This is a genomic window from Yoonia maritima (assembly GCF_003003285.1).
Lineage (GTDB): Bacteria > Pseudomonadota > Alphaproteobacteria > Rhodobacterales > Rhodobacteraceae > Yoonia > Yoonia maritima.
Genome location: NZ_PVTP01000008.1, coordinates 57672 through 115342, shown reverse-complemented (window position 1 = coordinate 115342; position 57671 = coordinate 57672). Strand labels below are relative to the sequence as shown.

The window sequence follows — 57671 nt, the reverse complement described above, 5'->3', positions numbered from 1 at the left end:
AGAACGGGCGCTTGGCGTTGCTGACAGTATTTTACTACTTGTCGGAAGCTCTTATCGGCCGCGCAGTTGGAAAAATCCGTTCACCTATAACGAACGCCGTGACTTTATTGCGGCAGGCACCCGCGGGGTTACCAAACCCGTCGCCACCCTGCCTTTGGTTGATACTTTGTATAATGATCGGGCGTGGATCACGAATGTCCGCACTGCAGTCACAGCACACATGCGCCGCAAAGGGCTTGACCCTGCGACCACCAAAATCGTGCTGACTGGCTTTGAAAAAGATAAGTCATCGCAATATCTCAATTGGTTCCCGACTTGGGACATGCTGGACGCATCACCAAAGATGCATGACGGTGTGGTTTTGAATGCCACTGATCTGCGCGAGAATTTGTTTTTCGGCGAAGACGGTCAGTTTGGTCGCCTCAGCAATCGGTTCGGCGATCAACAGATTGCGCCGGTGGTTGCATGGATGAAAGACAACCCTGACGCCATGACAACCATTCGTGACGAAGGCGCCTTTGTCCGCGACTATAAAGAGCGCACGAAGGCCGCCGAACAGGTGTACGGGTATCCAATCCCTATCAATACCGCAGATGCCGTTGTTGTGCAGTCCGGCCATGTTTTGCTGATCGAACGCAGTATGCAACCGGGCAAGGGGCTTTGGGCGATACCAGGTGGGCACATTGACCCCGGAGAGACAGCGTTGGATGCCGCCATCCGAGAGCTTTACGAAGAAGCCGGTTTAGATATGCCAAAGGGTGCGATGCGTGGTCGATTGCGTGAAAGACGTGTCTTTGATCACCCTGAACGATCCGAAAAAGGCTGGGTTCGCACCGAAGCATTTGTGTTCGAACTGCAAGATCGTGCCAAACTTGAGAAGGTGAAATCAGACAGCGATGCGGCCTCGGCCAAATGGGTTCCGATCACTGAAATCACGCCGGATACGTTATTTGAAGACCACTTTGACATTATCCACGCGTTAGTGCCCGAGGTGCCATTTGCCTACTCGTCTATCTTGATGGCGCAAGGCTAATCATCCGAACTGCCAACAAAGAGTAAATCTTTGAACCCTATCGTTCTGCGGGAGGTCCGCAGAATGCCAATCGTCCAAATCCGAGGAGGAACAGGACAATGACCTACCAAAACTCCGGCGCTGCTGCGCTGTTTGCGAACCCTGTCGCGGCAGATAATCTGATCTACGATACTGACAGTTATAAGCTATCCCACTACAGCCAATACCCAGGAGGCACTGAGTATGTGTCATCTTACATCGAACCGCGCCGTGCGTGGGACCATATAGATGAGGTTGTGTTCTTTGGGCTGCAGATTGAGCTGGCTAAGTTAGCGGGAACTGTCGTAACCCAAGCTATGCTGGACGAAGCCGCGCCATTTTTAAAAGCGCATGGCTTTGATATCTTTGTCACAGGCTGGCAGTACATCATCGACACTTATGAAGGCCGCCTACCCTTACTGATAGAGGCATTGCCGGAGGGCACCGTTGCCCCTGTCGCGGTTCCACAAGTCAGGATCGAGAACACTGATCCAAAATGTTATTGGTTGGTATCTTACCTTGAAACCAGACTGCTACGGGCTGTTTGGTATGCCTCTACCGTATGTAGCCTGTCTTATGCCGTGGTGAAATCCATTCGTGAACGGTTGACAATCACTGATGGGGCCGATGACGGTGCGGAATTTAAGCTGCACGACTTTGGTGCCCGTGGTGCTGTCAGCTTTGATGCGGCCGCTGTCGGGGGTGCTGCGCACCTTGTGAATGCAATGGGGACAGACACCCTTGGCGCACTGGTTTATGCGCGCAATTACTATGACGCTGACATGGCTGGGTTTTCTATTCCTGCTACTGAACACTCTACCATGACTGCTGCGGGCGTCGACGGAGAGCTGGATCAAATGCGTCGGTTTTTGCAGATCAACCCAACTGGTCTGATCGCCTGTGTCAGTGACAGCTATGACCTGATGCGCGCCGTAAAAGACTATTGGGGCGGCGCATTACGGGATGATGTGTTGGCCCGCGATGGTGTGCTTGTTGTGCGTCCAGACAGCGGCGACCCGTTACAAATTGTACCGGATGTGATCGAGGCCTTGATGGCTAAGTTTGGGTACCGCACTACAGAGCAAGGCTATCGTTTGCTGAATGAAAAAGTGCGTGTCATCCAAGGTGACGGAGTCGACAAAGACTCTATCCTGCAGATCATGGATGTTATGATGCAGCGCGGCCTTGCCATCGGGAATATCGCGTTTGGCATGGGCGGCGGGTTGTTACAAAAACTGGACCGAGACAGCTTTGGCTATGCGATGAAGGCATCTGCGATCTATCGCGACGGCGCGTGGCACGAAGTATTCAAAGATCCAAAAACTGCGGGTGGCACTAAAACCTCTCGTAAGGGAAAGCAGGGTGCGATGCGAAGCGACAGCGGAAATTTTGTGGCGCGACCTGCCGCAAACATTCCCAAAGGCGCCGATGCATTAATCCCCGTGTTCCACAATGGTGAGATCGTGAATTTGCAACGGTTTAGCGATATTCGCGCCCGCGCTTGGCCAGCGGTCGTATAATCAATCGGGTCGGCCCTATATTGACCAAAGGGTCGGCCCACACAAATGAACCATCTACGCGCTGTGACGCGCTACGATTTCAAATCCGATGTCATTGACGGACGCGATGGGTTCTGCGCTATCAAATCGTGATAGCAAAGCCATCGCTGCCGACCGCCCTAACGTTGTACGGTCAACGCGCACAGTTGTAAGCGCCGGTTCGGTATGGGCCGCGAATTCTTGATCGCCAAAGCCCATAATTGCGATATCTGTTGGGACTTTTAGCCCTTGGGCCGATGCTTCGATCAGCATGCCATGCGCCAGAACATCAGAGCTGCAAAAGACAAATGTGCCTTTCTCCATGGATTGCGCCTGCAACGCACGTAAACCGTCACGGCCATTCGCCAACGAGGCGCGTTCGCAATGCACCGCGTTCTCAACGGCTGCGCCAGCGAGCTCGGCGAAGCGGCTTTCAAACGCAGCACGGCGGCGCAACGCGCGTTCATCACCAGCAGACAAGGTTGCGGCGCAAGTAAACCCATTTTCAAACGCGTATTCGGCGGCTTTTACTGCGGCACGATCGTGTGAAAACCCAACGCAAATATCAATCGGCGTTTCAGTTGTGTCCCATATTTCCACGACAGGAATATCAGACGCCAGTAGCATCTGCCGCGCCTTGGCCGTGTGGTGTATGCCGGTTAGCAGCACCGCATCAGGACGACGTGACAGATGGGTCAGGATCATCGCCTCTTCGTCCTTGGGGTCAAACCCGGTTTCGGATAGCAACACCTGATACCCGTGTTCGCGCATCACGGATGAAAACGACGCAACCGCCGCAGAATAAACGATGTTGGTAATCGACGGAACAAGCGCCGAAATCAGTTTGCTTTTCTTTGACGCAAGCGCCCCTGCAATCGCATTGGGCACAAACCCAGTTGCATCAATTGCATCGGTAATTTTCTTTAACGTCTTCGGGGATACTTTGTCAGGATCAGACAATGCCCGCGACACGGTCACTTGTGACACCCCCGCAAGCCTGCCGACGTCCTCCATCGTGACGCGGCGGGACGTTGTTTTGCGGTTTAGGTTGGGTGTATCCATCATGCAGCCCATTGTCGTTTAGGGATCAACGGGCTGCAAGTCCCAGTTATGCACGGGTTTTCGATTTTCTGCTGATCATCACCGATCCAGCGATTGACCCGATGATAAGCAACCACAAAACCACGGCGATCCAACTTTTGGTGACAAAGATCGTCAGATCACCAAAGGATTCGAGGCTTTTGACGAAATAGACTTCGGCAGATGGGCCAAGGATAAACCCGATAATAAATGGCGCGATCTCAAGCCGTAGTTTCGTGGCAACCCAACCGAAGATACCAAAAATCAGCAGCGTCCAGACATCAAACATGATGCCATAGTTGATCGTGTAGGCACCGATCACGCACATCATCAGGATAATCGGGAACAGTAGGTGCTTTGGAACGGTCACGATTTTTGCGAAATAGCGGATCGCGAAATACATCATGATAAACATCGCGATGTTGGCGATCAGCATGGCAATAATCATCGCGTTCCACGTTTCGGGGCTATTGCCGATGAAAAGCGGGCCAACCTGAATGCCTTGCAACGTGAATGCACCGATGAGCAGCGCGGTCGTGCTGTCTCCGGGAATGCCCAAAGACAACAAAGGCACCAACGCGCCACCCGTCAGGCCGTTGTTCCCGCTTTCCGAAGCGATAATGCCCGCAGGTTCCCCTTTGCCGAAATTTTCTGGGTTTTTGGAAAAGGTTTTTGCGTTCGTATAAGATAGGATCGACGCGGCTGACCCCCCGACCCCGGGCAAAATCCCAACAAACGTCCCGATAAGCGATGAACGCACAACGTTCGTCTTTTGACCACGAAACACAGAGAGCGAAAATTTATTCGCCTTGGTGACTTTTACGTCATTTGCCGAATGGCCTTTGGGAACGCCCAGTTCAGCTTGGTCAAGAATGGCGGCTAGCCCGAACAGACCAATAAGAACCGGTAGCAATGAAAACCCACCATCAAGCCAGTATTCTGTGCCCGGTGGGATCAAGCGGTATTTGCCATTGCCCCCGTCTGAAATGTCATAAGATCCGATCAACGCAATAAAGATACCTAAGAACCCCGAAAAGATCCCCATCAACATATCCGACGACAGTGCTGCCATCACCGTAAGAGCAAAGAAGATGATCAGGAACTTTTCAACATAGCTAAACTTGATTGCAAAATCGGCCAGTGCGGGTGCAAACAGATAAAGAACCAACAGCGATATCAACCCACCCGCAAGCGACGCGACAATGCCGATTTTCAGGGCGCGTTCGCCCTCGCCCCTTTGTGCCATGGGATGGCCGTCAAGTGTGGTAGTAATTGAACTGGGCGTTCCCGGAATGCCCAGCAAAATCGCGGGGACCAACCCGCCAGAAATGCCACCAACATAAAGCCCAAGCAGTAACGCGAGCCCATTTTCTAGACCCAGTGAATAGGTCAGCGGCAAACAGACCGCGACCGCCATAGTGGCTGTCATGCCTGGGATAGATCCGAAGATGATGCCAACCATCGTGCCACCAACGATAAGCGACAAAAACAAAGGTGAGATGAATTCAAACATGATAGGCCCGTTTCATGGCAGGGTCAGGAAGAACGGATAGGTGAACAGCCACCAGACGGACACAGGCCCGACGACAGATACGATTGACAGGCTAATCACCGATCGCATCGGGCGTTCATGCATGAACAGCAGACCGATGATTAACACAAACGGGATCGAGCAAATCAAAAACCCGCTACCCGTATTCGGCCAGATATTCCCAACAGGAACCATCAGCGAAAAATACAGCAGCGTTACGCCAAGCGCGCCTAGAAACCGCATCTTGTCCATATTCTGAAAAACACCTTTCCAATACGGCAGCGCGTTCAAAATACGTTTGTGGTCGCGGATGATGATGGCGATCAACAAGATTGCCAAAACCACAGCAATCAGCCGTGGAAACACCAGATGCGACTGCTCAAAGTCGATCGAAACTTTGGTCAGATCGTTCATTCACTTTCCCCAAAAATAGCAACAGATAGGGCTGACAACAGCCAGCCATATCCAGTTTTGCCTGATTAGTTGCCAGCGATTGCCGTAATCACATCGGCATAAGTATCGCGTTTGTCTGTCAGATGTGCGGTTGCTTCGGCAGACGGCAAGAAGTTCGGGATAAAGAACGATTCTTTCTGACGTTCCTGAATGTCACCCGCAGCATAGATTTCGGCCAGCGCGGTATCGATCTGATCGATGATCGCTGGGTCCATGTCTGGGTTGAACAAAAAGAAGAACTCTTTGTCGAAGGTGAAATCATTGGTCCCGTCCAGCGTGACAGATGTTTCTGGTGACGCATATGCCAGCATATCATCGCGGGTTGTGCCGCCCATACCTGCCTCTGGCGCTTGACCTAAGGTCGCGTCACGCGCGGTGATCCAAACAAAACGCATCGCTTTGTCGTCACCATCTTCAAGCTGTGTGAACTGTTCGTTGGCTTGGATTGACCCGTTGATCACGTCTGCCAGATCGTCCCACATTGCTTGGTTTTTGTCAGATTGCGAACCGGTGTTCACAGCAACGATGTTTTCTTCGGACCCAGGTGCACGTACGCGGGCCGCGTTTTTCATCGCTGAAAAACCAATCTCGGATACGCCGCCCGGCTGGATCGCAACACGTACGCGCTCGCCATTTTCAGCAGCGGTCAGGATGTCTTCCATCGATTGGTACGGGCTATCGGCTGGCACCAGATAGGCGTTGCCGGGGTTGATCGCGACGGTCGGGCCGACAACATAATTCGCAAACGGATCATCATAGCCTTGGCGACCATAAAGGTTACCTAAATAGGACTGATCATGGAAAATCATGATCGTGCTACCACGGCTATCGCGGTTCAGCGCCTTAAAGGCCTCGGTTGAGCCGACGGCATCGACTTTGATGTTGATGCCCAGATTTTCTGACAGTGCTTCGGCCACAATCGCAGAGTTCTGATAGGTATCACCACCCGTCGACGTCGATCCGATCACCATACGCACATTGCGCGGTAGACCATCAGCAGATGCAGCAAAAGGGGCCGATGCAAACGCAGCGGCAGATGCAGCAGCGATAAGGGTGCGGCGGTTAAAGTTCATTGTTTCCTCCCAGCGGCCTTGGGGCCGTTTTGTTTAATAGTGTCGGACATCTCCAGCTGTCCAGTGCGCATTATGAAAGCGCATACATATTTTCCAACACGAAGTTGATACCGCTGTCAACCCAATCAATTAAAAACCTAACTATTGCAATAAATGACGGAAATGTCGTTGACCTCTTAAAATGTTTGCGCATACATAAATGGAAAATGCCGAAAGGTGCGGAGGATCAATTGACCAAAACAAAAAGAATAACACCCGAACAGTTGCGCAGTGCGCGTTGGTTTGCGCCGGACGATCTGCGGTCCTTTGGCCACCGTTCACGGATGATGCAATTGGGCTATACCGATGTAGAATATCGCGACCGCCCAATTATTGGGGTTTTGAACACGTGGTCTGAACTGAATTCCTGTCATTCCCACTTTCCTGAACGCGTCAAAGACGTCAAACGCGGCGTTCTGCAGGCGGGCGGATTTCCGGTGGAACTCCCTTCCTTGTCGGTCGACGAATCCTTCACCAAGCCAACATCCATGCTTTACCGCAACATGCTCGCGATGGAGACCGAAGAGATGATCCGCTCACACCCGCTTGATGGTGTGGTGTTGATGGGAGGGTGCGATAAAACCACGCCCGGTCTAGTCATGGGTGCGATCACCGCTGGCGTGCCAATGATATTCCTGCCTGCCGGGCCTATGTTACGCGGGAACTTCGCTGGCAAGACGTTAGGGTCAGGCTCTGACGCTTGGAAATATTGGGATGAACGCCGCGCTGGTAACATCTCAGACTCTGAATGGTTGGGCGTCCAAGGCGGCATCGCGCGATCAGCGGGCACCTGTATGACCATGGGCACCGCATCCACCATGACCGCGATTACGGATGCAATGGGGTTAACCCTGCCGGGGGCGTCTTCGATCCCAGCAGCAGATAGCGGACACCAGCGCCTTGGGTCAGATTCGGGCCGCCGCATCGTTGATATGGTGTGGGAAGACCTAAAACCTTCAGACATCATCACAGATGCATCGGTGAAAAACGCGGCGATCGTTGCGATGGCGACCGGGTGCTCAACCAACGCAGTGGTGCACCTGATCGCAATGGCACGCCGCGCAGGCGTTGAACTGACACTGGATGATCTGGACGCATTGGGGCGCTCTACCCCGTTGATCGCCAACGTGCGCCCGTCAGGCAAAGACTACCTGATGGAGGATTTCTATTTCGCGGGCGGCCTACGCGCACTGATGAAACAGATTGAAGAACGTCTGGACACGACTTGCATCACAGTCACCGGCAAAACGCTGGCCGACGGATTAAAAGGCGCTGTTGTTTATAACGATGACGTTATTCGACCGCTTTCAAACCCGGTTTACCACGAAGGATCGCTTGCGCTGTTGCGCGGCAATCTGTGCCCAGATGGTGCGGTGATCAAACCAGCGGCCTGTGATCCAAAATACTATGAACACGAAGGCCCGGCGCTGGTGTTCGACAGCTATCCAGAAATGAAAGCCGCGATCGACGACGAAGACCTAGATGTCACGCCAGAAACCGTCTTGGTCTTGCGCAATGCAGGCCCGCAAGGTGGGCCGGGGATGCCTGAATGGGGCATGCTGCCGATCCCCAAGGCGCTGATCAAACAGGGTCACCGCGACATGCTGCGGATTTCAGATTCGCGGATGTCAGGGACGTCTTATGGGGCATGCGTTCTGCACGTCGCCCCAGAAAGCTTTGTTGGCGGGCCACTTGCGTTGCTTAAAACCGGTGACATCGTAAAGCTCGATATGCCAAATCGGCGTTTAGATATGCTTGTCTCTGACGAGGAAATCGAACGCCGCCGCGCGGCATGGAAACAGCCCCCAGCCCGGTTCCAACGCGGCTATGGTTATATGTTCTCTCGACACATTCAGCAGGCAGACAAAGGTTGTGACTTTGACTTTCTCGAACGTGATTTCGGCCCGGCTGCGGGCGAGCCTGATATTTTCTAAGGATGACAACAATGAATCTAAATAACGCACTGGCAGGGATTTCCGGTATCTTGGCAACGCCATACGACGCGGCGGGAAGCATCGCCCCTGAAAAGCTATCGCCGATCATTGATCGTGCGATTGGCGCGGGCATGCATATGCCCGTGGTCAACGGCAACACTGGCGAATTTTACGCCCTTACCACGGATGAAGCCTGCACCATGGCCCGCGAGGTCTGTGCAATGACAGATGATCGTGCGCCGGTTCTTGCTGGAATTGGCCGCAGCATTCGTGACGCCTGTAAGCTGGCCGAAGTATCCGCCGAAGCCGGTGCCGCAGCGCTGATGATCCATCAGCCGCCCGATCCCTTTGTGGCGCCACGCGGTACGGTGGAATACGTGAAACAAATCAGCAAAGCATCTGGCGGACTGCCGATCATGCTATACCTGCGCAATGACGCCATCGGTATCGACGGCATCCGCGCGCTTTGTGATGTTGAAGGCGTAAAGGGCGTGAAATGGGCGACGCCCAATATCATGAATCTGTCGAAAGCCATTGCAGCCTGTGATCCGTCAATCACATGGGTTTGTGGCCTGGCCGAGGTCTGGGCGCCCCCAATGTATGCCGTCGGTGCGCGCGGGTTTACATCAGGACTAATCAACATTTGGCCAGATCGGTCAATGGCAATCCACGGTGCCTTGGCTGCGGGCGACTATGCCGCAGCGCAAAACCTGATCGCGGATATGATCCCATTCGAAGACATCCGCGCCGAAGAACTGAACGGTACAAACGTCACTGGTGTCAAAGCTGCGTTGATCGCAACCGGCCATGATTGTGGCCCAACCAGACCGCCTTCGGCTTGGCCTCTGACCGATGCGCAGCAGGCGCAGATGATGAAATTCCTTCAGCACAACAAACTGGCATAGGCGTAAACCATGAGCTTTGTTCCACACGGCAAACATCTGATCGCGGGCGCTTGGGTCGCTACCGATCAAAAATTCAACTCTGAACCCGCGCATGGGGATGCACATGCGTTTTGCGTTGGCACCCCTGATCTGGTGGATCAGGCCGCAAAGGCCGCCGAAGATGCGTTTTGGTCATACGGCTATAGCTCTCGTGCGGATCGTGCGGCGTTTTTAAACGCCATCGCTGATGAAATCGACGCACGCGGCGACGCGATCACTCAGATTGGAACCCAAGAAACCGGCCTGCCAGAAACCCGTCTGATTGGCGAACGCGGCCGGACGGTTGGCCAGCTACGACTATTCGCGCAGCATATTCTGGATGGCGATTATTTGGATCGTCGTTTTGACGCATCGCTTCTTGATCGCGCACCCCTACCCCGCCCTGAATTACGGCTGATGCAACGCCCCGTTGGTCCTGTCGCAGTTTTTGGCGCATCCAACTTTCCGCTCGCGTTTTCGACAGCGGGTGGCGACACGGCCTCTGCCCTTGCGGCGGGTTGCCCTGTCGTTGTCAAAGGCCACAGCGCGCATCCCGGCACCGGCGAAATCGTCGCCGAAGCGATCCATGCCGCGATCCAAAAATGCGGCCTGCACGCAGGTGTATTTTCACTGATCCAAGGTGGTAAACGCGATGTGGGACAATCGCTGGTCCAACACCCTCTGATCAAGGCCGTCGGGTTTACCGGATCACTTGCCGGTGGGCGTGCGCTGTTTGATCTATGTGCGCAACGCCCCGAACCCATCCCCTTTTTCGGCGAATTAGGCAGCGTGAACCCCATGTTCCTGCTGCCCAATGCGATGACCGCACGCGGCAATGACATCGCGACAGGTTGGGCAGGATCGTTGACAATGGGTGCCGGGCAGTTTTGCACCAACCCGGGTATTTCGGTCGTGATCGACAGCCCAGAGGCCCAAGCCTATGTCGACACAGCCGCAAAGGTACTGGGTGAAACAGACGCCCAAGTCATGCTAACCGACGGGATCGCAGCGGCCTACCGCGCCGGACGCGACCGGATCGCCGCCTCTGCAGGTGTGCGCAGCGTGCTGTCCACATCGTGTGACTTGCGCAACGCAACACCTTATCTGTTTGTGACAACAAGTGCTGACTGGCTTGCGAATGCCGAACTTGGCGAAGAGGTTTTCGGTCCCCTCGGCATGGTTGTCATTGTGAAAGACCTGCAAGAAATGCAGCAAGTCGCACGCGCGCTTGAGGGGCAACTGACCTGCACGATCCACATGGATGACGGCGACACAGACGCCGCCCGTGCGCTAGTTCCTGTGCTTGAACGCAAAGCAGGTCGCGTGCTGGCCAACGGCTTTCCAACCGGGGTCGAGGTCTCAGACACGATGGTTCACGGCGGTCCCTACCCTGCATCAACAAACTTTGGCGCAACATCCGTCGGTACAATGGCCATTCGCCGTTTCCTACGCCCCGTTTGCTACCAGAACATGCCAGCGGGCGTTTTGCCTGACGATCTTGGACAAGGATAAACCAGATGAATAATGAAACACGCGAAAAGCTAATGGGCGTTTCAGTCGCAACGCTGGCAACCGCCCTTTTCAAACGCGGACTGCGCCATCAGGTGATTCAAGGTGTTAATCCAGTTGGCTGGAAAGGCAAAAACATGGTCGGCCCAGCATTCACGCTGCGCTACATGCCCGCCCGCGAAGACCGCAATACGCTTGCCGAATTCCGCAATCCAGAGCACCCCCAGCGGGTCGCAATTGAAACCTGCCCAAAAGGTGCCGTGCTTGTCATGGATAGTCGCAAACAGGCTGACGCCGCATCTGCAGGTGATATTCTGATCACGCGGCTGATGAAACGTGGCGGCGCTGGTGTTGTGACAGACGGCGGTTTTCGTGATGCGGCGGTGATCGCGGAACTAGACATTCCAGCCTACCACACACGGCCATCCAGCCCCACAAACCTGACCAACAACGAAGCCATCGCCATCAATGAACCGATCGGTTGCGGCGACGCACCCGTGTTCCCCGGCGATATCATCGTTGGCGACGCCGATTGCGTCATCGTGATCCCGGCGCACCTGGCGGAAGAAGTAGCAAACGAAGCCGTCGAAATGTCCGCCTACGAAGATTTCGTGGTCGAACGGGTCAAAGACGGCGAAGCGATCATCGGCCTGTACCCTTGCACCCAAGACAAACATAGCGATGATTTCAAGGTTTGGCGTAAGGCAAACAACCGGTAACTGTTGTGTTCCTAAGCCGCCAATAAACATCCGGGGGCTTAGGTTTCAAACGATATATGATCAAGCTATCCGTTACCGACACACAATAATGATGGTGGTTTTCCAGTGTTCATAGTGCGCAACAGCGCGTACCCGGTGCCCGCCAAACCAAGCATGAACCCCGGCGGTTGATGCCGGTCACCACCGCCGTAAGGGAATGGTCGATCTGCATCGACAAAGGTATTGGCAATGAAATCCTGCACCGCACCGACGACCAGATCTTCGTCGCCTGACAGCGTGTCATGATCATTGATAAACAATTCTACATCACCACAAACCCCATGACATAAACACATGTTTGTCTGTGGTTTCAGTCGTGTCATCAGCGTCTGTTGCGTAAGCCGCGATGCTGTCTTTGCCTCGGCTTGAAAAACAGGGTCCCCTGTCAATGCAAAGGCCCGTAACCGGGCAAGGCCAATACCGGTTGATCCGTGGCACCACGCGACCTCGGTCCGGCCAGTTGCCGTCGTATCGCCGTGATACCGTAAGTCTGGCCAGCTTTGCTGCGCATCATCAAACCAATGACTTTCATAGTCAAAGGCGCGTTTCCCGGCACTAACCATCGCCGGAACATCGAACGCAATGCCAAGTTCCAGCAACGCAAGCCCGATACCGCATGCACCATGACCGTATCCCAACAGGTTGGGCTTGGCCGTCGATGATGGTTCCATCCAATCAGCGCCGCTTGCGTTCACTTGCATCTCGGATGTTGTGTTCCACGATAGGCCAGCGTCGTCTTCGGTCGCAAGGTTAAGGATTTTGTCGCCCCAAGCTAACAATGGGGCCTTGATCACATCCCGGCCAAGGGTGTCTTCCAAAGAAATGATCGCTGGAATGGATGCCGACACGCCCAACATCACGTCCAGCACGCATTTACCCTGTAAATCGGCGCTAAGCACATCAACAATAATCCGCTTACCTGAATCAACCAACGCTGGTTGATCCATAAGCTGACCAATCGTGATGGCAGCATAACCTACCCCGACTTGGCCGGTATAAAACGACAATGAAACCGTGTCCGGGCAATCGGAATACCGCGACGTTGCGTGGTTAATCGCACCCAATGCAGTGCGGGTCACAATGGGGTCGCCCGTTATCTTGCCAAGCTGCGCCAAGAACAACGCAATTCCAGCGGTGCCGTCGTAAATACTGGGGCCAAGCGACCCATACCCCGACAGCATCGACCCAAGAAACGTATCATTCATAGGCCCAAGCCAGTTGCACCGATCTTGATCCCAAATCGCATCCCGAACAAGCGCCTTCCCAATGCCAAATGCGGCGCCTAACGTCTGTTCGTCGTTCATTTTACTATCTCGGATTGGAAACTGGGCAGGTCGTAAGTGTCTGTCGAACCCGGATTTAGATACAGCCGATTGATATCCAAATTTTCTAGCGCGCAGAAATCGGTAAATGCGTCCCAAAACCGTGTCGGGCAAATGGCATCACCATTTTGGGCACGCAGCATCGCCTGCGCCACCAAACCGCTGCGCGAAGCGCCAAAACTGACCGCATCTGCTGGGTCCTCTGCAAGGCCGATGCCATGCGCAATTGGTTTGGTAAACGTGGGCGGGGATGGATCTAACAATGGCTTCAACGCGCTCAATTTTCGCGAAATCACCATGGCGCTAACTTCGAATACGCGTTTCGGCAGATACAGCACTGCAGTATCAGAACGTGAATAATCGCAAACGCGCACCGCCGTTTTATAGGTAAAGGGAATGCCATATTCATTCAGCGTTTCAGACAAGAGCTTTGCAACCGGGGCTGCCGATTGTGGGGATGCGAGGTTGAAATAAAGCCGAACGACCTTGGCCAATTCGGCAATATCCAACTGCTCTTGCCCGAAAATGTGGAAAAATCCCGGCTGCAGCGTTTTGGAACCTGCAAGATGGGTTACGGTTACAGGCGATCCCTGTCGGATTGGTGTTGCATCTGGATCGGCCAAATACTGCCCTGCTACAAACTTGCGCACCGCCCCATACCGTTCCGCGATAACCGCACCATCGGCTTGCGGGGTGCGCACGATCCAACCATCCTGAACCGTCCGTTTGGTTGCGTTAGCTTCTGAAATCTTAGCAATAAGGCCGTCATCCGAAGGCGTCGCCTGAAAAGCATCGGCAATCTGACCATCTGGATGCGTGTATAGATATTTGTAGACCATTTCTGTTAACCGCTGCGCCGGATTGGCATCAGGCGTCGCGGACTCTTGAGCCGGATGACCCAGAAAAATGATCTGCCCATCATCTTGTAGGCGAACGCTGGCCACGAATGTTTGCAACAGGTTCTTCATGCTGCGCGCCGAGACGTTTGTAATAGTATCTTTCCATAAACATCATAGGCCTGCGACCCAGAAAGCATCTTTGCCAACTGCACTAATGCAATTGCAAGTGGCGGCGCGCTATCCACGCCATAGCAATGCTCATATGCGGCAACCAACAGCCGTGCGGCCATCATATCAATGGATTTGGCGCAAAAGGTTTCCAAATCTTGACCGGTCATAGTGCCCTTACTGATGTACCCATCCCAAAATGCGCGCATTTCAGCAAAGGATTGACGCATATCGAATGTTTCCCCATCTATTACAGGTGCTTTCATCGCCCGATGAATAACAAATGCAGCCAGCCCACACCCCACATCCCACGCCGGGTCGCCAATATCGGCACGTTCCCAGTCCAGAATTTTAAGCGTTTCATCCTCGTTGTTTTCATTCGGAGATACGCAAAGAAAGTTTTCCCATTTGAAATCCGCATGGATCAGGCATTGCGAATTCCAATTCTTTTTGGACCGCTCAAGGCACTTACCAAGGTCAGGCTGCGCCATAATCATATCGATGATTTCGGCGCTCGCTTTACTGCGACCTTTTAGCGACGACAATGGGCTGGGTTCTTCGTTTAGGCGGAATATCCAATGCGGTTTTTCTTCGAATGCGATGCCAAGATCGGCGATCTCAGAGCGCGGAATATCATGATAGTGGGCTGCGATAACGCCCATCTGCGCGGCTTGCGTTGGTGTAATCTGCCCAATGCGACGTGATTTCGTCCCAAGGTCTTCCGCGTCTGTAATAAGTTCAAGCGTCATCGACGCGGTCGTTGGATCAAAATGCAGCAGACGCGGCATCACAGAGCAAAGGTGCGCGAATGCGGGTTTCGTTGCTACGGCTTGGTAAATTTTCGCTTCGGTCGTCACGGATTCAAATGTGCCCGCCTCGCCTTCATGCGCCTGTTTGATAAAAAATGACCGCCCATGAAGTTGCTTAAAAACAAAGAACCGATTCCGCTGCCGCCCCATCAGAAAAACTGTTGAGCCGTTCACAATATCTGTGCGCGATATCAAGTTTTGGCCTTCAAGGGTCTGGATAATATTGCGGGCGATGGGTTCCACGGACTGTCCTTAAGCGTTGGCTTAGCGGAAAAGAGGCAGCAGCAAACGCTACTGCCTCATTGGTTTTAAACAGTGCAGACAGCTGTCCACGCTGTTGAAACACAGCCAAGCTTAGACGCGCCAAGCGCATCCATATGTTTTTGTGCTGCGGCTTGTGCTTCGGCGACATCGCCAAAAGAACAGCCAGCTGTGAACAGAACGCTAACGCATCCTTCAGTCACCTGAACCGGGTTCGCAGCAGCGGCTTTTGTCGCCTCTTCTACGTCACCGAATGTACAGCCTGCAGTAAATGCTACACTTACACACATAATATTTGTCCCTTGTTGGTTCATTGAGTTGAGCGCGAAACGAAATGTTCACCGCGCGCTTAATCGAATACTGGTCGGGCTAAGTGTGTGCTGTGCGCTGGGGCACGATAAATCAGTGATAAGCCGCTTTATCGTTTTTTTTGACTAAAACGGATACGCTGTGGCGGCCGGTTTGGTGGTGATCCAGACGTATTGTGTGAATTCTTCCCAAATCGCTGGGCCCGATATTCTTGTTCCGTTGCCAGATTTCCCGCGTCCGCCAAACGGGGCGAGTGGTGATGAAATCACGGGCTGATCGTTGATGTGCAGGTGACCAACCCGAAGACGGTTCCCAACCGCCCGGGCCCGCGCCACATTGCCGCCAATAACGCTGCCAGCCAGCCCAAAATCGGACATCTTTGCTAACTTAACCGCATGATCATCGTCATCAAACCCGGCTATCACAGCCACTGGGCCAAAGATTTCTTCTTCAAATGCACGCATGCCCGGTTTCACCCCAGATAGGACAGTGGCAGGAAACATTGTGCCTTTGGCTTTGCCGCCGACATGAAGCGTTGCGCCTTTTACAACGGCATCTGCGACGCTGGCTTCCCATCCGGCCCCTTGACTTCGGGGCGCAGCTGATAGCCTTGCTCGACACCTTGAACCAATTTTCCATATTCAGCATCGCTCATGTCAATGACAGTGCTTTTGTAGGTGTCACTTTTGGACGAGCTATCAATCGCGCTTTCAAATGCTGCTTCAAACGCGCGTACATCGCGGTGATCCCCATGGATCACATCAGACGGAACCTTGAATAAATCATCAAGGGTCTTATCCATTCCAATCAGTGGCTTAGCTGGAGACTTCTTTTTGGCGTCCGGGTCTTGGTCCGCGGGGCGTCCCGCGTTTTCATACTCACGATCTATATTTTCGTTAAAGGTTTTAACCTCTTTGTTGTAGTCGCCAATGATGTGGTTCGCCAAATCAGCAAAGTGTTTTCCCGACCCGATAAAGCTGATAAAATCCTTGGCTATCGCCAACCGTTCTTCTGGGGTGTCGGCCAGCGTGCCACCCTTACCAGACAGTTGATAAATCGCTGAAATCAGGGAAACCGCACCCCCCAATGATCCGATGATGCCTTTCTTGGTCAGGTCACTAAAAACCGCACGAACGGTTGATCCCTCTAGACTGCTGTATTTGCCATTTCCTAGCACCTTATCGACATCTTTTTGGGTCACCGTGCCCGTCTTAGAATACGTAGCTCCCAATTCCTGAAGCGCAGCACTGAAATCTTTGGCCGTCTTTTTATTTCCCAGCATCTCGGTAAAGAATTTTTCGGCCTCGGCGGCACGCCGTCCCAGATCAAGCCCGCCTTTTTTGATTAGCGTCAGGAACACTTTGACAAGGTCAGTACCCGCTTGGGTCAGGTTTTCTTCGCTAATCATGCCGGGGTCAGCCATCAGGCTGTCCAGCTCCATCGTCATGGCATTCAGTTCCATGTTTTGGGCGAATGCTGCGGCAGCGTCAGGATCAGCCGCCAGCAATGACGAATAGGTTGCTGTGATATCATCCTGCGCGACCTGATCTTTCCCGTCAGTAATCAGGTCTTGGATCATTTTCACATAATCCGCACCAAAGGCCATATCCTTTAGGTCTTGGACAATATCAGCGCCGCCTTCGACCTTACCTAGCGCGATCTCGCGGGCCTCTGTGATATCCGCCGATACAGCCTCCGAACTCATTAATTCGGCAATTGCGTCGTTCACTTTGGTTTCATCAATGATGTCTTCAAAATCACGACCCAGTACGGGTTCTACATCGACACCTGTGCTGATGTTCAAGGTAAACACCCCTGCGCCATCATCCAGATACGACCCTGCCTTAAGCGCCCGAAACAGTTTGGCACGGTCATCATCCGCCGCGATCGACCCGTCGTCGATACCAGCCTTCCAATCGGCCATGACAGTCTGCCACGCCAATTCGGTAACCGTTAGGATATTACCGTCTTTGTCTTTTTCCGTTGTATCCAATGCCGCGATGTCAAGCTCTTCCAAGGGCGGCAGGCCCGCTTCCTTGCGTGCAGCGTTCACAGCATCGGTGCGTTCTTTGGCTTCTTTGGCGTCCATTGCAGGAGTAATCACATCCTCCATTTCACCCCTGAGGCTTGAAAACCCGAATTTGCCAAAATCCTGCAGCCGCCCAGCTTCGCTGCCGTGCTTTGCCTCTCCGCTTTTGCCAAAGCCATCGATGCTGCCGTTCCCGACGTCCCCACCGCCGGTGCTGTTCCCGTCACCATCATAGGTTTCGATGTGTTTTAGAACCTGAACCGCACGAAAAGCCGCATCAGGATCGTTTTCGAAATCACCGACCTGCTCTTTCAGCATTGTTTTAATGTCGCTTTGGTTACCAAGGTTTTTCAGTAACGCGGCACCCTCAATAATCTGGCGGGCGCTGCGTTGATCGCCTTCTGGGCGTTCCCATTGAATCCCTAGCGCGGCAGCCACTTCCTGCGCTTTTGTGTTGCCTGCGGCTTCTGACGTCTGTCGAATCTGGCCTTTCAGATTGGAAAACCCATATTTGCCAAAGTCTTGAAGGCGTCCCGCTTCGGTTCCATTCCGCGCTTCGTCGCTGCTCGTGAAACCGTCAATCCTGCCGTTCCCGATGTCGGTGTTCGCGATCCGGTTTCCATTGCTATCAAACTGTTCGACATGCCGCAAAACTTGTACCGCGCGATAAGCGGCATCTGCATCATTTTCAAAGTCGCCAACCCGTTCTTTTAGCATCTCTTTGACGTTGCTTTGCGTGCCTAGGTTTCGCAGCAGCGGATTATCATCGATAATATCTTGCGCACTACGGGTATCATCATCTGGCAACTCCCACACAATCCCAAGCGCCTCTGCCTGCTCACGCGCAACAGAGTCTTCGGCGGCTGTCGTGATATGCTGCAACTCTCCCTCAAGCCGCGAAAACCCGTATTTTCCAAAATCTTGTAGGCGACCAGCTTCTGTTCCATGAACCGCATCACCGCTTTTCTTAAAACCATTGATTTTATCGTCGCCCACGCCTCCGCCGACCTGACGATCACCTTTGGCATCAAAACGTTCGATATGTTCCAAAACCTGCACCGCACGATAGGTGGCGTCAGCGTCAACACCAATCTTACCACCAACCCGCTTTTCCAGCGCATCCCGCACACCGCTTTGGTTACCAAGGTTTTTTAACAGCGGGCTGTCGTCAACGATTTCTTGCGCCGTGCGCCTGTCATTCGCCGGACGTTCCCAACGAATACCTGCATCTTTGGCTTGTTCTTGGGCGTCTTCCCACGCCGCAATATTATCTGGATCAACCGAAGACGGATCAACTGCACTCGATGGGGTGGACGCACTAACGTTGGGCATGGGGCACCTTTTTGATCTGCGTGGCCTTGCATCACAAAACCACTTGGGGTTGATCAAAGGTGACTATCTTTAGGTGACACGGATGTGACACACATTCGTGGTCGGCTGTTTTCAGCCGCCCAGCTTTCCGCGCATTGCTTGATAGATGACAGCAGTGGCGACATTGGCCAAATTCAATGATCGCACACGTGTATCAAGCATCGGCAAACTGAATATCCGATCGTCCATGCCATTTAGAACCTCGGGCGGTAGCCCTTTGGATTCACATCCAAATACCAAATAGGCATCTTGCGGGTAAACAGGATCATAGATCGTTTGCGATCCGTGTTCTTCGAAAAAGAACAGCTGGTCTAAAGATGGCTTTTGATCATCCAAAAAGCACTGCCAACTATCGTATTCCGTCAGGTTTACATATTTCCAATAATCCGTTCCCGCACGCCGCACGGCTTTTTCATCTAAGGAAAACCCGTAGGGTTTGATTAAGATCAGTTCGAGGTTCAAAGCAACGCTTGTCCGCCCAATAGCGCCAGTATTGTAAGGAATTTCAGGTGTTACCAACACCATCTTCATGCATGGATCAGCCATTGGATGTGTGGACTTTCTTAGTTGGGGCGCTGGCGCCGCTTTATTATTTTAATGGGATCACAGCGCTAGCGATTTTCCAAAAACTGATACGCCTCAAGAAGCGTCGCTGCGAGCCCATCAAAGAACCCCGGAACACCAATATCAATCAACCCAGAAGGGGCCGGCCCCTCATCTGGATAAAACATCTCGGCAGGTCTGACGTGGATAATTCCGGAACGCACAGCAAGCAGTTCACGGTAGCTCGCGCCCTTACCATGTTTTAGCACATTCACCGCAAGATAGTATTGATGCACCCGATCAGCGAGGTCGGCTTTTCCAGAATCCAACAATGCAGCCCTTAGTTTTCGCGAAAACGGTCCGCGCTTAAAGTGGTGCTGCATCTGCCGTTCGAACAACGTAAACGTATCCACTACAACAGCTTCAAGCGCGATATAAGCGGCGCGCAGGTCTTCAACTTGTGCCTTTGATCCGTTGGAACCTTCAAAATGTTCCCGAACCGCTGCAATCTTGTCTTGGGACGTTTTTGCATCGGCCTGCGCAGCCGCAACCAGTTCCGGCACAGTGTGTGAAGTTTCCATCGTTCATTCTCCTTAACATCCCAACCTCCCTTAAGCTAAGCGGCGGGAATTGATAGTGGCACGGCACATTCATTCGCGCCGCCACACGAATTTTCACCTCATATTCTTGCAGTTTGGGGATTTGACGTTTATCGACACTGCACGCTTTCAAAGCGATCCAGCGAATAGCCAGACACCACATAAATCATCGTGCCGTAAAGTTAACCCTTTGCGCACTCTTTGACTTTTGGGAGATCGGCTTGCAGGTCAATCCATCGACATATGGTCTTTATGATCCAACACTTGAACACAGCGCATGTGGCGTTGGGTTCCTGACCCGAAAAGACGGCCAGCAGACATATGACGTTCTGAAGCGTGGGCACGAAGCCTTGTGTGCGGTGCCGCATCGCGGTGGCATGTCATCCGAAGGCGTTGGCGACGGGGCAGGCATATCTGTTGATTTGTCGCTTAATTTCTTCAGCAAACTTTGCGGTCAAACCCTATCATCTGGGCAATTTGGTGTTGGGAATTTCTTTCTGCCGGTGGATATTGCGCAGCATGAACACGCCAACACCCTGATCGAAACCGCGCTTCAGGCCGAAGGCATGACAGTCCTGCACAGCCGCGATGTTCCCGTCGACAATAGTGCAATCGTCGACCGCGCTGTCAAACATCAACTGTTGGTGCGTCAATGGATTTTCGCAGCACCCGATGGAATGCCGCAAGACGCGTTTGATCGCCGTATTCATCAAGTATTGTTAGCAATCGAAGCCGACGCATACACCCAACCAGCGCTTGATGGGTTATACCCGCTGTCGCTGTCGTCGCGGATGCAGGTTTTCAAAGGTCGCTTAAATTCATGGGAAATCATCCCCTATTTCAAGGACTTGTCCGACCCTGAACATTCTGTTCACACGATGTATTTCCACACGCGGTTTTCGACCAATACCGATCCGCACCCATCAATGGCGCAGCCATTTCGATTGATGGCGCATAACGGCGAGCTGAACACAGATAAAAAGAACCGACTGTCCGAAGCCGCAATTGCGCTAGCCCGCAACAAATCCATTCAGCGCCCCAAGGGGCAATCTGACAGCTGCCGCTTGGATCAAACTCTGAACTCTCGTGTCTACGACGAAGGGCTCGACCTGATCACAGCCGTTGTCGCCATGATGCCCCCCGCATGGGAAAATGACACGCGCCTGTCCCCCCAAGTTCGCACCATGCTTGAATATTTTTCCCTATCAGAAGAGAAAAACGATGGCCCCGCCGCGCTTGTGTTTGGCAATGGAACCCTTATCGGGGCGCGGCTAGACCGGCTTGGCTTGCGGCCAATGCGTTCGGTCGAGACACATGAATATCTTGCCGTCATGTCAGAGGCGGGGCAGATTAACTTTCCACCCAATGACGTGCTGCGCCGTGGCCGCGTCGAAGCAGGTGGGATGATTTATTTCGACCACAGCACGGGCCGTACATACGAAACCACCGAAGCGCTTGAGATGCTGGCCAAGGCCAAGGACTATCCCGCGCTGTTGGCCGCCGCACAGATCAACATTGACGATCTCCCCCACTCCGAGAGTAACCCCGCAGAGGCCGCGGGCCGCTATGAAGGCGATCTAGAACGCCCTGCCCGCTATGTTGGTTACACGCTCAATCAGGAAAGCTTCAAATTCCTGATGGACCCAATGCTGCAAACCGGGGTCGAAAAGGTATCCGCAATGGGATACGGTAACGCGATCAACGCATTGTCTGACAATGAAGGCGGCGTTGCGAAATACTTTAGCCAGCGTTTTGCACAGGTCACAAACCCTCCGCTTGATTCAATCCGTGAATCTGACGGGATGACGCTGCGGGTCGCGCTTGGCGAAAAACCCCACCTTGGCCAAAGCCGTTCACGTCAAATCGTGGTGAATTCGCCCGTCTTACGCATGATCGATGTGCTTAAGATCAAAGCGCAAAAAGACACCCCTTGGGCGCGCTTTGACACGCTGTACACGCCGGTTTTCAATGACGCCACTGCAAATGAAATCGCGCTTATTGACGCTATTGACGATGTGGCCAACCAAGTTGTCGATTTCGCCCGCACGCAAGGCGGCATCGCTATTTTAACTGACCGGCACCTGTGCCGCGCGAAATCACCGCTGCCGATGACATTGGCCGTTTCCGCGATCAATCAACGCCTGATCCAAGAAGGTGTGGGTTTCAAGGTATCGTTAGTTGTCGAAAGCGGGCAGATTTGTTCGTCGCATCACATTGCCTGTGCTTTGGGCTTTGGCGCGGCCGCTGTTTATCCGCTGTCCGTCAGGATGCGCGCCGAAGAACTGTTCGGAAACGACGCGGCCATTGCCTATGGTAAGTTCAAAAAAGCGGCCGAAAAAGCGATGATGAAGACCATGGGTAAAGTGGGCCTATGTACCGTCGAAAGCTATTCCGGCGGCGAATTCTTTGAACCTAACTTTCTTGATACAAACGATCCGGTTTTCGCAAAATACCTGCCTAACATGAACACGCCGGTTGGCGGCGTACGATTTAATGTTGTGGCCAAATCAGTCGCCGATTGGCACGAACGCGCGCTCAATGTTGCAAGCGACAAGGACATCCCAATCCTTGGTCTGTTCAAAGAACGCTCTGAAGGTGCAGGCCATAGTTACGGCACCACGGCTGTGCGTGGATTTGTGGACCTGACCGAAGAACCCATCAGCTTTGCCAAGGCCGAAAGCGAAACCGATCCGTTGCGCCTGTTGACGCTGCGCCAGATGGACGATGCATTTGGTATTGATGACGCGGGTTATGTGAACACGTCATTTGAAAAACTGACCACGGACCAAATTAACAGCTTTGAAATCACCCCCGGCTACCGCACGTTCAGCCGCACAATGACCGAAGAACGGCACCGCCGCCCGGCCGCTTTGCGCGATGTGTTGGCTTTCCCTGCGGATATTACGTTTCTTGATACCACCCAAGAAATGAAGCGCGAGATGATGCTGTTTAACCGCGCAGGAAACCGCAATTTCGTGATCCGTGGGCTGCGGTGCGAACCCTTAGATAATGGCGAATTCCTGCTGCACCTCACAGGACCAAAGGCCGAGGATATCGGGCGGTTGGATGTGCTGGCAACGACGTTGGTAGACCGGTTTGGCCACGACATCGAAGGTCATCACATCACCAAAGGCGTGCTCAAAGTTGCGGCGCGCGGCATGGCGCTTGACTACTTATCGCGGCTGCGGACAGCCCCAGACCGCATTGAACTTAGCCAAGTTGAGCTTGCATCAGACATCACCGGTCGCCTCGCCTCTGGTGCGATGTCGCACGGGGCGCTGGTTTCTTCGGCCCACGAGGCCGTCGCCCACGGCACAAACATGGTTGGCGGCATGTCCAACTCTGGCGAAGGCGGCGAACATATCAGCCGTTACGGCACCATTCGTTCTAGCCGGATCAAACAATTCGCATCAGGGCGCTTTGGTGTCTGGGCCGGGTATCTGGCGGACCCTAACCTCGAAGAAATCGAGATCAAAATCGGCCAAGGTGCGAAACCCGGCGAAGGCGGTCAACTGCCAGCGCCAAAGGTCACCGTCGAAATCGCCGCAGCACGCGGCGGCACACCGGGGGTAGAACTTATCTCGCCGCCGCCCCACCACGACACCTATTCCATCGAAGACCTTGGCCAGCTTATCCATGATGCCAAAGCCGCACGCGTGCGCGTTATCGTCAAACTGGTCAGTTCCGAAGGGATCGGAACCATCGCCGTGGGCGTTGCAAAGGCGGGTGCAGATGTCATAAACGTCGCTGGCGGCACCGGGGGAACAGGCGCTGCGGCTGTGACTTCGCTCAAATATACCGGGCGCGCTGCGGAAATTGGTATCGCCGAAGTCCATCAGGCGCTTTGCGCCAACGGGATCCGGCAAAAGGTGATGTTGCGCTGTTCAGGTGCAATGCAAACCGGGTCCGATGTCGTCAAAGGCGCGTTGCTTGGTGGTGACAGCTTTGAATTCGGCACCACCGCTTTGATGATGCTAAAGTGTGTGATGGCAAAGAACTGCAACGTGAAATGCCCCGCAGGTCTGACCACAAACGCCGAAGCATTCGACGGCGACCCACGCGCGCTCGCGCAATATTTGCTGAACATCGCCCACGAAGTCCGTGAAATTCTTGCGGGTCTCGGGCTAACATCCTTGGAACAGGCACGCGGGCGTACTGACCTTTTGCATCTGCTGGACCATCCGGCGTCGGTAGGCAAATTGGATCTACGTGCGATGCTGACCTGCGTTCCAGAAAATCCGGTCGATAACCCCGTGTATTTGGAAAAAGACTTTTCGGTAGATGATGCTTTGCTGGATCAGCTCAAGGCACGATTGATTGACGGCAGTGAACAGCAGATTGAATTGCGCCCGAATGCCCCTCTGAATAACCGAAATAAAACAGTTGGCGGGCAACTTGGCATTGATATCGAACGGATACTGAACCACGAACTGCCAGACCTTCCAGCGGCGGCATTCCAAGACAAACGCGGTCGCCGCTATTTGGATCACAATAGCGTTCGGATCGTAACCAACGGCTCTGCGGGGCAAAGCTTTGGTGCATTTTGCAATGACGGCATGGTTATGGCCCACACGGGCACATGTAACGATGGCGTCGGCAAAGGCGCATCAGGCGGCGAAATCATCGTACAAAGCCCGGGCGGTGCCGAAGGGGCGGAAAACGTTCTTGTTGGCAATTTCGCACTGTTTGGCGCAACTGGCGGCCGGACCTTTATCGAAGGGCAAGCCGGAGATCGTTTCGCCGTGCGTAATTCGGGTGCAACAGCCGTCGTCGAAGGTGTCGGTGATTTTTGCGCGGAGTACATGACCAACGGCGCGATATTGAACTTAGGTGGCTTTGCAAAAGGCTATGGTAACGGGATGTCAGGCGGGTTTGCCTATCAGTTTGATCCTGAAAACAGACTTCCCGATATGATAAGCCATGATTCAGTTCTGATGGGCACGTTGGTTGATGGGTCTGAGCATGCTGCGATCCACGAAGACGCAATCAAGCAGATGCTGTCATGGCACATTAACGCAACAGGTTCGGCCATTGGGCGTGACCTGCTCGATAACTGGGAAACAACCCGTATTCATATGGCATGGATCATGCCAAAGGCGTTGCTGCAATATCAGGATGCCGATGCCATCCTTGCAGCGCGGTCGCGAAAAGAATTGATCGACGAACTATCCACAGCGCTTGCTGCGCATCAAATTTCCGAGCTCAAGACAGCTTGGAAAAAGGGGCGTCCTGTGCACCGTGGCGCGCTTCCTGCCTACGGAGAAATGGACACACCAGAAATGTTCCGCCTTCTTGGCAGCTATATTGTGCTGGAACAGGCTCAGGTCATCGCAACAAAGCGGGTTGGCGGGGCCGACCGCGTCGCCCGTGACAAAGCCGCCCGAAACCTGATCCTGACTGAAGATTTCGGCGTCATGTCTGCGCTTGCCAAACACGCCAAGAAATCCGTCGAAGACTACGATGACGCGGGGCTTGCCGCTCTTGTTGCCAACAAACGGCTGTCGGATTTCAAACGCGCCCTAAGCATGCGCAACATCCTAAGCATGGACAGCCCCGGCACCTATGCATGGATCATGCACCAAAGCGCCAAAAATCGGACCGCTTTGGGCCACATCCCTAGCTTTGATGAACTGTTTGCTGAAAACGCCATGCCTGACCTTCTGGCTCGGGTCCCTGCGGAGTAGAAAATGACCGATACCATCACAAAAGTCCCCTATATCCCCCATGACGCGCCATTTTCTGGCGAGCAAAAGAATTGGCTGGGCGGTTTCTTTGCCGGGTTACATTCACGATTGGCAACGGGTGCCGGTCAGGTCGCACCTGCTGCAATGGCCGTCGAAAGCAAACCGATTGACATCATCTTTGGCACCCAAACTGGTAACGCAGAAACGGTTGCCGAAAGCGCCGCAAATCTGGCCCGTACCAAAGGTTTCACCCCTCGCGTCGCAGAAATGGACGACATCAGCATCGACCAACTTGTGGCGATGCAAAATCTGATCGTCATTATTTCCACTTACGGCGAAGGCGAAATGCCCGACAATGCGCATCAATTCTGGGATGCCTTGTCGGCCAGTACTGCCCCCCGTTTGGAAAGCCTGAACTACGGTGTTCTCGCGCTTGGTGACACCAGTTATGATGCATTCTGCCAAGCCGGCAAACTGGTCGATACACGCCTTGAACAACTTGGGGCGAAACGTCTGTCGGATCGGGTCGACTGTGATGTCGATTTCGAAGACGCCGCTGAAGCATGGGTTGCAAACACAATTCCAGATGCCGGCACTGCAGCACCTGTCGCAGCGCCGACCCCTAAATCCGTGAAATCCGGCTGGGGTCGCAAAAACCCATATGCTGCGAAAATGATTGAAAACCGCATCCTGTCGGGTACGAAATCCGCCAAAGAAATTCGTCACATCGGTTTCGATCTGGGTGACAGCGGCCTGAAATACGAAGCGGGCGATGCGCTTGGTGTGATACCGATCAATGCCCCTGACCTTGTGCAAGGCTGGCTGGATCGCTTTGGTATTTCTGCTGAAACAGATGTCAATGGAACGGCCATTGGTGATCAGCTTAGTACGCAATTTGAAATCACCACGCCATCGCGTGACCTAATCCGCGCCTTGGAACCCTTGGTCGAGGATAATGAACTGAGCCACGTCATCGCCAACGGCGATAAAGAAGCGCTTGAGCATTTCTTGTGGGGCAAGGACACGCTGGATTTGCTAAACCTCAAGCCTGATCTTGCACTTGACCCCGCGCAGGTCTTGGGATGGCTTAAGCCTATTCAACACCGGGCCTATTCGATCTCGTCCAGCCCGAATGCAAACCCCGGCGAGGTCCACCTGACCGTTGCTGCAGTACGCTGGATGTATGAAAATCGACCGCACCGTGGGGTGTGTTCTACTTTCCTTTCTGATCTGGGTGCACAAGGATCAACAGCTGGCGTTTTCGTGTCTCCTAACAAAAGCTTTCGGGTACCAGAAGACAACAGCGTCCCGATGATCATGGTCGGTCCCGGCACAGGCATCGCACCATTTCGCGCATTTTTGCAAGAACGGCATGCCCGTGGGGCTACCGGTACGAACTGGCTCTTTTTCGGGGATCAGCACCGCACAAGCGACTTTATCTACGAAGACGAGATCGGAAAATTCAGCAAAAGCGGCTTGCTAACGCGACTTGATCTGGCCTTTTCGCGCGACCAATCTGAAAAAATATATGTTCAGCATAGGATGACAGAAAACGGTAAAGATCTGTACGCGCAGCTTGAAGAAGGCGGGTATTTTTACGTCTGCGGCGACGCCACCCATATGGCAAAGGACGTCGACACAGCGCTGCATCACATCATCGAAACCCAGGGTGGTATGACCCCCGAGGCGGCAACAGACTACGTTAACCGCCTTAAGCGTGAAAAACGCTATGTGCGGGACGTCTATTAAAGGCGCACCATATGCCCAAACTTAAGGCCCCCTGCCTGTGTACTTCGGAACAACCATTACCCAGAACATTGACTGCGCTTCGCCAACAAGGGCCGGTTACATCCCTTGGGGCGGGGCTTGATACTTTGGCTCTTGTTGGGACACAGTTGTCTGATTCACTTATCAGTACCAACAATGGCGTCGCCCTTTTGACAGGTCGTGGCGGTTACGCCCCGTACCAAACCTCGGCAATGCCATTTAGGTTATCGCGTAATCGGATCAATATGCGCATCGCGCCGGATGTACCGACAAACCTGCTCAGGTCGAAAGACACTACCAACGCCCGGCAATCACTTGTGTTGGCATGTGCCGGGGGTGACATTTCCCACCGCATTGAAACAGCCTGTGATTACGATGGCCGCGTTATCAACGCAATCGAGGCCCAAAACGAAATATGCGCAGCGCCGCAAGCACCAACCATTCCCGGCGATGTTGTACCGCTTGCTGCTGTACGCAACGCCCGCGACAACTGGGATCAGCGCGAAACAGGGCATCATTTGAACGATATATTGCTGGATGGCGGTGTTACGCGGCACACCACCCTGCCCTATGTCGGAAAAAGCCGGGCTTGGCCCGTTGCCAAACAAACATTAACCAGCTTTGTATCTTTCCTTTGCGACCGCAAAATAGGTCACGCACGCCTCGTTCCCGGATCAGGATTTATACAAGGTGATTTAGCTACCTCTGGCACAGCGCAGATGGCGGACAAAATCCTATTGGTCAGCGGGGACAACAGCAACTTTGCGCTTGATCTTGCGCAGATCGCATCGGTCTGGGTGACCCGATTTGGCCGCCTGTCCCAACTTGAGATTTACGATGAAAAATCGCGCGCTATCACAATCTTAGGCGCTGATCCGGCGGCTGATATCACATATTGGAATGCGCTACTGGAATCGCTGCCGCCCGCATCCTACTCTATTTAGTGACGCCATATACTGGCAAAACACGAAAGCACAGACTAATGAGCAAACCACCCAAACGCACGCCACGGCTGATGACAGTAACCCAAAAATCGTGGCTGACCCCAAACATGATCCGCGTCACATGTGCAGCCGATTGGATCAAGACATTGGAAACTGGCATCGACGGCGCGCATTTTAAACTGTTCATGCCCAAGGTCGATCAACCCATCGACGCATTCAAGACCCAGCTTACTGACGGACCACGACCAGACGTAAGGACCTATACAATCCGCTACCTGCGTGCTGAAGCCGGTGAAATCGACATCGACTTTGTTGACCACGGCGATGCCGGGCCTGCATCAGCATGGGCACGGCGTTGCAAAGCCGGTGATGTGGTGGGATTTGCCGGACCGGGCCCTGTAAAGATAAAAGACTTCTTCGCTGATACCTATGTTCTGGCGGCAGACATGTCGGCCTTGGCGGTTGCTGCGGCAACGCTTGAATCCATGCCGCGTGACGCCAAAGGGATCGCCTTTTTCGAAATTACCACACCGGAAGACAAGCAAGAAATAGACGCGCCAGAGGGCATCGAAATTCAGTGGCTTGTCCATCCAGACCCGCATATTCCAAACGCGCAAAGCATCGATAAAATACGCGCCCTGCCGGAACTTTCGGGTCAAGTGCAGACCTGTATTGCAGGCGAAAGCAGCATGATCAAAACCCTACGCGACGAAATCGTAAACCAGCGCGGCGTGCCGAAAGGTGACGCTTATATTTCTGGATATTGGAAAATCGGCCTGATCGAAGATGAACATCAGCAGGCCAAACGCGCCGAAGCCGCAGGTTAGGGCAAATCAACCTACATTATAAACGCAAAGGGCCGGTGGATCATCCACCGGCCCTTATTGTATTGTGTTTCAGCGCCTTAGAAATGGGCTGACAATGTACCTGCTGGTTTTTCAAGCGGTGGCGCAAATTTTGTCAGGTCAATACCTTCAACAGCCGTGATGTATTCTTCGACGGTTGGGGTACGCCCCAGAATTGCGGACAACACAACAACTGGCGTGGACGCCAGCAGCGATTCACCTGTTTTGCCGTCCGCATCTTCCACAACGCGGCCTTTGAACAAACGGGTAGATGTCGCAAGAACAGTGTCACCTTTTGCGGCTTTTTCTTGGTTACCCATGCAAAGGTTACAGCCCGGACGTTCAAGATACAGAATGTTTTCGTATTCTGTACGCGCGGTGTTCTTTGGTGCTGAATCGTCAAATTCAAAGCCAGAGTATTTCTGAAGAACGGACCAGTCGCCTTCTTCTTTCAGCTCATCGATGATGTTGTATGTTGGCGCGGCTACGACCAGCGGTGCTTTGAACGTGACCTCGCCTTGTGCCTTTTCAAGATTCCGCAGCATTTGCGCGACGATTTTCACATCGCCTTTGTGCACCATGCAGGACCCAACAAAGCCCAAATCGACCTTTTTCTCTGCTTTGTAGTAAGAAATCGGGCGGATTGTATCGTGGGTATAACGTTTTGACACATCGGCGTTGCTGACATCAGGGTCAGCGATCATTGGCTCGTTGATCTCGTCTAGGTTCACGACAACTTCGGCAAAGTATTTCGCGTTGTCATCGGCGGTCAGCGCTGGTTTCGCGCCAGATTTGATTTCAGCGATCCGCTTATCCGCAATATCGATCAGACCTTGCAGCATGTTTGCGTCGTTCTCCATGCCCTTTTCGATCATGATCTGAATACGGTGCTTAGCGATCTCAAGCGATTCAATAAGCGTATCATCTTCCGAAATACAGATAGAGGCTTTCGCCTTCATTTCCGCAGTCCAGTCAGTGAACGTAAAGGCTTGGTCGGCAAGCAATGTGCCTAGGTGCACTTCGATGATGCGGCCTTGGAACACGTTATCGCCAAATTGCTTCAACATCTGCAATTGCGTCGCGTGTACCACATCACGGAAATCCATGTGATCCGCCATTTTGCCTTTGAACGTCACTTTCACGGACTCAGGGATCGGCATCGTTGCCTCGCCCGTGGCCAGCGCAAGCGCAACGGTGCCAGAGTCAGCACCAAAGGCCACGCCTTTGGACATACGTGTGTGGGAATCACCGCCGATGATGATTGCCCAATCATCCACCGTGATGTCATTCAGCACCTTGTGAATAACGTCGGTCATTGAATGGTATACGCCTTTGGGGTCACGCGCGGTGATCAGACCAAAGTTATGCATAAACTTCATCAGCTTAGGTGTGTTTTCTTGGGCTTTGAAATCCCAAACCGATGCCGTGTGACAGCCGGATTGATAGGCACCATCAACAGTTGGCGAAAGCACAGTCGCCGCCATCGCCTCAAGCTCTTGGGATGTCATCAAACCTGTGGTGTCTTGCGACCCAACGATGTTCACTTTCACGCGGGCATCAGACCCAGCATGCAAAACGGTGCCCGGCGTTACACCAAGAGCGTTCGCGTTAAAGATCTTTTCAACAGCCGTAAGGCCCTGACCTTCGTGGTGAATTTCTTTGGACGGCGCATAGGCAGATTTCAGTTCAAGACCCAGCGTTTCGGACGCAAAGCTTTGCAGCTTTTTACCAAAGACGATGGCATAAGAACCGCCCGCTTTCATGAATTCGACTTTTTGCGGAGTAAAAGACGACGACATATCGACAAGCTCTTGATCGCCAGCGTCGTTATATAGCTTCTTTTCTTTCGTGTTGATGGTCAGGATCGTTCCTGTCTCAACCGAATATTTCTGCTCAAGGATAGGGTTATCATCGTTGTTCAGGATCGGGTTACCGTCTGAATCCAGCTTCTTAACCCAGTTCTTAAGGTCGATCCCGATACCGCCGGTCACACCAACAGTTGTCAAAAAGATCGGCGAAATGCCGTTTGTACCTGCAACAACAGGCGCATTGTTCACGAACGGAATATAAGGGCTGGTTGGCTTACCAGTCCACAAGGCCACGTTGTTAACACCAGACATCCGCGAAGACCCAACGCCCATTGTGCCTTTTTCAGCAATCAGCATCACGCGCGCGTCAGGGTGTTGTTTTTGCAGTTCCTGAATTTCGACCTGTGCTTCGGGTGTGATCATGCATTTTCCGTGCAATTCACGGTCAGAACGCGAATGCGCCTGATTCCCCGGTGACAGCAAATCGGTAGAAATATCGCCTTCACCCGCGATATAAGTCACGACTTTGATTTCTTCTTCGATGTCGGGCAGCTTTGTGAAAAACTCGGCTGCGGCATAGCTGTTCAGAATATCGGTTGCGACAGCATTACCTGCGTCATAAGCCGCTTTCAGGCGGTCTGTATCGGCTTCGTACAAAAAGACCTGCGTTTTCAGAACATCAGCAGCTTGCTTTGCGATGTCTAGGTCGTCACCCAACGCCAGATCTAGAAGAGCCTCAACCGAAGGTCCGCCTTTCATGTGTGAAAGCAGTTCGAACGCGAATGTCGGTGTGATCTCATCAACAACCACATCGCCCAGAATGATGTCTTTCAGGAACGCGGCCTTTTCGCCGGCTGCGCTAGTTGTACCGGGCAGCGTGTTATAGATGAAAAACTTAAGCGAATCTGCACGATGCGCGTTATCCGCATCTTTGATTTGCGCGATGATTTCTTTGACCAGCGCGCCATCTTCGATGGGTTTCGGGTGCAGCGATTGCTTTTTGCGCGTTTCGATTTCGGTCAGGTATTCTGTGTACAGGCTCATGGCTATCCGGAAGTGTAAATGTTGTCAGAACTGGGTGATGGCAGGAACTGTCGACCCAAGGGGATCTCGCTGTATGCGGTCGTATACCAAAAGAGATTAGGTTTCAATATATACATCGGAGCCATAATATTTTGGGTATTTTCAATGGGGCAGTGCGCATTTATCGCGCCTATGTAAAGTAAAAATATCATCGAAAGGCCCGGCACGGAACGATTTTCCTTTCGGATCAGCCCAAACGTTGTTCACCCTTATCGACCATATAAAGAATGTGGGTTTCTTGATTTGAATGAAACCCGCCACGATCGTCCTTTCGTACCGGGCTTGTATTGTGAATCATGGTCTGGGTTGCTTTATCAGATGCAAGACAGAGCGATCGACAGCAATGTATCCAATGAAACGGCGCTACGATTAGCTAAGAGAACGTAACGCTAACAAAGGGTTCGACGATTACGTCATACACAAACGACCGTCGTCTAAGCCAAAGTAACACATACGAATTATCACAGCTGAACTAACACCAAAGTGCAATGATATGAAAACTCAAGCTGCTCAAAAAACCGAACCGAACCATGCATCGCATGGACCCAAAGTGTTTTCTGCTGCCAATGAATGGCTCGAAGACCAAACCGCGACAACGCGTGTTGAATGGGCTCTCGAAAACCTGCCCCGCGATCACGTTGTTTCATCTAGCTTCGGCATCCAGTCGGCGGTCATGTTACATATGATGACCGCGCAGGTGCCCGACATCCCTGTCCTGCTATTTGATACCGGGTATCTGTTTCCTGAAACCTATCGGTTTATCGACGAACTGACCGAACGGCTTGGCTTAAACCTGCACGTCTACCGCGCAGAGATGAGCCCCGCCTGGCAAGAAGCCCGTTTTGGTCAGCTTTGGGATCAGGGCGAAGAAGGTTTAAAGAAGTACAATACCATCAACAAAGTTGAACCAATGCAGCGCGCAATGGGCAATGTTGGTGCTGGCACGTGGTACAGCGGCCTACGCCGCGTTCAGGCCGACAGCCGCGCCGAACGCAAAATCCTTGAATTCCAGCATGGTCGCGTCAAATTCCACCCGATTGTAGATTGGACCAACCGCGACGTTCACATGTACCTTAAGGAACATGACCTGCCCTATCACCCGCTTTGGGAACAGGGATATGTCAGCGTTGGCGACACCCATACGACGCGCAAGCTCGAAGACGGTATGCGCGAAGAAGATACCCGGTTCTTTGGCCAAAACCGCGAATGCGGCCTGCACTTAGACCCCACCTAAAATCAGACCGATACCGCGTTAAACATTGCGCGGTATCGGCAGATACTATTGCCAAGCCAACAATTTATGCAGATAGCTAGCAAGATCACCCTGCTAGGAAAATATCGTGTCTGATCTGACTTTACCCCCCGCCATTGCAACAATGATCTTTGTGCTTGGCTGTTGGGGTGGCCACAGATACCGACAAGTCTGGAAAGTCGAAGGACCAACTTGGAAGTTGTGGGTTTACGGGCTGCTTGCTGGGGTTTCTTTTTTGGCCCTCGGTTTCATACCGCTCGCCAAAGTCAGTTAATCAACAGTTTGGTCTAATCCAGCATTTTCCAGCATCTTGCGCGCACGTGGGCACGCAAGACGTTCGCGCAGCGGGCTATCTGGATCAATGTCTTTTTTACAAACAAGACATTGATCAGCATCCGCGATTGCATTCAAACCGCCGCAGCTTCCTTTGATGGTGCGCCCCATCAAGATCACGCCAGCCGCCATGCCAAGCATGATGACCAGCAGAAATCCGAATGTCAGAAAAAACGTCGCCATGACTGCGTCTCTTTGTTTGGTTTAGACCTGCGTTAGGGCCGTAAAACGGGAACTTGCGGTTGTTGTAAAGCCGTGTGCGTTCGCATTTGCGTTATGTTGCGTGAACAGAACCGCGAGGTCCAGCTCTTCTGCCAGTACCAGACCTTCTTCTTGTCCGATAATGTGGAACGCCGTCGCCCACGCATCAGCAAGCATCGCATTTTCGGCCAAAACAGTTGTCGACGCGGTGTTGTGCGTCACAGGACGACCAGTGCGTGGATCAATCAGGTGCGAATAACGCTGACCATCTTGTTCAAAGAAGTTGCGGTAGTCGCCAGATGACGCCAGCCCAACATTTGACACAGACACAACATCCAACACACCGCGCCCGTGGGCTTCGGGTGTTTCGATACCGATCTGCCATGCGGTGCCATCTGCATTGTGGCCCGACGCATAAAGATCACCGCCGATTTCGATCAAATAGTTGTGTACGCCCAACTGCTCCAACGCGCGACCAACAAGGTCAGCGCCATAGCCTTTGCCAATCGCGGCCAAATAAATATTCGCGTCTGGTTGCGTTTTCTGCAGCGCACCGGGCGTGACGCGCAATGTGTTGGCGTGACCTGATTTCGCTTGCGCTGCCAGCAGGCTTGCTTCGTTCGGTGTAGACAGTGAATGATCATCAGCGCCAAAGCCCCAAAGTTCGATCACCGGGCCAAGCGTCGTGTCAAAACGACCGCCACTTGCCAGATGAACCGTCTCTGCTGCGGTCATGACTTCGGCCAATTCAGCCGAAATAACCTGTGCATCAGTGCTTGTCTGCGCATTAAAACGCGAAATCTCAGAGTTAGCGTCCCAGTTGGACATCTGCTGGTTGACCGTGGCCAAAGCACCATCAACCGCCGTCTTCACATCAGATTGCGACACAAAGCGCGGCGCATCAGCGATCGCTACGTTATAAGTCGTGCCCATGGTCAGACCCGACACCTTCAAAAGCGATTCGCCCGGCTTACAAGCGGCAAGGCATAGCGGCACTAGCATAAAGCTACGGCGCGATAATTTGACTGACTGGGACACAATTTACCTCAATTTTCGATGGGCCGCTGTCTAACACGACATTTCTGCCAGCGCCATGCGACCATTAATGCCTTTTCAACAGATTTTACCTCGGTTATCCACGGCAAAATGAAGCCACACACTTAACTTTTCACAATTTCCGCTCAGGCAGCCAGCCAATAGACGTGCGGAAATCAAAAAACAGTCTCGACGAGGTCAGCATTGCAGCGATTTGCACTACATAAAGGTCTGAACATCTCAATTGCGGGCGCGCCAAGAGAAGATGTCGAGACTGCACCGGCAGTACAGACTGTCGCTATCCTTGGTGATGACTACATTGGGCTCAAACCCCGACTCACTGTTGCCGAAGGCGATAGTGTTGTTGCGGGAACACCGATATTTACCCACAAAGATACGCCTCAGGTGCAGGTGGTTTCACCCGTTGCCGGGCGAATCAAGGCGATCAACCGGGGCGCACGACGCAAACTGATCAGTGTGGAAATTCAGGTTGAAGGCGACGCCGCACCTGTCGACTTTTCGACTGTGGGCGATGCGACCACCGCCGACGGACTGGCGGAACGCCTTTGTAGCGCGGGATTGTGGACATCGTTCCGCACTCGTCCGTATTCAAAGGTCCCTACCCCCGAAAGCCGCCCTTCTGCGATCTTCGTAACCGCGATGGAATCAGAGCCTCTGGCAGCTGACCCGCTGCCGATCATCCGCGAACAATCGGATGCATTCGTCGACGGTCTAAAAGCCATCGCACTGCTGACCGAAGGCAAAACATATCTTTGCCATGCAGACGGTGCCGATATTCCCGGCGGTGATGTCGCTGGCGTCGAAGCGGCTGCTTTCTCTGGCCCGCACCCGGCTGGGCTTGCTGGAACGCATATTCACTTTCTTGAGCCGCTACACGGCGACAAAACAGTCTGGACCATCGGCTATCAAGACGTGATCGCGATCGGGCGTTTACTGCAAACTGGCACATATGACGCGACACGGGTTGTGGCATTGACTGGTCCCGTCTGCGCCGATCCACGTTTGGTACGCACTGTGGTAGGTGCATCAATGGCCGATCTGGCTATCAATGACACGCCAGCCGATACACCTGTTCGGATGATTTCGGGTTCAGTGCTAAGCGGACGCATGGGCGAAGGTGCCAACGGTTACCTCGGCCGTTATGCTCGTCAAATCACATTGATCGAAGAAGACCGCAAACAAATCCCGATGGGTTGGATCCGGCCGATGGTTGATAAATACGCGGTACAGCCCGTCCTTGGCTCTGCCTTGTCGCGTCGCAAATTCCCGCTGACTTCAAATTTGAACGGCGGACGCCGCGCAATGGTCCCCACCGGCACGTTTGAAACGCTAATGCCCCAAGATTATCTGCCGACCCAGCTTTTGCGGGCGCTGATTACGATGGATACCGATCAGGCCCAGGCGCTTGGCGCGCTCGAGCTGGACGAAGAAGATCTGGGGCTTGCTGGTTTTGCCTGCCCCGCAAAATATGAATACGGACTTGCGCTGCGCGACTGTCTGGCCACCATCGAAAAAGAGGGTTGATCCATGGGTCTTCGAAATTTCTTTGACCGGATTGAACCGGATTTCGAAAAAGGCGGTAAATGGGAGCGTTACTTCCCGATCTATGAAATGATCGAGAGCTTCATTTACACACCTAAAACCGTAACCACTGTTGCGCCGCACGCCCGGTCATATGTCGATATGAAACGCATCATGACCTATGTTGTGCTGGCGACGATCCCCTGCATTTTGATGGGTACATATAACGTCGGGCTGCAAACAAACGCAGCCATCGCAGACTTTGGCCCGTCGGGCTGGCGCGCTGCAGTTATCGGCGCATTAGGTATCGGGTTCGACCCAAGCAACCCACTGGCTAATATCTTGCATGGGATGATGTATTTCCTACCGATCTACATCACCACGCTTGTCGCTGGTGGTGTATTCGAAGTGGTGTTTGCCACAGTGCGTCGCCACGAAGTAAACGAAGGTTTCCTTGTTTCATCAATGCTTTATGCGTTGATCCTGCCCGCAACGACGCCGTTATGGCAAGTCGCACTAGGGATCATCTTTGGTGTGGTCATCGGCAAAGAAGTCTTTGGCGGAACTGGTAAGAACTTCTTGAACCCTGCCCTGACCGGGCGCGCGTTCTTGTACTTTGCCTATCCTGCCCAGCTTTCGGGTGATTCAGTCTGGGTGCCTGTTGATGGCTTTACTGGTGCGACGGCATTGGCTGTTTCGGCATCTGACGGTTATCAGACACTCGCCGCACATGGCCTGACATGGTGGGACAGCTTTATCGGCTTCTTGCCCGGTTCAATGGGTGAAACATCCACAATTGCCGCTCTTTTGGGCCTCGCGTTCTTGCTTGTGACGAAAATCGCCAACTATCGCATGGTGGTCGGCTGTCTTGCTGGGATGATCGGGTTCTCGCTGCTGTTGAACGCCATCGGGTCTGACACAAACCCAATGTTTGCGATGCCTTGGTACTGGCATCTTGTTGTCGGCGGCTATGCATTTGGCCTTGTGTTTATGGTCACGGAACCTGTTTCCGGATCACACACCAACGCTGGCCGCTACATCTATGGTGCGCTCATCGGCTTTATGGTCGTCATGATCCGCGTCGTGAACCCCGCTTTTCCCGAGGGCATGATGCTCGCAATTCTATTTGGTAATGTATTCGCACCGTTGATCGACTACTTCGTCGTCCAAGCGAACATTCGTCGCAGGGCTAAACGTCATGTCTGAAGAACAAAACAACATCCCCGAACAGGCCAAAGGCCCAATCGCACGCTTTTTGGCGCTGCCAACGGATTCGGTACCAAAGACCGTGTTCGTCGCGGTGGTGCTGTGCCTGATCGCGTCGATGATCGTATCTGCGGCCGCCGTCACGTTGCGCCCGCTGCAAGAAATCAATGCGTTGAAAGACAAGCAAGTCAACATCCTGCAAGTCGCGGGTATTTATGACCCCGATGCAGACGTGCTTGAATCCTTTGCCGCATTTGAACCACAAGTGCTTGAGCTAAGCACCGGAACATTCACTGACGAATTCGACCCGGCGACATTTGACGATCGCGCTGCAGCCAACGACCCAGAAACGTCAGTTGCGCTTGATGATGATCCAGCAGGGATTGTCCGCCAAGCCGAATACGTAACTGTCTATCTACTGCGTGACGAAAATGGCGATATCGACAAGCTGATCTTGCCAATACACGGCTATGGGCTTTGGTCCACACTTTATGGGTTTATCGCGCTCGAAGAAAACGGCAACGACATCTACGGTTTGCAGTTTTATGAACACGCGGAAACACCCGGTCTTGGCGCCGAAGTCGATAATCCACGCTGGAAAGCATTGTGGAACGGCAAACGTTTGGCCGACGATGACGGGACGCTGCAAATTAGCGTGTCAAAAACAGTACCAGCCGCTGGCGACGATTATCACATCGACGCGCTTGCGGGCGCAACGCTGACAACAAACGGCGTCAACAATCTGGTCAGGTTCTGGATGGGAGAATCCGGTTTCGGTCCTTTCCTTGATAACCTAAAAGCAGGAGATATCTGATGGGACAGACACGTAGGGAAATGTTGATCGACCCGATGGTCGATAACAACCCAATCACTTTGCAGGTGCTTGGCATTTGTTCAGCGCTTGCTGTGACATCATCATTGAAAGTCGCGCTTGTTATGGCGATTGCCGTGACACTTGTGACCGCGTTTTCATCAATGTTTATCTCGATGATCCGCAACCACATCCCAAGCTCGATCCGGATTATTGTGCAGATGGTCATCATCGCGTCACTGGTTATTCTGGTCGACCAGATGCTCAAGGCCTACGCATTCGAGATTTCTAAAACGCTGTCTGTCTTTGTTGGTCTGATCATCACAAACTGTATCGTGATGGGCCGCGCAGAGGCGTTCGCGATGAAAAACCCACCCATCGACAGCTTTATCGACGGGATCGGCAACGGGTTGGGCTATGGCTTCATCCTGATGCTCGTCGGCATTATCAGAGAATTGTTCGGGTCGGGCAGCCTGATGGGCTTTACTATCCTGCCGACCGTGAACAATGGCGGATGGTATGTGCCAAACGGCCTGCTGCTCCTACCGCCATCGGCGTTCTTTATCATCGGTCTTCTGATCTGGGGGTTCCGCACATGGAAACCTAGTCAAGTGGAAGAACGCGAATACAAAATTCAAGTTGTGGATGCGCACTAATGGAAGGCTTAATCTCACTCGCCGTTAAGGCAATTTTCGTCGAAAACCTTGCGCTGTCATTCTTCTTGGGCATGTGTACGTTTATCGCCGTTTCTAAGAAAATATCGACTGCGATTGGACTGGGTATTTCTGTGATGGTGGTGCAGGCGATCACCGTGCCCGCCAACAACCTGATCCTAACCTATCTCTTGGCGCCAGGCGCACTAAGCTGGGCAGGTTTTGCAGATGTTGACCTGACATTCCTTGGCCTTATCTCGTACATTGGTGTGATTGCGGCCTTGGTCCAAATCTTGGAAATGGTGCTCGATAAGTACTTTCCGCCGCTCTACAACGCACTTGGGGTGTTCTTGCCTTTGATCACAGTGAACTGCGCCATCTTGGGTGGGTCACTGTTTATGGTGGAACGCAGCTATAACTTTTCGGAATCCCTGACTTACGGGATCTCCTCTGGCTTTGGCTGGGCGCTTGCGATCACTGCGATGGCTGGCGTACGCGAAAAGCTGAAATATTCGGACATTCCTGACGGCCTTCAAGGCCTAGGTATCACTTTCATCACGGCTGGCCTGATGGCTATGGCCTTCATGTCATTCTCTGGCGTGAAACTATGAGCGGAGAAATCTAGTGGCAACCTTTGGCCTAGGCATCTTGCTGTTTACAACAATCGTTATCGCGCTCGTCACAGTCATTCTGGCCGCGCGTTCAAAACTTGTGTCCAGCGGCAACGTTAACATCACAATCAATGGCGAAAAAACCATATCGGTCCCGGCGGGCGGCAAATTGCTGCAAACGCTGTCCGAACAAAAACTGTTCGTCCCATCCGCTTGCGGTGGTGGTGGCACATGCGCGCAATGTCGTGTGCGGGTTCATTCAGGCGGCGGATCAATCCTGCCAACCGAAGAAGGCCACATCACCAAACGCGAAGCATCTTGCGGCGACCGTCTATCCTGTCAGGTTGCGGTCAAACAGGACATGGAAATCGAAGTTCCAGAAGAAGTCTTCGGCGTTCAGAAATGGGAATGCACCGTTCGTTCAAACGAAAACGTGGCAACCTTCATTAAGGCGCTTGTTCTGGACCTACCAGAAGGCGAAGACGTGAATTTCCGTGCTGGTGGGTACATCCAAATCGAAGCACCCGCACACCACCTGAAATATTCAGAATTCGACGTCGAAGAAGAATACCGCGAAGATTGGGACCGTTTCAAACTTTGGGACTATGAATCCAAGGTCGACGAACCTGTGGAACGCGCCTATTCGATGGCCAACTACCCTGACGAAAAAGGCATGATCATGCTGAACGTTCGTGTGGCCTCCCCTCCTCCGGGATCGACAGACATTCCCGCTGGGAAAATGTCGTCATACATCTTTAACCTAAAGCCCGGAGACAAAGTTACGATTTCCGGTCCGTATGGCGAATTCTTTGCGCGCGACACCAAAAAAGAGATGGTCTTTATCGGTGGTGGTGCTGGCATGGCGCCAATGCGTAGCCATATCTTTGATCAGCTCAAACGCCTTGAAAACCGTGATCGTAAGATTTCATTCTGGTACGGTGCACGATCAAAGCGCGAAATGTTCTTTGTCAAAGATTTCGACGATCTGGCTGAACAGTTCGACAACTTTGAATGGCACGTCGCACTTTCAGATGCCCTCCCCGAGGATAACTGGAAAGGCTATACAGGCTTCATCCACAACGTATTGATGGAAGAATACCTCAAGGATCATCCAGCGCCCGAAGATTGCGAATTCTACATGTGTGGTCCGCCAATCATGAACCAGTCGGTCACAAATATGCTGATCGATCTGGGTGTCGATCCCGAAGACATCATGCTCGACGATTTCGGCGGCTAAGCCCGAAGTCCGATCAAACGCTTATCAAAGCCGCGCCAAACTGGTGCGGCTTTTGCGTTTACCCCGACGGCCCAGCACTATTTGCGTCGCCGCGGTTTTTCGGGGGCTCGCATTTTGCCGGTGAATGCCATTTCGATTTGTTGCCGTAGCCAGGCGTGTGCTTGGTCTTCTTCAAATCGGCAGTGCCAGATCAGGTGGTTGGCGATTGGCGCGACTTCGAGTGGGACAGGTACCGTTGCCAGAGCGTATCTCGATGCGAAGTATTCGCTGGCCCGGTGTGTGAATACCCCGATCAGATCGGATTCCAACAGCAGTTCGGGCACGATGGTGAAGCTCATCAATGTGGCTGCGATGGTGCGTTTGACCCCGTGTTCTGCGAGCACCGCATCAAAAGCGGCGCGGCGGTCGCTGGTCGAGCTTACGACAAGGTGGGAGTATTTGAGGATGTCATCGACGCTGGGCCGTTCCGTTTCTGCCAAAAGCGGATGATCCCGGCGGCATAGGCAGACAAATTGGTCTTCGTAGGCGAAGCTGCTTTTCAGATGTGGCGGCGTGCCGTCGATCCAACCCACGGCCAGGTCAATTTCGCCGTCTTCGATCAGGCGCGTCGCATAGTCCCGGTCGGTTGTCCGCAGGTTAACCACGATGCCCGGCGCGACCTTTCCCAGATGTTTGAGTAGCGGCAAGAACACAGGCAGGCTGAATCTGTCGGGCGCACCGATTGAAAAACTGGCTTGGGCGCTGGCGGGGTCGAAATCGGCCTTTGGTGTCACGCAGATATTCACGTCTTGCACGATCCGCGCGACGAGCGGCGCAAGTTCTGCTGCGCGCGGTGTCGGGCTAAGCCCGTCGGGGGTGCGCACCAAAAGCGGGTCTTCGAACCGATCCCGCAGCCGTTTTAGGGAATTCGAAATCGCTGATTGCGTACGGCCCAGCCGTTCGCCTGTCCGCGTGACGCTACGCTCTTCGAGAAGAACGTGGAACACGACGAGGAGGTTGAGGTCAAAATTTGTAAGCATTTTCACTTCAGCATCATTTTGAATGATGTTTTAGAACACGAATATCCATTTTTCAAATGAATAGCCCTCAGGCAACATATGCGGAGGGAGGATTATTCTAATGGCGAAATTGAACGCAGCAAAAAGCATGGGCGATGGCCTGTCGGGGCCTGCCCCTGATTACCTATCGTTTCATCCTGTCCCATCGCGTCCGGCGTTCCGCCCACCAGAGGGTGCAGTTGACGCGCATTGCCATGTCTTTGGTCCTGCGGCGCAGTTCAATTTTTCGCCGGCCCGAAAATATACGCCCGTTGATGCGCCTGCTTCGCAGTTGTTTGCTTTGCGTGATCATTTGGGTTTTGCCCGTAATGTCATCGTGCAGGCAACGTGCCATGGTACTGACAACGCAGCGATGCTGGATGCGATTGCCCGATCTAAAGGTCGCGCACGTGGCGTCGCGGTGATTGAAAAGGACACATCTGATACCGAGCTGGCCCGCCTGCACGACGGTGGTGTACGTGGCGTGCGTTTCAATTTTTTGAAACGCCTTGTCGGTGACGCGCCCAAGGATGACTATATTCGCGTTGCCGCCCGTGCTGCCGAGATGGGCTGGCATATCGTTGTTTATTTTGAATCTGATGAATTGGCTGATCTTGCGCCTTTCATTACTTCGCTGCCCGGCACCATCGTGATTGACCATATGGGCCGCCCTGACATCGCGAATGGGTTGGAAGACCCTGGCTTTGCCCGTGTTCGCGGGCTGATGGATCGCGAGGATCGGTTTTGGATTAAGGTGTCCTGCCCGGAACGTCTGACTGTCGCGGGGCCGCCTTATGGTGATGTCGTGCCGTTTGGCCGCAAATTGGTCGCGGACTATCCCGACCGTGTGCTGTGGGGGACAGATTGGCCGCATCCGAATATGCGTTCGCATATGCCTGATGACGGGGCGCTGGTGGATATGATCCCGCAGATCGCACCCACCGCTGAGCTGCAGCGCAAGCTGTTGGTCGACAATCCGATGCGCCTGTACTGGCCAGAGGAGCAGGCGAATGACTGAGCCAGTAACCCAAGCCGTTTGGTCACGCCGTGCGATTGCAGTTCTTGCGACGACTATGTGTGTGCTTTGTATTCTGTGGAACGTCGAGGCCCATACTCGCCTTGGCTTTGCCGTGCTACGGCAGCAATACATGGCGCTTCAGCTTGGTCTTGCGCTAACGATTGCGTTTCTTAGCTATGATTTTCGGGGCAAACTCGCCCGGGCACCGCATATCATTAACCTTGTGATTGCCGTGATCTGTTTGGCGACGCTGCTATATGCCGCCGCCAATTTTGTTTGGTTGCTGCAAGAGCAGTTTTATCGTCCTTGGCAGATCACCGTTGTTGGCACTGTTGTGGTGCTGGGCGTGATGGAAGGTGTGCGCCGCCGTGCGGGTTGGATGCTGTTTTCGATTGTGACGGTGTTCTTGATCTACGCACTGTTCGCGGATCGTATTCCTGGTCGGCTTGTTGGGCGAGGGATGTCGCCGGTGCGTTTGGTAGACTACGTGGGCTTTGACAGTTCGGCTGTGTTTTCGTCACCGCTGGCGGTGGGTACGATCACTGTTTTGCTTTTCGTTTTCTTTGGACAGTTGTTGTTTGCAGCAGGGGGCGGGGCGTTCTTTACCGACCTTGCCATGGCGGCAACAGGCCGGGCACGTGGCGGTAGCGCAAAGATCGCGGTTGTTGGTTCGGCGCTGTTCGGCTCCATCTCTGGCTCAGCCGTTTCGAACGTTGCCACAACAGGGGTCATCACCATCCCGATGATGCAGCGCGGTGGCTATTCCAAAGAAGACGCTGGCGCGATTGAGGCAGTCGCATCCACAGGTGGTCAGTTAACCCCGCCGATTATGGGGGCAGCTGCGTTCTTGATGGCAGAGTTCCTTGATATTCCTTACACGACGGTTGCTGCTGCAGCGTTGATCCCGGCGCTTTTGTATTATCTTGGCGTTTTCACGCAGGTTGACCTGATCGCCGCGCGCGACGGGATCGAGGCGCCAGAAGACGCTGATCTTACCGTGCGCAAAGTACTTGCCGCTGGTTGGCATTTCCTGATCCCCTTTGCGGTACTGCTTTATGCGTTGTTTGTAATGCGGCTGGACCCAGAGGATTCTGCGCTGCTTGCATCGCTGGCGATTGTGGCTGCGGGGGGCATCAGAGGATATAAGGGCACGCGCCTTACGCTGGCTACTTTTGGTCAGGTCTTTGTGAAAACCGGAACGTCGATGGTGGATCTGATCCTTGTGGTTGCGGCGGCTGGGTTTGTCATCGGGGTGCTGAACGTCACCGGGCTAGGCTTTGCGCTGACGCTGGTGTTGGTGGATTCCGTGGGATCCAGCCTGTTCCTGTTGCTGCTGATTTCAGCGGTTGTTTGCATCATCCTTGGGATGGGGATGCCGACCTCGGGTGTCTATGTGTTGCTTGCCAGCCTTGTCGCGCCGTCATTGGTGCAGGCTGGCGTCACCCCAATCGCGGCGCATTTGTTCATTCTGTATTTTGGCATGATGTCGATGATCACCCCGCCCGTGGCGCTTGCGGCATTTGCTGCGGCGACCATTTCGGGGGCAGGGGCCTTTGCTACTGGTGCTGCTGCAATGCGGATCGGTTGGGCCGCGTTCATCTTGCCATTCGCATTCGTAGCGACACCCGCGCTGTTGTTTGAGGGCACAGCACAAGAGGTGATCACCGCAACCGCCCTAACCGCCATCGGTGTAACCGGGGTGACAATCGGCATCGTTGGTTTTTGGGGGAAGAAACTGGGCAACCTGATGCGCGTCGCCTTTGGCGGGCTGGGGGCGTTGGCGCTGCCGCTTGGGTTCATCACGATTTCAATCTTGATCCACTTTGCCGCAGCGGCGGCGCTGCTGGGGCTAGGTGCCTTGTTCATGCTGAAAGGTGGAAAGACGCAAAACAGCAGCCAACCGACATAAGACATTAACAATCCATGGGAGGATACGAAATGAAACGACTTACTTTTGCAGGCATCGGCCTAAGCGCGATGATGCTGGCCAGTGCCGCGACAGCGCAGGTTGTGTCGATGGCAACCGGGGCGCAGGGGTCTTTGGCCTATAACTCTGGTCAGGCCGTTGCAGTTGTCGCAAACGACAATGGTATTACCGTGCGCACGCAGCCATTGGTGGGCTATATGCCTTTGCTCAATTCGGGCGAGATCGACTTTGGTTATTCCAACGGGGCTGAGGCTAGTTTTGCCCTGACTGGCACTGGCAACTTTAGCCGCGAGCACCCGAATGTGCGTCTGGTTGGGGAAATGTTTGGGCTGACCACGGGTATTATGGCGGCTTGTGATTTGGGGCTGAAATCCGTTGCTGACCTGAAGGGGCGCAATGATTTGCGCATCGCATCAGAATACACATCATCCACAATCATTCCGTTCTACATCAAGGGTGCCTTGGCGACTGGCGGTCTAGGTTATGACGATTTCGAACAGGTTCCAGTCTCCAGCTTTGTTGCGGGCATTAATGCGTTGGGTGACGGGCTTGTCGATCTTGCGCTGGTTAGTTTGAATGCTGGCGCTGGTCAGCAAGCAGCCGTTCAACTGAAAAGCCGCGGTGGTCTGTGCTATGTATCGATGGAAAGTGGCGATGAGGCAGCGGCGGCCCTAGCCGAGGTTCTGCCAAGCGGCACAATCGCGACCCTGCCACAAAACGAAAACATTAATGGTCTGCAAAACTGGGGTGCGAATTTTGTCAGCATTCCTTGGATGCTACTGACCAACGCCGATGCGGACGACGACATGGTTTATGAACTGGTCAAAGTCATCCACGCCAACAAAGAAGCACTTGGCCAATCCTTTGGCGCATTCAACCGTGCGAACTTTGATGCCATGGCCCCGGCAAGCGTCACGCCATACCACCCCGGCGCAATCCGCTTTTACGAAGAAGCTGGCGTTCCGGTCGGCGAGTAATCGCATTGGCCTGTCTCAGAACACTGAGGCAGGTCACGGCACTTCATTTCTATAAGGATTATCAAACCATGATGACGACACTTACGGCCGGGGATGGCCATACGCTTGATTGCTGGATGGCCGAGGCACAGGGCACGCGCCGGGGCGGTATCGTGATTTTGCAGGAAATCTTTGGCATTACCGACCAGCTAAAGGGCGTCGCGGACCGCTATGCCAAGCTGGGCTATGACGTTGCCATTCCGGCGTTGTTTGATCGTCAACAAAAGGGCGCAGTTATTCCATTTGCCGAAGCTCTGCGGGGGCGCGATCTGATGCTTGCTGCAAAACTTGATACGACAATGAAAGACGTCGATGCTGCCGTTCAGGCGCTGAAGGTGAAGGGCGGTAAAGTTGGCGTAATCGGTTTTTGCTGGGGCGGTGGTCTGGCCATTCGCGCGGCGCAAATCCTTGATGTCGCGGCTTCGGTTGCGTTCTACGGCACGCGCCTACCTAGCTATCAAATCGCGCCGCTTCAGGTGCCAGTCCAAGGGCACTGGGGCGCCGACGATAGCCACGTCCCCGCCGAAATGCTTGACGCAGCCCGCGCATACTTCCCTCAGATGGAAGTACACAGCTACGAAGGCGCTGGCCACGCCTTTGCCAACGACGCAAGACCAGCCGACTACGACCATGACGCAGCCGAACAAGCCCACAAACGTACACAGGAATTTTTTGCGCAGCATCTTGGCTAACGAGGTTTAAGTTGAGGTAGAGCCTGCTTTGCCTCAACTGCCCCAAAAAACATCGGGTCACCGTCCAGCACGCCTAAAACAATGCAGCTTGAATACCTGACTATTTTTATATAATTTTCATCTGAAATTCAGGGCCGTCTTTGACGTAAAAATCTAAAACAGCGGCTGAATAACTACGGCAATCGGGGTCCGCCCGGTGTCAGGGCGAATATCCAATCTACAATGATACGGGTAGACTTGATGGGCTTTTTTCATTCCATGACCACACAAGTCGAAGGCATCGAGCGCACCGCGCCGGTGGTTTGGCAGTCATATGAGGGATTTATTGCCGTACATTGGCGCGCGCAGGCGCAATCAAATGCCCGCGGATATTACCTTGCGCCCGATCCGCGCATCATGATCTTCTTTGAAGACATTTCTTCGCACGTTCTTATTGCGGATACCCCTGATGTGAACCAATCGGCGGCGCGGCCTCTTTTGCGGGCGACATATGTCCCCGCCGGAATGCCGATCTGGACGCGTTTCACATCAGAACATCGGTTTTCACACCTTGATTTGCATTTCGCAGAAAGCTGGCTTTTGGATAAATTTGTGCCCGCTTTGGGCCGCCAACAAACATGGGCCGCGCTGCGTCAACCCGTTGAACATGCGGCAAGCGAACCGCTTTTGGGACTTGGGCAGCTTTTGGCGACAGAGCTTGATCATCAAAATCATCATCCCCTTTACGCAGAAAGCCTCGCAATCAGCATTTTGACCGGATTGCTGGATTTAAAATGTGATACATCTTACGGTGCCCAAGGCGGCCTGACCCCAGCGCAAATGCAGCGCCTGACAGCACGGTTCGATAGCGCACCCGATGCCCGGCTTAGCGTCGCCGATATGTCACAAATGGTAGGACTATCAGAAAGCTGGTTTGCCCACGCGTTCAAAACCACAACTGGGATGCCTCCTGTGCAGTGGCAACGCCACAAGCGGATTGAACTTGCCTGCCAACTGCTGTTGGAAACCGGGCTAAGCATATCCGATATCGCCGCCCGGCTTGGTTTTTCAGATCAAGCGCACCTGACCCGCGTGTTTCGTCAGATTTCAGGCGAAACGCCTGCTGCTTGGCGGCGACGGCATATCACCGCCCTGCCCTAATACCAAACCGCCCGCGCCAAAACGCGGACGGCCTATAACGCCGCGCTTACCAGCTACGGCGCAAAGTCGCGTTAATCACGCGTTCTGTATTGTAGTAGTCAGACCCAAACCCGCCATAAGCCACATAGCGTTCGTCGAACAAGTTCGCGACGTTGACTGCAAGACTGGTACTGTCGTTAACCGCATACGTCACAGCCGCGTCAAAGATAACGGCCGGATCAGATTTCAACGTGTTCCCGTCGTCCATCCAATACGCCCCATCGTAATGCGCGCCCAAGCCAAAGGTCATATCACCGCGCGATCCCGCACCGGCCAACTGATAGCGCGCCCAAACAGACATGGTTTGCTCTGGCACGAACGACAGTGCATTCCCTTCGTTCCCACTGGTCCCATTTTCAACGATTTCACTGTCCATCAATGAATAAGATGCGGTCAGACTAATCGTATCCGACAATTCTGCTTTTGCTTCTAGATCAAGACCACGTACCCGCACTTCGCCGATTGTTTCCGGCATGCTAGTGATCGGGTCGGTACGTGTGATGTTATTTTTGGTCAGATCATAAATCGAAGCGGTATAAAGCGCGCGACCATTTTGTGGCCGATACTTTACGCCCAGTTCGTACTGTTCGCCGCGTTCGGGTTCCACACCAAGACTATCTGCCACAAAGGATTCAGCATAGCTGCCGTAAACCGACATCCCCGGTGTCGCGCGATAAGTCAGACCAAACCGTTTGCTTGTTTCCTCAAAATCGCCTTCGGTGACTGTATCAGACAAAGCATTGACTTGCTCAACATCAATCCAGTCCTGACGTAGCCCCAGTTGGGCGATGAATTTATCTGCAAAGGTTAGTTCTTCTTGCAGATAAATCGCGTGCGCTTCGATCTCTGTTTGGGTGGCCGCGTAAGGCGTCAATGTGCTTAGATCAATGCCGCCCGTGTAAACTGGATCAGTCCAGTCGATATCGGGTGCCAAAGCCCAATAGCTGGTATTGTCGACATCCGATGTGCGACGTTCAATACCCACAACGCTACGGCTTTGGACGGTGCCGAAATCGCGATCAAGCTGCACGTTCACATCACCAACGTATTCGTCAGCCGTATAATCATTCGCAAAGAAATAACGATCGGCCATTGTGCCACCGCCTGCATCGGTGCCAGCCACATAAGCATAGCCAAAGTCAGTTTCTGTCGCGCTGAAACGATGTGTAGAATGCAGGCTGAACCCGCCATCAAAGTCATGTTCGAACAGCAGGCTTGCTGTGGTCCGATCAGTACCGCGATAATTAAAATCGGGTTCACCCAAAAAGGTTGATGGATCAAGATCCACACCCACCGGATGCCCACCGCTTCCCGGCACGCTGTCTTTGTTCAGATAATCAACAACAAACGTCAGGCTAGTCGCATCCGTCGGCGCCCAAGTTACGCCACCCATGACAAATGTTTCGTCGTCTTGAGAATAGTCATACTCTCGTTCGGCATCGACGACTTTGCCCGTTAACCGGTAGGACAATGTGCCCTGTTCGTTCAACGTGTCGCCAAAATCTACACCTGCCTCAACCCGGTTAAAGGAACCCGCCGTCAAATAAGCGTCACCGAAACGGTGATCTTTGGGTGTTTTCGTGACATAGTTCACAGCCCCACCTGGATCAGACACACCCAACGCAGCAGAGTTCGCCCCTTTCAGAACTTCGACGCGTTCAAATGCATAGGGTTCTTCGCGGACGCCACCAAACGGGTCACCCAGATACAGCCCATCACGATAGGCATAGGCGTCAAACCCGCGAATACGGAAATAATCAAAACGGTCATCAGCCCCGTAAAAGCTCGTCACAACACCAGATGTATACTGCAAAACTTCTTGCACTGACTTCGCACCGCGCTGCGTGATTTCCTGCTGGGTAATGACCGAAACGCTGGCCGCGGTATCCAACACATCGCCAGATAGCTTTGATCCGGCACTTGTTTGGCTGCTAACAATACTGCCGCTATCGTCGTCATCGGCATCCAAAACAATCTGACCCAGCGGATATGGCGTATCCTGTGCGACAGCTGAGACGGCACAAAAGACGCTAAAAATAGCGCAGCTAGAAAGAAGAGCGGAAAGCCGGCGGCCGCGCGGGTGCCGGATGGGTGCGTGTGTGGTCACGGTGGTCAAAACCTTTTGGTTGGTTTGTGGATCTGTTTGCTGGCATATCCTGACCACGAGGGACGCAATCACACGGCTGGCTAAGCGACGGCCGGCGTAACGGTGCACGCCGGGCATATGTCTCGCCACATAACTGAACCAAATCAGCAGGTATTGAACGCCACCACTGTTTTTGTCGGTTTCTGCTGCAAAGTCATTTTGCGCGCGACCAGTCTGCTAGGCGTGATGATCCACGGCTGGTGCAACGCAGACCTTTGCGGTCCGGTGACCCCACAAAACCAGCACATAACCAGCAAATACAACGCCTGCCAAAGCAAACCATGTCAGTGCATAGCTTAGATGTGCGTTCCTAAATTGAACGACAGTTTGCCCCCCGCGCGGCCAACCCGCCGCAGCGCCTAGTTCTTGATCCACGAAATATGGGGCGGCATTGTCATAGCCCATTGCAGTCGTAATCGATCCAATATCGCGCCGATACCAATGCCCATTCGCGGGATCGTTTTCGCGCGAAAACAGCCAGCCCTTGTCCTCTGACACACGCAGTAACCCGGTCACCGTCACTGTCCCATCATCACGCGCATATTCGCCAGCCCGCGCCCGCGTGTCAGGCACAACGCCCCTGTTCACCATGATAATCATTCCGGTATCGGTCACCAACGGCGTCAGCACCCAATCCGCTGGCCCGTAATCAGAGGGCGTATAAATCAACACGTCTTCGTCGTGCAAAAACCGACCAGTCACAGTAACCCGCCGATAGGCGTCTTGTTCAGACCAACCTGCAGGTCCCGGAGCCGGAATGGGGACGGCATGGATACGGGTATCCACCTGTTCTATCAGATCACGTTTCCAGTAAAGGCGCTGAATCTGCCAAACGCCAAGCGACGAAAACCCGGCGATACCAACCAACGCAACAAGACTGACGAAAATAAACCGCGGCCAGCGGATCGAAAGCGGCATAGAATTTCTCCGGCAAGAACCGGGGCCGGATTTGGCCCCGGTTAGGATTAACCCTGCTGCGACTGCAGCGATGTCATGTGGTCCATATCGTGCATTGGCATCATGTTTTCATTCATGTTGCGCATCACCCAAAGCGACCCAGCAAGAACAATCACCAAGATCAAAACCGCAAAGATCGACGCAAACAGGGTCCAGCCCTCCTCTGCGCTGCGGTTCACATGCAAGAAATATACCAAATGCACGACAATCTGCACCGCCCCAAGGCCCATGATGATCCCGATCAACGTGGTGCGGGCTATCTCGACCTCGGCGATGATCAAGAGGAACGGGATGATGGTCAAAAGCGCGGCAAGCGCAAAGCCGATCATCAACTGCGCCATCGTACCGTGATCTTTAGCCGCGCCATGTGCATTATGTGTTTTTGCAAGCATCACACCAACCTCACAAGATAAACAAAGGAAAACACACCGATCCAAATCAGATCAAGAAAGTGCCAGAACATCGACAACGTTGCCAAACGGCGCATGTTTGCGTCGATCAGACCGTGCATTTTGATTTGCACCATCAGCGTCACAAGCCAAATGATCCCGCCCGTCACATGAAGCCCGTGTGTGCCCACCAACGCAAAGAACGCTGATAAAAATGCAGACCGATCAGGACCCGCACCGATGTGGATCAGATGCCGAAACTCGTACAGTTCCATGCCGATAAACCCGGCACCCAAAACCCCGGTCACCGCCAACCAGACAAGCGTACGATTCAGGTTGCCCTTGACCGCCTGCAACATCGCTAAGCCAAAGGTCACAGATGAAAACAGCAACAACGCTGTCTCAACCGCGACGAACTCTGGCTCGAACAAATCGAGCGGCCCCGGTCCCCCTGCGTAACGACCGCCCAGAACGGCATAGGTGGCAAACAACGCACCAAAGATGATGCAATCGCTCATGAGGTAAATCCAAAAACCGATCTGTGTCGGGCTGTCATGATCTGCGCCATGGTCGTGGTCATTCACGACCATCACCGGCGCTAACTGCGTGCTGTCCAATGGGGTCATGCCACCGCTCCTTTCGCTTCGGTTGCCACCACGTCTTGGACGGGGATGTAATAATCGCGGTTATAGTTGAACGTGTGGCCGATCCCGATTGCGATCATCGCAACAAAGCTAAGGGTCGCCAGCCACCAGATGTACCAGACCATTGCAAAGCCAAACACCAGCGCAAAACCCGCAATATACACACCAGTGGCCGTGCCTTTGGGCATGTGGATCGGCTGATATGCGGTCGACCAAACGAACCCGTCTTGCTTCATCCGCCAGAATTCATCACGCCCACGGACCTGTATTTCTTGTGGAAAATTATAAGGCGCGGGCGGTGACTGCGTCGCCCACTCCAACGTCCGTGCATTCCACGGGTCACCGCCACAGGCCAGCGCCTTGCGGTCGCGCACAGACACGTAGAACCCGATGAAAGTGGACAAAATCCCTAGCAAGATCAGCACAGCGCCAAAGGCGGCAATGATGAAATAGGGCTGCCATGCAGGATCAGGGTATTGGTTGATCCGGCGCGTCACACCCATCAGACCCAGCGCGTAAAGCGGCATGAACGCAAAGTAAAAGCCAACGAACCAGAACCAAAAACTACGTTTGCCTCATGTATCGTTCAGCTTGAAACCAAAGGCTTTGGGCCACCAATAAGTGACGGCAGCATAAACGCCAAACACCACGCCACCGATAATCACATTATGAAAATGCGCGACCAGAAACAGAGTATTATGCAACTGGAAATCAACCGGCGGCACTGCCAGCAAAACGCCCGTCATGCCACCAATGGTAAAGGTGACCAAAAACCCAATGGTCCAATACATCGGCAACTCTAGGCGCACGCGGCCTTTGTACAAGGTGAACAACCAGTTAAAGATTTTAACCCCCGTAGGCACCGCGATGATCATCGTGGTGATGCCAAAGAAGGTGTTCACATTCGCCCCAGATCCCATCGTGAAAAAATGGTGTAGCCACACAATGAACGATAACACCATGATACAAGCCGTTGCCCAAACCATCGTCTTGTAGCCAAACAATGGCTTACCGGAAAAGGTCGCGACGACTTCGGAAATCACACCAAAAATTGGGATGATCAGAATATAAACCTCTGGGTGCCCCCAAATCCAAATCAGGTTGATATACATCATCGGGTTGCCACCAAAGTCATTGGTGAAAAAATGCATCCCGAAATAGCGATCCAACGTCAACAGCGCGAGCGTGGCAGTCAGAACAGGGAACGCCGCAACAATCAAAACGTTCGTCGCCAGCGCAGTCCAAGTAAAGACAGGCATATCCATCATTTTCATTCCCGGCGCGCGCATCTTAATGATAGTGGCGATCAGGTTAATACCCGATAGGGTCGTCCCGACCCCGGCAATCTGTAATGACCACAAATAGTAATCCATGCCCGGACCTGTGCTGAACGACGCCCCCGATAACGGTGGAAACGCAAGCCACCCAACACGCGCAAATTCACCCACGAACAAGGAAATATTGACCAACAACGCGCCAGCGACCGTCATCCAGAACGAAAAGTTGTTCAGGAACGGAAACGCCACATCGCGCGCACCAATCTGGGTTGGCATGACAAAGTTCATGATCCCCGTGACAAAGGCCATCGCCACGAAAAATATCATGATAACGCCGTGGGCCGTAAACACCTGATCAAAGTGGTGCTGCGGGAGGTATCCTTCCGCGCCGCCAGCCGCCAAGGCCTGCTGCGCCCGCATCATCAACGCATCCGCAAAACCGCGCACCATCATAATAAAGCCAAGCACCATATACATGATGCCAATCTTCTTGTGATCGACTGACGTCACCCAGTCGCGCCAAAAAGACCCCCATAGCCCGTAATAGGTCATCAGAACCAATACCGCGAAACCGCCAATGGCGACCGCAGCAAACGTGCCAACAAGGATCGGTTCTTGGTAAGGAATCCAATCTAGACTAAGCCGCCCAAACAGTGGGGAAATTGTTTCAATTGACATGAATAACGGCCTCCTTGCGTGCCGATGGGCCGCAAATATAATCGGGAGAGTTTAGAAAAGCCTCGTGAAAGGCTTCGGGGTTTGGGGTCGGCAGGTCTATCAACGTACCAAGCCCATCGATGGCGCGTTTGCTGTCATAGCTATACGCAGCCGCGTTCGGGATGCCGGCAATCCCGCCACCGCCCATCTTGTCTTGCATCATCATCTGGCCCGCACAAACGGTGCCGCTATCGACGCACATTTCAACCACATGATCGAACAGACCATCCTCGACCGTGGCAAAGTAACGAACCGGGTCAGCAATGCTTGGCTTTTCCAACGTAAGATAGGTTTCACGGCCTAGATCGGTGCCGTCCGACTTCGCGTTTGCGATCCAACTGTCGAAATCAGCGTCAGACATCGACAGCGTATCGAACGTCATATGGGAAAACCCAGGGCCGGAATAATGCGCCGCCCGCCCCGGAAACACACCCGGCGCGTCAGCAACCAGATGCAACTGGGTTTCCATCCCTGCCATTGAATAGACCATGCCACCCAATGCCGGGATCGACAGGGTATTCATCACCGTAGAAGAGGTCAGGCGAAAATTCACTGGCCGACCCACCGGCACGGCCAATTCGTTCACCGATGCAACGCCAAATTCCGGGTAGATAAACAGCCATTTCCAATCCAACGACACCGCGTCGACTTCGATCGGGATGCCAGCCTGCAAATGATCAAGCGGACGATACGGATCAAGCCGATGCGTATAAACATAGGTGTACCAGCCAAGCGCCGCAGTAATCAGGATCGGGATACCCCAAACAGCGACTTCGATTTTGTTGGAATGTTCAAAGGTCGGGTCATAGTCCGATAGATCCGACCGGTCCGCGCGATACTTCAGCGGAAAATAGACCGCCATGATCAAAACCGGGATAATAATGATCAGCATCAGCAATGTCGCAATAACCAAAAGATTACGCTCTTGGATGCCGACCCAACCCTGCGGGGATAAGATGTGGTACTGACACCCAGAAAGCGCAAATGCGCCCGCCGCCGCCAGCAAGTATTTGATATATTTGAACAAGTGCGTGCCTCTTCTTCTTGTCCGACATCTGCCAGACTGGGAGGTCACCGGCAGACCGGAACACGAGTTACATTCGCGGCCTACGCCTATGCTATCGGGACACGCCCCGTGGTGAATTGACGCACAATCGATGAATTCCCATTATTTCACAATGAGTTGATTGAAATTCACAGTTCCGTGCACCGATGTGGTGAAATATCAAGCAGCAGTCCGCACACCGACAAACCGCCAGCGCAATTAACGGTTTGCCGTGTTTTGGTCGCGTAGCCGATCCAATAACAACCGAAACGCCGAACTCATCTGGCGGCGGCTTAGATAGCAAATTTGAAAACCGTCAAATGGGGGGCACCAATCGGCCAGCACGCGTTGCAAAGTCCCCCTATCGATTTCCGCCTGCACCTCGGGCAGCGTCACAAAGGCGATACCGTAACCGGCCCGCGCCGCGTCGACACAAAAATCACCTTCGTTGAAGATGAACGGTCCAGACACCCGCTTTATCTGCTCTTGCCCGTCCTTTTCGAATTCCCAATCATAAGGCGGCGTATCTGTGCCAAACCGCATCGTGATGCAGTCATGGTCATCCAAATCAGAAGGCACCCGTGGAACGCCACGTTGTGCAAAATACGCAGGCGTACTCACTGCGGCCATCTCAATCGCAGGACCGACAGGGATTGCGATTAAATCGGGCGGCACTGCCTCGGCCAGTCGGATCGCCGCATCAAACCGCCCTTCTGCCAAATCCGCAAGCCGGGCGTTCGTGTTCAGCTCAATCTGGATTTCAGGATAATCGCTCACCAGCTTTGTCATCACCGGCCAAAGGATCATGCGCGCCGCAGTCATTGATGTGGTCAGCCGTATATGTCCGCTTGGGCTGTCTCCGAGGCTACGCAGTTCTTCGATCCGTGTTTCAATCTCGGCCAGTCCCGGACGCAATGTGGCAAGCAGCTTTTCACCCATCTCCGTCGTCGACACGCTTCGCGAAGTCCGGTTCAATAAACGAAAGCCAAGCGCGGCTTCGACCCTGCGGATAGTATGACTAACTGCAGATTGCGATACGCCAAGCCGAACGGCCGCTTGGGTAAAGCTCCCTTCTTCGACGACCGCGACAAAAGTCGTCAAATCCGCAATATCATCTCGTTTCATTCATACTACCTACGCTACGAACCGTAGATTATTTAAATTCAGCACTGATCAAAACCCCCCTATTCATGAATAACATTCATTGGTGCGATGAACCGTTCGACCGTAGTCGCGGTTCTGGCCGTGTCCTAATTAAGGAAGGCAATAACCGGGCGACCTGCATGACAATCCGAACGACCCACCCCCATCAGCAACCAAAAACGCTGACAGCACTCAGCGCTGTTTTGTCCATGACACTCTGCGTCACCTTACTGATCGCAGCAGAATTCATGCCTGTTAGCCTTTTAACCCCCATGGCAGGGGGGCTTAATGCCACCGAAGGTCAAATCGGGCAGGCCGTATCGGTGTCTGGGTTGTTCGCAGTCCTCGCCAGCCTATTGGCATCAACAATGGCAGGCGGCGTAAACCGCAAAACGATTTTGTTAACCATGACACTGCTAATGCTGGTGTCGCTTGTAACCATCGCGCTTGCACCAAATTTCATCGCCTTGATCATCGCACGCGCCTTTTTGGGGGTCGCGGTTGGCGGGTTTTGGGCGCTGGCCACTGCTGTCATCATGCGGCTGGTCCCACCCGAGGCGATCCCAAAAGCGATCGCGATCATGTATACTGGCCAAGGTGCCGCCGCTGCCTTTGCCGCACCGATCGGTGCTATCTAGGCGGCGCTATTGGATGGCGGGGCGTGTTCTTGATACTCGTACCCATCACCGTCGCCGCCCTCATTTGGCAATGGATCGCACTCCCGTCACTTCCGGCACAAAAGCGGCTTAGGTTCAGCGCATTGCGCGAAGTTCTTTCACGCCCATATTTTTTCCGCGCCATGGCCGCTGCCACATTTACATGGGGATCAGCGTTTACAATGTTCACCTATCTGCGACCATTTCTGGAACAGATCACAGGCGTAGGGGTCAACAGCTTATCCTTGCTTTTACTTGTGCTAGGGTGCGCTGGATTCTTAGGCACATGGCTTGCAGGGCGCCTTGTTCGGCAGAACGTCGAACGCCTGCTAAAACTGCCGCCGCTAGTGATGGGTCTGATGACAGCCGGGCTAATGATTTTAGGAAGCAATGTCATTGCAACAGCAATATTCATGTTTGTGTGGGGCGCGATGAACACCGCGATGTCCGTTATCTGGATGACGTGGATGACCCAAAACATGGACGACGCCCCCGAGGCAGCAGGCTCTATGATGGTTGCATCTATCCAAACTGCGATATTGCTCGGGGCGGTGATCGGTGGCGCACTGCTCGACTCGATCAGCATTTACGCGACTTTCTTGGGCAGCATCTTCCTCGCGCTGCTTGCCCTTGCGCTTGTCGGTAACGGCAAATCCCTACTGAAACCCTGACGCGTC

The 57671-nt window shown here is 53.4% G+C and carries 44 protein-coding genes and 2 pseudogenes (1 of these 46 only partly in view); 23 read left to right on the top strand and 23 right to left on the bottom strand.

Translation table 11 applies throughout. The annotated features are described in order from the left end of the window. Nucleotides 1-1033: the 3' portion of an NUDIX domain-containing protein gene (locus CLV80_RS12470; RefSeq protein ID WP_106358270.1), read on the top strand. It extends 74 nt beyond the left edge of the window; the window shows 1033 of its 1107 coding nt (coding positions 75-1107); its start codon lies off the left edge, out of view; its stop codon occupies nucleotides 1031-1033. A 98-nt stretch (nucleotides 1034-1131) separates the two neighbouring features. Further along, nucleotides 1132-2571 carry a nicotinate phosphoribosyltransferase gene (locus tag CLV80_RS12465; protein ID WP_106358269.1) on the top strand — a complete coding sequence of 480 codons (1440 nt, stop codon included), beginning with the start codon at nucleotides 1132-1134 and terminating at the stop codon, nucleotides 2569-2571. A 54-nt stretch (nucleotides 2572-2625) separates the two neighbouring features. Here the strand turns inward: CLV80_RS12465 and CLV80_RS12460 are convergent, their stop codons facing one another. From CLV80_RS12460 to CLV80_RS12445, 4 genes are all read right to left on the bottom strand, one after another. After that, nucleotides 2626-3654 carry a LacI family DNA-binding transcriptional regulator gene (locus CLV80_RS12460; RefSeq protein WP_243394551.1) on the bottom strand — a complete coding sequence of 343 codons (1029 nt, stop codon included), beginning with the start codon at nucleotides 3652-3654 and terminating at the stop codon, nucleotides 2626-2628. Nucleotides 3655-3697: 43 nt separating this feature from the next. Continuing rightward, a complete protein-coding gene (locus tag CLV80_RS12455) occupies nucleotides 3698-5182 on the bottom strand; it encodes a tripartite tricarboxylate transporter permease (protein ID WP_106358268.1) in 1485 nt (494 codons plus the stop codon). 12 nt (nucleotides 5183-5194) lie between these two features. Beyond that, nucleotides 5195-5614 (bottom strand): tripartite tricarboxylate transporter TctB family protein, encoded by a 420-nt coding sequence (locus CLV80_RS12450; protein WP_106358267.1) that lies wholly within the window; start codon nucleotides 5612-5614, stop codon nucleotides 5195-5197. 65 nt (nucleotides 5615-5679) lie between these two features. Beyond that, the gene (locus CLV80_RS12445) at nucleotides 5680-6726 is read right to left on the bottom strand and encodes a type 2 periplasmic-binding domain-containing protein (RefSeq protein ID WP_106358266.1); all 1047 of its coding nucleotides are present in this window, start codon (nucleotides 6724-6726) and stop codon (nucleotides 5680-5682) included. 230 nt (nucleotides 6727-6956) lie between these two features. Here CLV80_RS12445 and araD point away from each other — a divergent pair, with 230 nt between their 5' ends. The 4 genes from araD to CLV80_RS12425 are packed head-to-tail and all read left to right on the top strand — an operon-like array spanning nucleotide 6957 to nucleotide 11850. Then, nucleotides 6957-8699: an L-arabinonate dehydratase gene (gene araD, locus CLV80_RS12440; protein WP_243394550.1), complete on the top strand. Its 1743-nt coding sequence runs from the start codon at nucleotides 6957-6959 to the stop codon at nucleotides 8697-8699. An 11-nt stretch (nucleotides 8700-8710) separates the two neighbouring features. Then, nucleotides 8711-9604, top strand: coding sequence for a dihydrodipicolinate synthase family protein (locus CLV80_RS12435; protein WP_106358264.1), 894 nt, complete (start codon nucleotides 8711-8713; stop codon nucleotides 9602-9604). A 9-nt stretch (nucleotides 9605-9613) separates the two neighbouring features. Next, the gene (locus CLV80_RS12430; protein WP_106358263.1) at nucleotides 9614-11134 is read left to right on the top strand and encodes an aldehyde dehydrogenase (NADP(+)); all 1521 of its coding nucleotides are present in this window, start codon (nucleotides 9614-9616) and stop codon (nucleotides 11132-11134) included. Between the two features lie 5 nt (nucleotides 11135-11139). Beyond that, a complete protein-coding gene (locus CLV80_RS12425; RefSeq protein ID WP_106358262.1) occupies nucleotides 11140-11850 on the top strand; it encodes a ribonuclease activity regulator RraA in 711 nt (236 codons plus the stop codon). A gap of 65 nt (nucleotides 11851-11915) precedes the next feature. Here CLV80_RS12425 and CLV80_RS12420 read toward each other — a convergent pair whose 3' ends face one another. From CLV80_RS12420 to CLV80_RS12385, 8 genes are all read right to left on the bottom strand, one after another. Beyond that, nucleotides 11916-13193, bottom strand: coding sequence for a lanthionine synthetase LanC family protein (locus CLV80_RS12420; protein WP_106358261.1), 1278 nt, complete (start codon nucleotides 13191-13193; stop codon nucleotides 11916-11918). Next, nucleotides 13190-14179, bottom strand: a complete 990-nt coding sequence (locus CLV80_RS12415; protein WP_106358260.1) for a T3SS effector HopA1 family protein — start codon at nucleotides 14177-14179, stop codon at nucleotides 13190-13192. Before CLV80_RS12415 ends, CLV80_RS12420 begins: the two co-directional genes overlap by 4 nt. Further along, nucleotides 14176-15270 (bottom strand): phosphotransferase, encoded by a 1095-nt coding sequence (locus CLV80_RS12410; RefSeq protein ID WP_106358259.1) that lies wholly within the window; start codon nucleotides 15268-15270, stop codon nucleotides 14176-14178. The genes CLV80_RS12415 and CLV80_RS12410 overlap by 4 nt, the downstream gene beginning before the upstream one ends. A 65-nt stretch (nucleotides 15271-15335) precedes the next feature. Continuing rightward, nucleotides 15336-15578 (bottom strand): hypothetical protein, encoded by a 243-nt coding sequence (locus tag CLV80_RS12405; RefSeq protein ID WP_106358258.1) that lies wholly within the window; start codon nucleotides 15576-15578, stop codon nucleotides 15336-15338. Between the two features lie 144 nt (nucleotides 15579-15722). Continuing rightward, nucleotides 15723-16229, bottom strand: a complete 507-nt coding sequence (locus tag CLV80_RS12400; RefSeq protein ID WP_243394559.1) for an aldehyde dehydrogenase family protein — start codon at nucleotides 16227-16229, stop codon at nucleotides 15723-15725. Further along, complete coding sequence (locus tag CLV80_RS12395; RefSeq protein WP_106358256.1) at nucleotides 16142-18958, bottom strand: type III effector HrpK domain-containing protein; 2817 nt, start codon at nucleotides 18956-18958, stop codon at nucleotides 16142-16144. Before CLV80_RS12395 ends, CLV80_RS12400 begins: the two co-directional genes overlap by 88 nt. A 111-nt stretch (nucleotides 18959-19069) precedes the next feature. Further along, nucleotides 19070-19543, bottom strand: coding sequence for a tRNA (cytidine(34)-2'-O)-methyltransferase (locus CLV80_RS12390; RefSeq protein WP_106358255.1), 474 nt, complete (start codon nucleotides 19541-19543; stop codon nucleotides 19070-19072). Between the two features lie 65 nt (nucleotides 19544-19608). Next, entirely contained in the window at nucleotides 19609-20121 is a 513-nt protein-coding gene (locus tag CLV80_RS12385) for a hypothetical protein (RefSeq protein ID WP_106358254.1), read from the bottom strand. A 239-nt stretch (nucleotides 20122-20360) separates the two neighbouring features. On the opposite strand from CLV80_RS12385, the gene CLV80_RS12380 reads away from it, so the two are divergent. From CLV80_RS12380 to CLV80_RS12365, 4 genes are read left to right on the top strand one after another with little or no spacing between them, the layout of a single operon-like run. Further along, nucleotides 20361-25823, top strand: a complete 5463-nt coding sequence (locus tag CLV80_RS12380) for a glutamate synthase-related protein (protein ID WP_106358253.1) — start codon at nucleotides 20361-20363, stop codon at nucleotides 25821-25823. A 3-nt stretch (nucleotides 25824-25826) separates the two neighbouring features. Further along, a complete protein-coding gene (locus CLV80_RS12375) occupies nucleotides 25827-27572 on the top strand; it encodes a diflavin oxidoreductase (RefSeq protein WP_106358252.1) in 1746 nt (581 codons plus the stop codon). Nucleotides 27573-27583: 11 nt separating this feature from the next. Next, nucleotides 27584-28534, top strand: coding sequence for a hypothetical protein (locus CLV80_RS12370; protein WP_133169775.1), 951 nt, complete (start codon nucleotides 27584-27586; stop codon nucleotides 28532-28534). A 38-nt stretch (nucleotides 28535-28572) separates the two neighbouring features. Further along, complete coding sequence (locus CLV80_RS12365; RefSeq protein ID WP_243394549.1) at nucleotides 28573-29361, top strand: siderophore-interacting protein; 789 nt, start codon at nucleotides 28573-28575, stop codon at nucleotides 29359-29361. Between the two features lie 77 nt (nucleotides 29362-29438). Here CLV80_RS12365 and CLV80_RS12360 read toward each other — a convergent pair whose 3' ends face one another. After that, complete coding sequence (locus CLV80_RS12360) at nucleotides 29439-32231, bottom strand: bifunctional aconitate hydratase 2/2-methylisocitrate dehydratase (protein WP_106358250.1); 2793 nt, start codon at nucleotides 32229-32231, stop codon at nucleotides 29439-29441. 532 nt (nucleotides 32232-32763) lie between these two features. Between CLV80_RS12360 and CLV80_RS12350 the strand changes: the two genes are divergently transcribed. Continuing rightward, entirely contained in the window at nucleotides 32764-33504 is a 741-nt protein-coding gene (locus CLV80_RS12350) for a phosphoadenylyl-sulfate reductase (protein WP_106358248.1), read from the top strand. A 288-nt stretch (nucleotides 33505-33792) separates the two neighbouring features. On the opposite strand, the gene nqrM is transcribed toward CLV80_RS12350, so the two are convergent. Beyond that, on the bottom strand, nucleotides 33793-34038 hold the full coding sequence (nqrM, locus tag CLV80_RS12340; protein WP_106358246.1) for a (Na+)-NQR maturation NqrM: 246 nt from the start codon (nucleotides 34036-34038) through the stop codon (nucleotides 33793-33795). Between the two features lie 21 nt (nucleotides 34039-34059). Next, complete coding sequence (locus CLV80_RS12335) at nucleotides 34060-35094, bottom strand: FAD:protein FMN transferase (protein WP_106358245.1); 1035 nt, start codon at nucleotides 35092-35094, stop codon at nucleotides 34060-34062. Nucleotides 35095-35295: 201 nt separating this feature from the next. On the opposite strand from CLV80_RS12335, the gene CLV80_RS12330 reads away from it, so the two are divergent. The 6 genes from CLV80_RS12330 to nqrF are packed head-to-tail and all read left to right on the top strand — an operon-like array spanning nucleotide 35296 to nucleotide 41151. Continuing rightward, nucleotides 35296-36636: a Na(+)-translocating NADH-quinone reductase subunit A gene (locus CLV80_RS12330; RefSeq protein WP_106358244.1), complete on the top strand. Its 1341-nt coding sequence runs from the start codon at nucleotides 35296-35298 to the stop codon at nucleotides 36634-36636. A 3-nt stretch (nucleotides 36637-36639) separates the two neighbouring features. Then, complete coding sequence (locus CLV80_RS12325; protein WP_106358243.1) at nucleotides 36640-37839, top strand: NADH:ubiquinone reductase (Na(+)-transporting) subunit B; 1200 nt, start codon at nucleotides 36640-36642, stop codon at nucleotides 37837-37839. Beyond that, nucleotides 37832-38653 (top strand): Na(+)-translocating NADH-quinone reductase subunit C, encoded by an 822-nt coding sequence (locus CLV80_RS12320; protein ID WP_106358242.1) that lies wholly within the window; start codon nucleotides 37832-37834, stop codon nucleotides 38651-38653. Before CLV80_RS12325 ends, CLV80_RS12320 begins: the two co-directional genes overlap by 8 nt. Next, entirely contained in the window at nucleotides 38653-39306 is a 654-nt protein-coding gene (locus tag CLV80_RS12315; protein WP_106358241.1) for an NADH:ubiquinone reductase (Na(+)-transporting) subunit D, read from the top strand. Before CLV80_RS12320 ends, CLV80_RS12315 begins: the two co-directional genes overlap by 1 nt. After that, on the top strand, nucleotides 39306-39914 hold the full coding sequence (gene nqrE / locus CLV80_RS12310; RefSeq protein WP_106358240.1) for an NADH:ubiquinone reductase (Na(+)-transporting) subunit E: 609 nt from the start codon (nucleotides 39306-39308) through the stop codon (nucleotides 39912-39914). The genes CLV80_RS12315 and nqrE overlap by 1 nt, the downstream gene beginning before the upstream one ends. A 13-nt stretch (nucleotides 39915-39927) precedes the next feature. Further along, a complete protein-coding gene (gene nqrF / locus CLV80_RS12305) occupies nucleotides 39928-41151 on the top strand; it encodes an NADH:ubiquinone reductase (Na(+)-transporting) subunit F (protein ID WP_106358239.1) in 1224 nt (407 codons plus the stop codon). A 77-nt stretch (nucleotides 41152-41228) separates the two neighbouring features. On the opposite strand, the gene CLV80_RS12300 is transcribed toward nqrF, so the two are convergent. Next, the gene (locus CLV80_RS12300) at nucleotides 41229-42170 is read right to left on the bottom strand and encodes a LysR family transcriptional regulator (RefSeq protein ID WP_106358238.1); all 942 of its coding nucleotides are present in this window, start codon (nucleotides 42168-42170) and stop codon (nucleotides 41229-41231) included. A gap of 100 nt (nucleotides 42171-42270) precedes the next feature. Between CLV80_RS12300 and CLV80_RS12295 the strand changes: the two genes are divergently transcribed. The 5 genes from CLV80_RS12295 (at nucleotide 42271) to CLV80_RS12275 (ending at nucleotide 47981) form a co-directional block, all read left to right on the top strand. Next, on the top strand, nucleotides 42271-43206 hold the full coding sequence (locus CLV80_RS12295) for an amidohydrolase family protein (protein ID WP_279338299.1): 936 nt from the start codon (nucleotides 42271-42273) through the stop codon (nucleotides 43204-43206). Beyond that, nucleotides 43199-45115: a TRAP transporter permease gene (locus CLV80_RS12290; protein ID WP_106358237.1), complete on the top strand. Its 1917-nt coding sequence runs from the start codon at nucleotides 43199-43201 to the stop codon at nucleotides 45113-45115. The genes CLV80_RS12295 and CLV80_RS12290 overlap by 8 nt, the downstream gene beginning before the upstream one ends. 29 nt (nucleotides 45116-45144) lie before the next feature. After that, complete coding sequence (locus CLV80_RS12285; RefSeq protein WP_165793377.1) at nucleotides 45145-46110, top strand: TAXI family TRAP transporter solute-binding subunit; 966 nt, start codon at nucleotides 45145-45147, stop codon at nucleotides 46108-46110. Nucleotides 46111-46178: 68 nt separating this feature from the next. Continuing rightward, the gene (locus CLV80_RS12280) at nucleotides 46179-46841 is read left to right on the top strand and encodes a dienelactone hydrolase family protein (protein WP_106358235.1); all 663 of its coding nucleotides are present in this window, start codon (nucleotides 46179-46181) and stop codon (nucleotides 46839-46841) included. A 240-nt stretch (nucleotides 46842-47081) separates the two neighbouring features. After that, the gene (locus tag CLV80_RS12275) at nucleotides 47082-47981 is read left to right on the top strand and encodes a helix-turn-helix domain-containing protein (protein WP_106358234.1); all 900 of its coding nucleotides are present in this window, start codon (nucleotides 47082-47084) and stop codon (nucleotides 47979-47981) included. A 46-nt stretch (nucleotides 47982-48027) separates the two neighbouring features. On the opposite strand, the gene CLV80_RS12270 is transcribed toward CLV80_RS12275, so the two are convergent. From CLV80_RS12270 to CLV80_RS12240, 7 genes and pseudogenes are all read right to left on the bottom strand, one after another. Continuing rightward, nucleotides 48028-50127, bottom strand: coding sequence for a TonB-dependent siderophore receptor (locus CLV80_RS12270; protein ID WP_243394548.1), 2100 nt, complete (start codon nucleotides 50125-50127; stop codon nucleotides 48028-48030). 216 nt (nucleotides 50128-50343) lie between these two features. Then, on the bottom strand, nucleotides 50344-51084 hold the full coding sequence (locus CLV80_RS12265) for an SURF1 family protein (RefSeq protein WP_106358232.1): 741 nt from the start codon (nucleotides 51082-51084) through the stop codon (nucleotides 50344-50346). Nucleotides 51085-51131: 47 nt separating this feature from the next. Beyond that, nucleotides 51132-51515 carry a cytochrome o ubiquinol oxidase subunit IV gene (gene cyoD, locus CLV80_RS12260; protein ID WP_106358231.1) on the bottom strand — a complete coding sequence of 128 codons (384 nt, stop codon included), beginning with the start codon at nucleotides 51513-51515 and terminating at the stop codon, nucleotides 51132-51134. Continuing rightward, nucleotides 51515-52102, bottom strand: coding sequence for a cytochrome o ubiquinol oxidase subunit III (cyoC, locus tag CLV80_RS12255; protein ID WP_207766580.1), 588 nt, complete (start codon nucleotides 52100-52102; stop codon nucleotides 51515-51517). Before cyoC ends, cyoD begins: the two co-directional genes overlap by 1 nt. A 32-nt stretch (nucleotides 52103-52134) precedes the next feature. Then, a pseudogene (locus CLV80_RS12250) lies at nucleotides 52135-53910 on the bottom strand (cbb3-type cytochrome c oxidase subunit I). 190 nt (nucleotides 53911-54100) lie between these two features. Continuing rightward, nucleotides 54101-55177, bottom strand: coding sequence for a ubiquinol oxidase subunit II (gene cyoA / locus CLV80_RS12245; RefSeq protein ID WP_106358229.1), 1077 nt, complete (start codon nucleotides 55175-55177; stop codon nucleotides 54101-54103). A 237-nt stretch (nucleotides 55178-55414) separates the two neighbouring features. After that, complete coding sequence (locus CLV80_RS12240; RefSeq protein ID WP_106358228.1) at nucleotides 55415-56320, bottom strand: LysR family transcriptional regulator; 906 nt, start codon at nucleotides 56318-56320, stop codon at nucleotides 55415-55417. A 65-nt stretch (nucleotides 56321-56385) separates the two neighbouring features. Here CLV80_RS12240 and CLV80_RS18815 point away from each other — a divergent pair. Next, nucleotides 56386-57665, top strand: a pseudogene (locus CLV80_RS18815) (MFS transporter). Nucleotides 57666-57671: the final 6 nt, after the last annotated feature.

Excerpts from the sequence above, each read along its gene's own strand:
- nqrE (WP_106358240.1), top strand. The coding sequence starts at position 39,306 with ATGGAAGGCTTAATCTCACTCGCCGTTAAGGCAATTTTCGTCGAAAAC.
- CLV80_RS12420 (WP_106358261.1), bottom strand. The coding sequence starts at position 13,193 with ATGAACGACGAACAGACGTTAGGCGCCGCATTTGGCATTGGGAAGGCG.
- cyoD (WP_106358231.1), bottom strand. The coding sequence starts at position 51,515 with ATGCTTGCAAAAACACATAATGCACATGGCGCGGCTAAAGATCACGGT.
- CLV80_RS12300 (WP_106358238.1), bottom strand. The coding sequence starts at position 42,170 with ATGCTTACAAATTTTGACCTCAACCTCCTCGTCGTGTTCCACGTTCTT.
- CLV80_RS12460 (WP_243394551.1), bottom strand. The coding sequence starts at position 3,654 with ATGATGGATACACCCAACCTAAACCGCAAAACAACGTCCCGCCGCGTC.
- CLV80_RS12280 (WP_106358235.1), top strand. The coding sequence starts at position 46,179 with ATGATGACGACACTTACGGCCGGGGATGGCCATACGCTTGATTGCTGG.
- CLV80_RS12385 (WP_106358254.1), bottom strand. The coding sequence starts at position 20,121 with ATGGAAACTTCACACACTGTGCCGGAACTGGTTGCGGCTGCGCAGGCC.
- CLV80_RS12315 (WP_106358241.1), top strand. The coding sequence starts at position 38,653 with ATGGGACAGACACGTAGGGAAATGTTGATCGACCCGATGGTCGATAAC.
- CLV80_RS12450 (WP_106358267.1), bottom strand. The coding sequence starts at position 5,614 with ATGAACGATCTGACCAAAGTTTCGATCGACTTTGAGCAGTCGCATCTG.
- CLV80_RS12390 (WP_106358255.1), bottom strand. The coding sequence starts at position 19,543 with ATGGCTGATCCATGCATGAAGATGGTGTTGGTAACACCTGAAATTCCT.
- CLV80_RS12405 (WP_106358258.1), bottom strand. The coding sequence starts at position 15,578 with ATGTGTGTAAGTGTAGCATTTACTGCAGGCTGTACATTCGGTGACGTA.
- CLV80_RS12375 (WP_106358252.1), top strand. The coding sequence starts at position 25,827 with ATGACCGATACCATCACAAAAGTCCCCTATATCCCCCATGACGCGCCA.
- CLV80_RS12435 (WP_106358264.1), top strand. The coding sequence starts at position 8,711 with ATGAATCTAAATAACGCACTGGCAGGGATTTCCGGTATCTTGGCAACG.
- CLV80_RS12365 (WP_243394549.1), top strand. The coding sequence starts at position 28,573 with ATGAGCAAACCACCCAAACGCACGCCACGGCTGATGACAGTAACCCAA.
- CLV80_RS12265 (WP_106358232.1), bottom strand. The coding sequence starts at position 51,084 with ATGCCGCTTTCGATCCGCTGGCCGCGGTTTATTTTCGTCAGTCTTGTT.
- CLV80_RS12395 (WP_106358256.1), bottom strand. The coding sequence starts at position 18,958 with ATGCCCAACGTTAGTGCGTCCACCCCATCGAGTGCAGTTGATCCGTCT.
- CLV80_RS12320 (WP_106358242.1), top strand. The coding sequence starts at position 37,832 with ATGTCTGAAGAACAAAACAACATCCCCGAACAGGCCAAAGGCCCAATC.
- CLV80_RS12325 (WP_106358243.1), top strand. The coding sequence starts at position 36,640 with ATGGGTCTTCGAAATTTCTTTGACCGGATTGAACCGGATTTCGAAAAA.
- CLV80_RS12240 (WP_106358228.1), bottom strand. The coding sequence starts at position 56,320 with ATGAAACGAGATGATATTGCGGATTTGACGACTTTTGTCGCGGTCGTC.
- nqrM (WP_106358246.1), bottom strand. The coding sequence starts at position 34,038 with ATGGCGACGTTTTTTCTGACATTCGGATTTCTGCTGGTCATCATGCTT.
- CLV80_RS12360 (WP_106358250.1), bottom strand. The coding sequence starts at position 32,231 with ATGAGCCTGTACACAGAATACCTGACCGAAATCGAAACGCGCAAAAAG.
- cyoC (WP_207766580.1), bottom strand. The coding sequence starts at position 52,102 with ATGGTCGTGAATGACCACGACCATGGCGCAGATCATGACAGCCCGACA.
- CLV80_RS12370 (WP_133169775.1), top strand. The coding sequence starts at position 27,584 with ATGCCCAAACTTAAGGCCCCCTGCCTGTGTACTTCGGAACAACCATTA.
- CLV80_RS12350 (WP_106358248.1), top strand. The coding sequence starts at position 32,764 with ATGAAAACTCAAGCTGCTCAAAAAACCGAACCGAACCATGCATCGCAT.
- CLV80_RS12285 (WP_165793377.1), top strand. The coding sequence starts at position 45,145 with ATGAAACGACTTACTTTTGCAGGCATCGGCCTAAGCGCGATGATGCTG.
- CLV80_RS12445 (WP_106358266.1), bottom strand. The coding sequence starts at position 6,726 with ATGAACTTTAACCGCCGCACCCTTATCGCTGCTGCATCTGCCGCTGCG.
- CLV80_RS12465 (WP_106358269.1), top strand. The coding sequence starts at position 1,132 with ATGACCTACCAAAACTCCGGCGCTGCTGCGCTGTTTGCGAACCCTGTC.
- CLV80_RS12430 (WP_106358263.1), top strand. The coding sequence starts at position 9,614 with ATGAGCTTTGTTCCACACGGCAAACATCTGATCGCGGGCGCTTGGGTC.
- CLV80_RS12295 (WP_279338299.1), top strand. The coding sequence starts at position 42,271 with ATGGCGAAATTGAACGCAGCAAAAAGCATGGGCGATGGCCTGTCGGGG.
- CLV80_RS12290 (WP_106358237.1), top strand. The coding sequence starts at position 43,199 with ATGACTGAGCCAGTAACCCAAGCCGTTTGGTCACGCCGTGCGATTGCA.
- CLV80_RS12415 (WP_106358260.1), bottom strand. The coding sequence starts at position 14,179 with ATGAAGAACCTGTTGCAAACATTCGTGGCCAGCGTTCGCCTACAAGAT.
- CLV80_RS12425 (WP_106358262.1), top strand. The coding sequence starts at position 11,140 with ATGAATAATGAAACACGCGAAAAGCTAATGGGCGTTTCAGTCGCAACG.
- CLV80_RS12455 (WP_106358268.1), bottom strand. The coding sequence starts at position 5,182 with ATGTTTGAATTCATCTCACCTTTGTTTTTGTCGCTTATCGTTGGTGGC.
- CLV80_RS12275 (WP_106358234.1), top strand. The coding sequence starts at position 47,082 with ATGGGCTTTTTTCATTCCATGACCACACAAGTCGAAGGCATCGAGCGC.